We start from the raw sequence: 57,671 nt of genomic DNA, 5'->3' as shown, positions 1-57,671 counted from the left end.
ACCGGCACGTACTACTACGCGATCAACACCAAGCGCGTCACCGACCTGAAGGTCCGCCAGGCCCTCAACATGGCCTGGCCGCTCCAGCAGATCCGCCAGATCTACGGCGGCCCGTCCTCCGGCGACTTCGCGACCACGATCCTCAGCCCCGACATCCTCGGCCGCGAGAAGTTCGACATCTACGGCAAGCTGAAGAAGCCGCAGGGCGACCCGGCCGCCGCGAAGAAGCTGCTGAAGGAGGCCGGCAAGGAGGGCATGAAGATCGTCTACGCCTTCCCGCAGGACCCGACCTACAACAAGACCAAGGTCGTCATCGAGAACGCGCTGAAGGAGGCCGGCTTCACCCCGGTCATCAAGCCGGTCGACTCCACCTCGTACTACGACCAGATCCAGAAGGTCGACAACAGCTACGACGTGATGTGGTTCGGCTGGTCCCCGGACTGGCCGACCGCCTACACGATGATCCAGCCGCTGTTCGACAGCGCCAGCGTCGGTGACGGTCTCTACAACGTCTCGCAGACGAAGATCTCCTGGATCGACGAGACCATCCAGAAGAACATGGTCCTCACCGACCAGAAGAAGGCCGGTGAGGCCTGGGCCGCCCTCGACAAGCGGATCATGGAAGAGGTCGCGCCGATCATCCCCGAGATGTACCAGCGCCGTTACTACGTCTACGGCAACAAGGTCGGCGGGGCGATGTTCGACCCGAACTTCTCCGCGACCCTGCTCTACAAGACGTTCGTGAAGGCCTGACGACCGGCCCTCGTGGCGGGGCGGCCCTCGGCCGCCCCGCCTCCTTCCCCCCTTCGGCATCCGTCAGGAAATCCCAACTGCCATGCTCCGCTTCCTTGTCCGACGAATTCTCGGCGCCGCGGTGATCCTGCTGATCATCAGCGCGATCGTGTTCGTCCTGTTCTACGCCGCCCCGCGCGACCCCGCCCGCATCGCCTGCGGCAAGGCCTGCACCCCCGAGACCCTGGAGCTGGTGCGGAAGAACCTGGGGATCGCCGATCCACTGCCCGTGCAGTACTGGGACTGGCTCAAGGGCATCTTCGTCGGCCGCGACTACACGTCGTTCGGCAACTGCAACGCGCCCTGCCTCGGCTACTCGTTCCAGAACCGCGAGCCGGTCCTCGGCACCATCATGGACCGCTTCCCGACCACCCTGTCGCTCTCGCTCGGCAGCTCGGTCATCTACCTGATCTTCGGCATCGGCACGGGCATGCTGGCCGCCGTGAAGCAGGGCAAGGCCGTGGACAAGATCGCGAGCTCCGCCTCGCTCGTCGCCTCCTCGATGCAGATCTACGTCGTCGGCGTCCTCGCCACCTACCTGCTGGTCGACCAGTGGCAGGTGCTGGACCGGGCCAGCTACACGCCGTTCACCGACGACCCGGCGGCCTGGGCCAAGGGCCTGCTGGTGCCGTGGATCGTGCTGTCGCTGATCTGGACGGCCAACTACACCCGGATGACGCGCTCCCAGATGGTGGAGGCGCTCAGCGAGGACTACGTCCGTACCGCCCGCGCCAAGGGCCTGTCCCGCCGTACGGTCTTCTTCCGCTTCGCCTGGCGCGGCGCGATGGGGCCGATCGTCACCATCTTCGGCCTCGACCTCGGCGTCCTGCTCGGCGGTGCGATCATCACCGAGTCGACGTTCAGCCTCCAGGGGCTCGGCATGCTCTCGGTGAAGGCGGTCAGCACCAACGACCTGCCGATGCTGCTCGGTGTCGTCCTGGTCGCGGCCGGCGCGATCGTCGTGTTCAACATCGTCGTCGACGCCCTGTACGCCCTCATCGACCCGCGCGTGCGCCTCGCTTAAGGAGAGACCATGAGCACCCCCTTCCTCTCCGTCCGCGACCTCAAAGTCCACTTCTCCACCGAGGACGGTGTCGTCAAGGCCGTCGACGGGCTCTCCTTCGACGTGGAGAAGGGCCAGACCCTCGGCATCGTCGGTGAGTCCGGCTCCGGCAAGTCCGTCACCAACATGGCGGTCCTGGGCCTGCACGACCCGCGCAACACCAGGCTCGACGGTGAGATCCTGCTCGACGGCAAGGAGCTGATCACCGCCTCCGAGCGTGAGCTGGAGAAGCTGCGCGGCAACAAGATGTCCATGATCTTCCAGGACGCGCTGGCCTCCCTGTCGCCGTACCACACCATCGGCGCCCAGATCGGCGAGACCTACCGCAAGCACACCGGCGCCTCCCGCGGCGAGGCCCGGGCGCGGTCGGTCGAGATGCTGCGCCGGGTCGGCATCCCGCAGCCGGACATGCGGGTGGACGACTACCCGCACCAGTTCTCCGGCGGTATGCGCCAGCGCGCGATGATCGCCATGGCGCTGGTCTGCGACCCCGAGCTGCTGATCGCCGACGAGCCGACGACCGCCCTCGACGTGACGGTCCAGGCCCAGATCATGGACCTGCTCAAGGACCTCCAGCAGGAGTTCGGCACCGCGATCATCTTCATCACCCACGACCTCGGTGTCATCGCCGACATCGCGGACGACGTGCTGGTGATGTACGGCGGCCGCTGTGTGGAGCGGGGCACCAAGGCGGAGGTGCTGCGCTCGCCGGACCACCCCTACACGCTGGGGCTGCTGGGTTCGATGCCGAGCCTGACCGGGCCGGTCGACGTGCCGCTCTCCCCCATCCCCGGCTCGCCCCCCTCGCTGCTCAACCCGCCCTCGGGCTGCCGCTTCCACCCCCGGTGCGCCTTCGCCGAGAAGGTCGCCGGCAACCTCTGCTCCACTGAGCGGCCGGCCCTGGAGGTCGTGGACGGGCGCGGTTCGGCCTGCCATCTGACGGCCGAGCAGAAGCGCGAGCTCTTCACCGAGCACCTCGCCGCCCGGACCCACTGACGTAACAGAGACGGGACTTCACCACCATGAGCAACACCACCCCCCTCCTGGACGTCTCCGGCCTGACCAAGCACTTCCCGGTCAAGGGCGGCTTCCCGATCCGTCGCACGGTCGGCGCGGTGCAGGCCGTCGACGGGCTGGACTTCCAGGTCGCCGAGGGCGAGAGCCTGGGCCTGGTCGGCGAGTCAGGCTGCGGCAAGTCGACCACCGGCCGGCTGGTCACCCGGCTGCTGGAGCCGACGGGCGGCAGCATCTCGTACCGCGGGCAGGACATCACGCACGCGTCCCGCAAGGCGCTGGCGCCGATCCGCTCCGAGATCCAGATGATCTTCCAGGACCCCTACGCGTCGCTCAACCCGCGCCAGACGGTCGGCAAGATCGTCTCGGGCCCGATGGAGATCAACGGCATCAACCCGGCGGGGGGCCGCGAGAAGCGGGTCCGTGAGCTGCTGGAGATCGTCGGTCTGAACCCGGAGCACTACAACCGTTTCCCGCACGAGTTCTCCGGCGGTCAGCGGCAACGTATCGGTGTGGCACGGGCGTTGGCTCTGGAGCCGAAGCTGATCGTCGCCGACGAGCCGGTCTCGGCGCTGGACGTCTCCATCCAGGCGCAGGTCGTCAACCTGCTCCAGAAGGTGCAGCAGGAACTGGGCATCGCGTTCCTGTTCATCGCCCACGACCTGGCCGTCGTACGGCACTTCTCGCAGCGCGTCGCGGTCATGTACCTCGGCAAGATCGTCGAGATCGCGGACCGCGAGGACCTGTACGGCAACCCGCGCCACCCGTACACGCGGGCTCTGCTGTCCGCCGTGCCGGAGGCAACGGTGGACGATACACCGACCCGCGAGCGCATCCGCCTCACGGGCGATGTACCGTCTCCTCTGAACCCGCCCTCGGGCTGCCGTTTCCGGACCCGTTGCTGGAAGGCGACGGAGAAGTGCGCGACCGAGGCACCCCCGCTGGTCCAGGTCGAGGGCAACAGGCCCGGCCACCTGACCGCGTGCCACCACCCCGAGACGGAGGGAACCGTGCCGGCCCCTCGTCTCTCCAAGGACCCCGAGGCGGCGGTCTGACAACACCCCTTTTCCGTCAGCCGCCGCACTTGTGGAACGGACTTTCTCGGCCCATTGACCCGAGCCCATGAACGTCCGGTTCCAGGGGAAAGAAGGCCCGCGCCTCCCCGGGCGCGGGCCTTCGCCCTGGGCGGATCCCGTCGTACGGCCCGACCACCTGTGGAAGACTGCCGCGATGGTCGATCGCTCGTTCGCGGATCTCTCAATCGCCGCGCTGTACGACTCCCTCAACCCGTGGGGCCGGGGTGACGACTTCTACGCCGGCCGCGTGATGTCCGCGCCCACCGTCCTGGACGTCGGCTGCGGCACCGGACGGCTGCTCGCCCGCTGCCGGGAGATGGGCCACCCGGGACGGCTGACGGGACTCGACCCGGCCGCCGCGATGCTCGTCCAGGCCAGGCGGCGGGAACCGCGCGTGGAGTGGGTCCTCGGGGACCTGGGCTCGGTGGCCTGGCGCGGGGAGTTCGACCTGGTCACGATGACCGGGCACGCCTTCCAGGAGATCCTCGGCGACGACGAGCTGCGCACCGCGCTACGGGCGGTGCGCGCCGCCCTGGCCGACGGCGGGCGCTTCGTCTTCGACACCCGCAACCCGTCCGCCCGCGCCTGGGAGTCCTGGACCCCGGACCACATATACGAGGCCGCCGACCCGGAGGGCGCGGTGGCGTGGATGTGGCACGAGGTCGTCGAGCCGGTGCGGGGGGACCGCGTGACCTTCACGTCGACCTTCCAGGGTGTCCGCTGGGAACGCCCTCAGGTCACCACCACCACACTGCGCTTCCTCGACACGTGGGGCCTGGAGAGCTTCCTGGCGGAGGCGGGCCTGGTGGTGGAGGAGCAGTACGGCGACTGGGGCAGGGGCCCGGTGACGCCGGAGAGCCCGGAACTGGTCACGGTGGCGCGCAGCGCCCCGTGACCAGGGGCGCTGCGATCATCGCCTACCGGGCCGCGCCCGGGACCCGGCGGACCTACTCGTCGTGCAGGTCCTCCTCCAGCGCCGCCAGCGCGGGATCCAGCACGATGTCCTCGTCCCGCCCCTCGATCGTCGGCTCCTCCGGGAAGTGGCACGCCGTCAGATGCCCCTGCCGGTTCCCGGCGATCCGGACCAACGGCGGCTCCTCCGACGCGCACCTGTCCTGCGCCTTCCAGCACCGCGTCCGGAACCGGCACCCGGAGGGCGGAGAGATGGGCGAGGGCACGTCACCGGCGAGCCGGATCCGCTCCCGGTCGGGCGCGCCCTCGTCCGAGAGGTTCACCTCGGGCACCGCGGACAGCAGGGCGTGGGTGTAGGGGTGCCGGGGCCGGGTGTAGATGGAGTCGCGGTCGCCGACCTCGATCACCTTGCCGAGGTACATGACCGCGACGCGCTGCGAGAAGTGCCGTACGACGGCCAGGTCGTGGGCGATGAACAGGAACGCGATGCCGAGTTCCTGCTGCACCTTCTGGAGCAGGTTGACCACCTGCGCCTGGATGGAGACGTCGAGCGCCGAGACCGGCTCGTCGGCGACGATCAGCTTCGGCTCCAGAGCCAACGCCCGTGCCACACCGATACGTTGCCGCTGGCCGCCGGAGAACTCGTGCGGGAAGCGGTTGTAGTGCTCGGGGTTCAGACCGACGATCTCCAGCAGCTCACGGACCCGCTTCTCGCGGCCCCCCGCCGGGTTGATGCCGTTGATCTCCATGGGACCGGAGATGATCTTCCCGACCGTCTGCCTCGGGTTCAGGGAGGAGTACGGGTCCTGGAAGATCATCTGGATCTCGGCCCGGATCGGCGCCAGTTCGCGGCGGCTGGCATGCGTGATGTCCTTGCCGCGGTACGAGATCGTGCCCGCCGTCGGCTCCATGAGCCGCGTGATCAGCCGGCCCGTGGTCGACTTGCCGCAGCCGGACTCGCCGACCAGGCCGAAGCTCTCGCCGGCGCGCACGGTCAGGTCGATGCCGTCGACGGCCTGCACCGCGCCGACCGTACGGCGGATCGGGAAGCCGCCCTTGACCGGGAAGTGCTTGGTGAGCCCCTCGACCACCAGCAACGGCTCCCCGCCGTCCTCGGTGCCCGCCTCACGCGGGGCGGGAAGGACCAGGTCCTCTTTCATGACGCGTCCTCCTTGGACCTGTCCGGCGGATCATGCCGGGGTCGCGCGCTCGACTTGGTTGACATGCTCTGTTCTCCTGCGGCCGGCCCGGTCGGCCGGCCCGGCCCCTAGGGCCTGTTGTGAAAGTGGCCTCGTCGCCCGGAGGGCGGCCGCGCGGCGTTCGGTGCGTGCTCTCGGTGTGCCGCCCGGAAGCCCTCGTACTGGGCGTACTCGGGCTTTCGGGCGGTGCGGCGAGAGTGCGTGCCGGGCGTCGCGCGGCAGAGGCCACTTTCGCAACAGGCCCTAGCCCAGGCTGGGCTTGATCTCCTCGATGAAGATGGTCCGCTTCTGCTCCGCCGTGAGATGGCAGGCGGAGGCGCGGTCCGGGGCCAGCAGGGGGCGTTCGTCGACGCAGCGGGTGCCCTCGACCCGGCCCTGGAAGGTGCAGCGCGGGTGGAAGCGGCAGCCGGAGGGCGGGTTGAGCAGCGAGGGCGGGGTGCCCGGGATCGGCGCGAGCGGGGCGCCGAGGTCCGAGTCGATCCGCGGCATCGAGTTCAGCAGGCCCCAGGTGTACGGGTGTTGCGGGGCGCGCAGCACCTCGCGGGTGGTGCCGCGCTCGATCGCGCCGCCCGCGTACATCACCATGATGTCGTCGGCCATGTCGGCGATGACCCCGAGGTCGTGCGTGATGAAGATGATCGCCGAGCCGAACTCCCGCTGGAGGTCCTTGAGCAGGTCCAGGATCTGCGCCTGGACCGTCACGTCCAGCGCGGTCGTCGGCTCGTCGGCGATCAGCAGGTCCGGGTCGCAGACCAGCGCCATGGCGATCATCGCGCGCTGGCGCATACCGCCGGAGAACTGGTGCGGGTAGTCCTTCGCCCGCTCCTTGGGGTTGGGGATGCCGACCTTGCCGAGCATCTCCACCGCCCGCACCCAGGCCGCCTTCTTGGAGGCGCCGGTGTGCTTCATGTACGGCTCGGCGATCTGGCGGCCCACCGTGTAGTACGGCGACAGGGCGGTCAGCGGGTCCTGGAAGATCATGGCGACCTTGTTGCCGCGCAGCTTCTCCAGCTCCGACTCGCGGGCGGTGGTCAACTCCTGCCCCTCCAGCAGGATCTCGCCCTCGACGGTGGTGAACTTGGGGCTGTGCAGGCCCAGGATGGTCAGGTTGGTCACCGACTTGCCGGAGCCCGACTCGCCGACGATGCCCAGCGTCCTGCCGCGCTCCAGGTCGAAGGAGAGCCCGTCGACGGCCCGGACGATGCCGTCCTCGGTCCGGAAGCTGACGTGCAGGTCCCGCACCGAGAGGAAGGCGCCCGCGTCGGACGGGACGGGCGCCCCGGCCTCCTTGGTCAGAGTGGTCACGACGAAACTCCTAGGACAGCCGCACGCGCGGGTCGATGAGGGCGTAGCAGGCGTCGACGACGATGTTGCACAGCAGGATCACGCCGGCCGCGAACAGCATCACCCCGAGCAGCAGCGGCAGATCGCTGAACTGCACCGAGTCCACCGCGAGCCGGCCGAGTCCGGGCAGTCCGAAGGTGTACTCGGTGATGATCGCGCCGCCGAGCAGCGAGCTGAGGTCGATGCCGAGGATGGTGATGATCGGGATGAGGGAGCCGCGCCAGGCGTACCGGAAGAAGACGTAGCGGCCGCTCATGCCCTTGGCCTTGGCCGTGCGGACGTGTTCCTCCTGGAGCTGCTCGATCATCGCGGAGCGCGCCATACGGGTGTACTGCGCGGCGAAGATCGTCGACAGGACGACCCAGGGGATCATCAGTCCGGTGAACCAGGCGGCGGGATTGTCGGTGAGGGGGGTGTACTTGGGTTCGTCGAAGGCGTGCGTCTGGTACACGAGGATGGCGAGCGCGAGCGGGCCCAGGAAGTAGATCTGCATCGAGCTGAGCGCCATGGAGCCCGCGGTGAACGTCTTGTCGACGAGGGTGCCGCGCTTCCAGGCGGCGAGCAGGCCGGTGCCGAGCCCGACGAACAGGAAGACGATCGTGGCGCCGAACGCCAGCGACAGGGTGAGCGGCAGCCGGTCCATCAGGGTCGTCCAGACGGCCTCGTTGGTGTGGTACGAGTACCCGAAGCACGGGGCGGGGCAGGGGCCTTGGGCGAAGTCGTCGCGGCCGGCCACCAGTCCGGACAGGAAGATCCAGAACTGCTCCGGGATCGACTTGTCGAGTCCGAGCGTGTGGTGGATGTTCTCCAGGGCGCCGGGCGTGCACGTCTTGCCGCACATCAGCAGCGCCGGGTCGCGGGGCATGCCGAAGAAGAGCAGGAAGGCGACCACGGTCAGCAGGACCAGGATCACGAGTGAGCCGAGGATCCGGCGGAGGAGGAAGCGCAGCATCTCAGTGGCAGCTTTCGGGCTTCAGGCCTGGCGGCGCCGGTCGCGTCCCGTCACGGGAGGGGGCGCGACCGGCGCCGCTTGGACGGGTTACTTCACGTACAGCCTGCGCGGGTCGACGCCACCGATGACGTCGTCGTACACCAGGCCGCCGATCTTGGAGCCGGCGATCTGGGTCTGCTTGTAGTACGCCGTCGGGATGTTGGAGACGACGTCCTTCACGATGTACTCGTTGATCTTGTTCCAGGCGTCGGCCGCCTTGACCGGGTCGGTGAGGGCACCGGCCGCGTCGATGTCGGCGTTGACCTTGGGGTCGTCGATGTGCGAGTAGTTCGAGGCGCCGTCCTGGATCTGGCGGCCGTCGTACAGCGGCGGGATCACGGTCGAGGCGCTCGGCCAGTCGGCACCCCACGCGGTGTGGTAGATGTCGTAGTTGTTCTTGACCTTGCTGACCTGGTCGTAGTAGGTCTCGGCCGGGATCTCCTGGCGCTGGACGTCGAAGCCGGCCTTCTCCAGGCCCGCCGCCATGGCGGTGGAGTACTGCTGGCCCTCGGGGGTGTTGATGTAGCCGAAGGTCAGCTTCAGACCGGTCTTGCCGGCCTTCTCCAGCAGGGCCTTGGCCTTGGCCGGGTCACCGGCGGGCTTGGCCTTCTTGCCGAAGGGGTCGAACTTGGGGTCGTAGCCGGAGACGGTCGGGCTGATGAGACCGCCGGCGACCTCCATGGCGTCGGTGCCGCCGAAGGCACGCACGAACGGCGTGATCGGCAGGGCGTAGGCGATGGCCTCGCGGACTTCCTTGGACTGCATCTCCGGCTGGGACAGGTTGATGTTCATCTGCCCCACGTACGGCTGGTAGCCGGAGACCGTACGGGACTTCAGCGCGCCGTCCTTGAGCACCTTGGTCAGGTTGCCCGCGTCGACCTGGTTGGTGAAGCTGATCGCGGTCGAGTTCGCGCCCGAGTCGTCGAGGATCGCCTTGGTGGAGTCCTCGAACTGCTTGTTGAACTCGAAGTTGAACTGGTCGACGTACTGGTGGCGGACCGCGTCGGTCTTCGGGTCCCAGTTGGTGTTCTTGACCAGCGTCATCGACTTGCCGGACTTGAACTCGGAGATCTTGTACGGACCCGCGGTCATCGGGGCCTTGTCGTACTTCTCCTTGGTGTCCTTCTTCTGCGACACGACGGAGTAGCCGGACATGGCGAGCGCGTACGGCAGGTCCGGATGGGCCTTGGCGAACTTGAAGACGATCGTCTTGTCGTCCGGCGTCTGCAGGACGGTGTCCGGCAGGTGCTTGCCCTTGAAGGGGCCGTCCGGGAGGAGCTTGCGGTACTCCGCGCCCGGGGTGTCGGCCATCCACTGCTGGATGTAGGTCGGGCCGTTGGAGACGAACGGCGCGAAGAGCCGCTCGAAGGTGTGGCGCACGTCCTTGGCGGTGATCGTGGCGCCGTCGGCCCACTTGATCCCGTCCTTGAGCGTGAACTTCCAGGTCTTGCCACCGTCGGTGGTCGTGCCGCTGTCGGTGGCCAGGTCGCCGACGACCTCGTGCTTCTGGCCGTCGTCGCTGGTCGGCTTGTAGCTGGTCAGACCGCGGTGGATCAGCTGGGACAGGGCCATCTCGTCCGAGACGTAGATCTGCCCGGGGTCGAGGTGCGCGAAGCTGTCCCGCTGGAGCACGGTGACCGAGCCGCCCGCCTTGGCGCCGGCTATCTCGGCGGCCGGGCCGGTCGAGGCCTTGGCGTCGCCGAAGGTGATGCCGGACTGCTGCCGCTCGGCGTTCTCCTTGTCCTGCTTGTCGTTGTCGTTGCCCTTGCTGCCACCCTCGCTGCAACCGGTGAGCACGAGAGCCCCCGCCGCCAGCAGTGAGAGCGCGGCGTACGCGCGGCGTCCACCCTTACCCATCACTCAGATTCCACCCATCTTGTGTCACCGGTGCGACTGTCACCGGTGCGAATTGAAGTGCGGACCGGCATAGGACGTGCCATCCGGTCTGTGTCGGGCGAGGATGCCCACAACTGCGCGGTCAGCGTGCCGTCTTGGGATCGAAGGCGTCCCTGACCGAGTCCCCGAGCAGGTTGAACGCCACGATGAAGATGATCATCGAGATGCCCGGGAAGAACATGTAGGTGATGTCGTTCTGCATCACGAGTTCGGTCGACGCCTTGGAGAACATCTGCCCCCAGTCCGGCGTCGGTTCGACGATTCCGACACCGAGGAAGGACAGACCGGCCTCGGCGGTCACGAAGTTGGGGAGCATGTACGTCGACTGCACCAGGATCGGCGTGACGACGTTGGGCAGGATCTCCTTGCGGATGATCCGCGTCGGAGACGCCCCGCTGACCTTGGCGGCCTCGATGAACTCCCGTTCTCGCAGGGCGAGTGTGGTGCCGCGCAGGATGCGCGCCAGGCTCATCCAGCCCAGGAACCACTGCACCGCGATGAGGGCCACCACCCGGACGTACACCGGTGTCTCGTCGCGGGGGCTCACGAAGAGCGAGACCACGACGGGCATGCTCGCGATGAAGAACAGCTGGGCCGGGAAGGCGAGGAGGAAGTCGATGACCCGGCTGATCAGGTTGTCCGTCCGGCCGCCGAGATAGCCGGCGGCGACACCGAGGATGATGCCGGTCAGCACGGTCGCGACGGTGACCGCCAGCGAGATCATCAGGGAGTTGCGGATGCCGTAGATCAGCTTGGTGAAGACGTCGTAGCCGTTGCCGGGCTCCAGCCCGAACCAGAACTCGCCGCTGATCCCGCCGTTGGGCTGGATCGGCACACCCGCGCTGTCGAAGAGTTCGGGGCGTTCGTCCGCGTACACCGTGTACGGGTTCTTGCCGTACAGCTTGGCTATCAGCGGGGCCGCGAGGCCGACCACGAAGAAGAAGATCACGACGTACGCCGAGATCACTCCGGTGCGGTCGCGCTTGAAGCGGATCCACATCAACTGGCCGGGAGAGCGGCCCTGCAGCTGCTTGGCCTCCTCCGGTTTCGCCTTCGGCGCTTGCTCGCCGTCGACGACGACCGACGTACCGCCGCCCTCGATGTCGATAGGACTTGTCACAGTTCGCCCATTTCACAGGTGTGGGTGTGCCGAACCGGCGACCGGCGCGAGGTGTGCGCGATCGCGTTTCGGATCATGAAGAAGCGTCAGCGGCGCCACTCGGCGAACGGGAGAACCCGCAGCCGGACGCGCGTAGGGGGAAGGGCGTGGCCCTTCAGAGCCAATCGCCGTGCGCCGAGGCGCGGTTGCCGGCACTTGCGGACGCTGTGACCCACCTGGTGCTTGTGACACCGCGCATGGGACTCCTCCTCATGACTTCACGTGTTCACCAACAGGAGGGGGTACATGCCTTTCCTCCGACACCCCTGACGGAGGGTCAGGCACCCCCTGGTGCTCGCGAGTCGGCGCCGTCCCCACGGCGCGAGACCCATTGACCCGAGCGCTACGCGGCTAACTATCTGCCATGAGCCAACTGGCGACCACCGTCTTTAAATCTCGATTCAGTCACAGCTGGCGCGTACATCTTCCGAAATTTGGACAAACCGTCTGGCGGGAGAAGGCCGCGAAACGGACGTGTTACATGTGTATCGGGCGTGGATCTCCGCATTACGGACATCGCTCACCGCGGGAGCACGATGATCCGGCGGAAAACCGGTTGCAAAAAGCCCGGGTGCCCCCAAGATGGGGGCACCCGGGCTTCAGGCGACGGGTTCTCAGCCGTGCTTGGCGCGGCTCGCGGCGCGGGCCCGCTCGCGGGCGTCCAGGTTCACCTTGCGGATGCGAACGGCCTCCGGGGTGACCTCCACGCACTCGTCGTCGCGGCAGAACTCCAGCGACTGCTCAAGCGAGAGCTTGCGCGGCGGGACGATCGCCTCGAACGAGTCGGCCGACGACGACCGCATGTTCGTGAGCTTCTTCTCCTTGGTGATGTTCACGTCCATGTCGTCGGAGCGCGAGTTCTCACCGACGATCATGCCCTCGTAGACCTCGGTGCCCGGGTCCACGAACAGCACGCCGCGCTCCTGGAGGTTCGTCATCGCGAACGCGGTGACGGCGCCGGCGCGGTCGGCGACCAGCGAACCGTTGTTACGGGTCTGCAGGGTGCCGAACCAGGGCTCGAAGCCCTCGTGGATGGAGTGCCCGATGCCGGTGCCGCGGGTCTGGGTCAGGAACTCGGTCCGGAAACCGATGAGACCGCGGGAGGGCACCACGAACTCCATGCGCACCCAGCCGGAACCGTGGTTCGACATGTTGTCCATGCGGCCCTTGCGGACACCCATGAGCTGCGTGACCGCGCCCATGTGCTCCTCGGGGACGTCGATGGTCATGCGCTCGACGGGCTCGTAGACCTTGCCGTCGACGTCCTTGGTGACCACCTGCGGCTTGCCGATGGTCAGCTCGAAGCCCTCCCGGCGCATGGTCTCGACCAGGATGGCGAGCGCGAGCTCACCACGGCCCTGGACCTCCCAGGCGTCGGGGCGCTCGGTCTCCAGCACGCGCAGCGAGACGTTGCCGATCAGCTCGCGGTCCAGACGGTCCTTGACCTGGCGGGCGGTGACCTTGCGGTCCTTGACGGCGGCCTTCGCGTCGGCGCCCTTGCCGGTGCCGCCGCGGCCGACCAGCGGCGAGGTGTTGGTGCCGATGGTCATGGAGATCGCGGGCTCGTCGACCGTGATCAGGGGCAGCGGGATCGGGTTCTCGGGGTCGGCGAGGGTCTCGCCGATCATGATGTCCGGGATACCGGCGACCGCGCAGATGTCACCCGGGCCGGCCTTCTCGGCGGGCTTGCGGGTGAGCGCCTCGGTCATCATCAGCTCGCTGATGCGGACGTTGCTGATCGAGCCGTCGCGCTTGATCCAGGCGACGGTCTGGCCCTTGCGCAGCTCGCCCTGCTCGACGCGGAGCAGCGCGATACGGCCGAGGAAGTTGTCGGCGTCCAGGTTGGTGACGTGGGCCTGGAGGGGCGCTTCCTCGTCGTACGTGGGGGCCGGGATGTGCTGGAGGATCGTGGAGAAGAACGGCTCCAGGCTGTCGGAGTCGGCCGGGACCGTGCCGTTCTCCGGCTTGGTCAGCGAGGCGATGCCGTCACGGCCGCAGGCGTAGACGATCGGGAACTCGATCTGCTCCTCGTCCGCGTCCAGGTCCAGGAAGAGGTCGTAGGTCTCGTTGACGACCTCGTCGATCCGGGAGTCCGGCCGGTCCGTCTTGTTGATGCACAGGATGACGGGCAGCCGCTGCTGGAGCGCCTTGCGCAGCACGAAGCGGGTCTGCGGGAGGGGACCCTCGGAGGCGTCCACGAGCAGCACGACGCCGTCGACCATGGACAGACCGCGCTCCACCTCGCCACCGAAGTCGGCGTGGCCGGGGGTGTCGATGATGTTGATGGTGATGACGTCCCCCCCGTCCTTCGGGTGGTACTTCACCGCCGTGTTCTTGGCGAGGATCGTGATGCCCTTCTCACGCTCCAGGTCGTTCGAGTCCATCATGCGGTCGTCGACGCCTTCGAGCTGGTGGGCGGCGAAGGCACCGGCCTGCTTCAGCATGCCGTCGACGATGGTGGTCTTTCCGTGGTCGACGTGGGCGACGATGGCGACATTGCGGATGTCGTGACGCGTTGAGGTCACAGCCATGTGTGGCGTACTCCCGGAGTGTGAGGAAGGGGCCGACGCGTACATCTGTGTTACGCGGACCCTGCCGGGCTGTACATGCCACGGCCTCACCCCATGGTACGTGTCATTGACAGGGGTGGCCTCCACAGGCCCCTCAGACCGCCTCGGCGGCCCGTGATCCGGTGGGGCAGCTGCGGACGGCGGCCTCGTGGGCGGCGGCTCCGGTGCGGGGTGCGTCGGCGCAGGACAGGAAGCCGGTCTCGCTCCCTTCCCAGGTCCGGACGTGCCCCGTGACCGGCCCGCCGCTCGCACAGGTGTACGTGAAGTCGGCGTCGACCAGCTTCAGGGCGTTCCAGGCGTAGTACGCCCCCTGGAGGCCCCCGGTCCTCACCTCGTAGTAGGTGTCCAGCCCGGGGTTCACCCGGTCACTCACGTCACCCAGCGGTTCCTCGGCCTTCAGGTGCCTGCCGAGCGCCGCCAGTACGCCGGAGGTGCCCGCGCCGGGCGGCCGGGGGCTCACGGTGGTGGAGTACGTCACGGTGTCGGCGGACCTGAGCCGGACCTTGTAGGAGTCCGTCCTCTTCTTGATCACGACGGGGTCGGCGAGCCGGGTCAGCCTCTCCGTGTGCCGCACACCCGACCAGGCGTACGTCCCGTCCGCGCAGGAACCCGCCCGCTCCTCCGAGCCGCCGCAGCCCGTCAGCCCCGCCGCCAGGGCCACCGTCGCCGCCCCCGCCACCCAAGCACGCATCCCCGTCGCTCCTGTTCCCCACGTCGTACGACGTGGGGAATGATCCCCTACTTCCCTGTGGGACCGGCGGCCGGGCCCCGGCCCTTCTTCAGGAAGCCCATGTCCTCGTAGACCGGCGTCTGGAAGCCGAAGGCGCCGGCGTTGGCCACGGTCTTGCGCGCGGCCGTCAGCTGGGGCCGCTGGTACAGCGGGATCGACCCGGCCGCCGCCCAGATACGGGAGTCGGCCTTGCGGATCAGGTCCCGGCTCTCCTCCTCGTCCAGCGTCGCGACGGCCTGGTCGAAGAGCTGGTCCACCTGGTCGGTGCCGACCCGGGTGTAGTTCTGCTCGACGTTCAGGGAGCCGTCGGCCGCCGGGACCGGCTTGGCGTAGATCGGGCGGGCGTCGGTGGCCGGGAAGGCGGAGGCGGGCCAGGAGTAGAGCGCGAGGTCGTACTGGCCGGAGGCGATGTGGTCCTTGAAGTAGCTCTCGTCCTCGACCTTGGAGATCCGGGTGCGGATGCCGATCTTGCCGAGCATGGCCGAGATCCGGTCCGCGACCGTGCGCAGCGCCTGCGAGCCCGGCCCGGACGGCAGGACGAACCGCAGGGTCAGCGCCTTGCCGTCCTTGGCGAGCACGCCCTCCGCGGTGTTCGCGGGCGCCGCGGTGCCCCGCGGGGCGTAGGCGCCCGGCGCCCCGCCCCGGCGCAGCTTGTTGGTGTACTGCTTGCCGTCCTGGGCGAGGTGCTTGGAGCTCTTCCCGCTCCGGCGCTCCCCCTGGGCGTGCTTCTTCTCCCGGTCCGCCTCGCGCCGCGCCTTGTCGTCCTCGCCGACGATGTACGTCCCGTCGTCGCCGCCCTCCGAGGCCCGCTCGCCCTTGGCGCCGGCCGCCTTCTCGCCCTTCTTGTCCTTCTTCACCGGGCCGCCCCGCACCCACCCGGCGTCCGAGAGGAGGGCCTGCGCCTCCTTGGCGTCCTGGCCGCCGAGGGCGCCGCTGTTGTCGGCGTACGCTGCCTGGCCGGCGAGGGCGAGGTGGCTGCCGACCGGTTCGGCGGGCAGCCCGAGCGGGGTGAGGACGGCCGAGGCGAGGGCCTCCCGGTCCAGGGCGCGGGCCACCGCACGGCGGACCCGCTCGTCGGCGAGGGGGCCCTCGGCGCCGTTGAGGGCGAGCTGGGTGTAGGCGGGCTCCAGGGAGCGGCGGACCTCGAAGCCGCGCAGCGCCTGCTGCTGCCGGGCGTATCCGCTGACCGCCTTCTGCTGCTTCCTGCGGGCGGTCGTCTCCTCGTCCGCGGCCTCCTCGTCGGAGCCGTTGGCCACGGCCCAGGAGCGCAGCGAGTCGGCGGCACCGAGGTCGTGGCCGGGACCCATCAGCGGGGTGCTGCTGGTACGGCTCCGCGGCTGCGCCGCGAGGGTGATCCGCTTGACCGACTCGGGGTCGATCTCGGCCAGGTCGAGGGTGCCCGCGGCCAGTGCGGCGGCCCGCTGCTCGCGCGGTACGGCGCGCAGCACGATCTCGTCGAGCTTGGCGGGGCGGCCCCACCAGCGCGGGTTGCGGTCGAGGGTGACCTCGTCGTCCTTGCGGTCGACCTCCTTGAGCCGGTACGGCCCCGCGGTGACCTTGAGCTTCTTGCGGGCCCCGTCGTTGAAGGAGTCCGGGGTGCCCATGACGTCCTTCGGGTACAGCGGCGAGAACAACGACTTCCAGTCGCTGTACGGCCGTCCGAAGGTGACCTTGACCTCCAGGTCGTTGGCGCCCCGCTCGATCTTCTCGATGCGGTCGTAGCCGGCGTTGCGGGCCGTCCAGTACGCGGTGTCCTTGCCGGACAGGGCGCGCCACTGGGCGGCGAAGTCCGCGGCGCCGATCTCCCGGCCGTCGCTCCACACCGCCTGCTGGTTCAGCTTGTACAGCACGACCTGCTTGGGCTCGGTCTCGACGACCTCGGCCTTCTCCAGGTAGTCGGGGTTGGCCTGCGGGCGCCCGTCGGCGTCGAGCCGGTACAGGGCGGGCAGGACGGCCTGGGCGACCCGGGTGGTGGTGCCGTCGGCGTCCGCCTGGAAGGTGTTGAGGGTCTCCGGCACCGAGTCCACGGCCCAGCGCAGGGTGCCGCCGTCGGCCACCAGGGCGCGGGCCGCGGGGGCGATGTCCTGGTCGGCGAGTGGTCTGCCGGCCGGGTCCTCGGAGCTGCATCCGGCGAGCGCGGGCACGGTCAGCGCCCCCGCCGTGAGGAAGGCGACCGAGCGCATGACCGTGCCACGCGAAGGCCTGGGTCCGACGCCGTCGTGGGACATGCCGCATACCTCCGGGGGTGGGCCGCCGGTTTGGATCACGTTTGGCGGTATATGGAGCTGATCAGATGTATGCGGCCACTGAAGAGGAAAGGGTTCGGCAGCGGACGGCGACACGACGAGGGGCGCGGCGAAGCCCACCCGTGCGGCGCAATCCAGGGCGTACGGGGGGCGCGCACCCGGGCTCACGATCCGCCAATCCGTGCAGACGCCTTCACATTCGCGGGTGTGACGCGCAACACTCGCAGGCGCACATGAACGTTCCCGCCCCTAAGCGAGGTCACGTCATGGCCCTGCACGACGAACTGGCATCAGCCCAGCGCTGTCTCGACGAACTGCTCCGGTATGTCAAACGCCTGGAACAGCAGTTGGGCAGCGGCGGACTGGAGATGCGCCGCGTCCGGATCGACGCCGACCGCCTGCGTGAGAGCCTCGCTCTGCTCAGGGAGGCGGATCCCGCGCTCGCCAAGGCCCAGCGCCCCGATCTGGTCTCCATCCCGGACACCCCGTACGACAACACCCTCTGGACGGACTCGGACGACGAGGGACTCGGCGCCCGCGACCGCCACGCCCCCTGAACCCGACCGGAGTCATGAGTTGGCCACTGGTACGGAACCCCAACCGAGGAGCGGCGGCGTACGCACGGGTACGCGCGCCGCGATCGACGCCCCGCATCTGCGGACGGACCGCTGGTGGCTGGCGCCCGCCGCCACCGCCGCCGGGCTGCTCGTCTTCGTCGTGTGGTCGACGTGGCGGGCCTTCGCCGACGCCGACTACTACGCGGCGCCCTATGTCTCGCCGCTCTACTCGCCCTGTCTGGCGGAACGCTGCGCACCCATGCGCGGCGGGCCCAACTGGGAGATCTTCGGCGGCTGGTGGGCCCTGTCGCCCGCGATCCTCATCCTGGTCTTCCCGCTCGGCTTCCGGCTGACCTGCTACTACTACCGCAAGGCCTACTACCGGGGCTTCTGGGCCTCCCCGCCGGCCTGCGCGGTGGCCGAGCCGCACAAGAAGTACTCCGGCGAGACCCGCTTCCCGCTGATCCTTCAGAACACCCACCGCTACTTCTTCTACGCCGCGGTGCTGGTGGCGGGCGTCCTCACGTACGACACCGTGCTCGCCTTCCGCGACGAGCACTACGAGTGGGGCCACATGGGGCTCGGCACCCTGGTGTTCCTGGTCAACATCGTGCTGATCTGGGCCTACACCATCTCCTGCCACTCCTGCCGGCACATCGTCGGCGGTCAGCTCAAGCACTTCTCCAGGCATCCGGTGCGCTACCGGCTGTGGCGGTGGGTCGGAAACCTGAACGCCCGTCACATGCTGCTGGCCTGGACGTCGTTGGCGAGCGTCACCCTGGCCGACGTCTACGTCTATCTCGTCGCCTCCGGTGTCTTCGACGACCCGCGCTTCTTCTGAAGGGGATGCCTGCTGATGTCCGTGGTCGACCGCCAGGAGTGGGACGTCGTGGTCGTCGGCGCGGGAGGCGCCGGCCTCCGCGCCGCCATCGAGGCGCGTGAGCGGGGCGCGCGCACGGCCGTCATCTGCAAGTCGCTGTTCGGCAAGGCGCACACCGTCATGGCCGAGGGCGGCATCGCGGCGGCGATGGCCAACGCCAACGAGCACGACAACTGGCAGGTGCACTTCCGCGACACCATGCGCGGCGGCAAGTTCCTCAACCAGTGGCGGATGGCCGAACTGCACGCGCGGGAGGCCCCGGACCGGGTCTGGGAGCTGGAGACCTGGGGCGCGCTGTTCGACCGCACCAAGGACGGCCGGATCTCCCAGCGCAACTTCGGCGGCCACGAGTACCCGCGCCTGGCCCATGTCGGCGACCGCACGGGCCTGGAGCTCATCCGCACCCTCCAGCAGAAGATCGTCTCGCTCCAGCAGCAGGACAAGAAGGAGACCGGCGACTACGAGTCCCGTCTGAAGGTCTTCCAGGAGTGCACCGTCATCCGCGTCCTGAAGGACGGCTCCCGGGTCAGCGGCGTCTTCGCCTACGAGCGCGAGTCCGGCCGCTTCTTCGTCCTGGAGGCCCCGGCCGTGGTCATCGCGACGGGCGGCATCGGCAAGTCCTTCAAGGTGACGTCGAACTCGTGGGAGTACACCGGCGACGGCCACGCGCTGGCCCTGCTCGCCGGGGCGCCCCTGCTGAACATGGAGTTCGTGCAGTTCCACCCCACGGGCATGGTCTGGCCGCCCTCGGTGAAGGGCATCCTCGTCACCGAGTCGGTCCGCGGCGACGGCGGGGTGCTGCGCAACTCCGCGGGCAAGCGGTTCATGTTCGACTACGTCCCGGACGTCTTCAAGGAGAAGTACGCCGAGTCGGAGGAGGAGGGCGACCGCTGGTACGAGGACCCGGACAACAACCGCCGTCCTCCTGAGCTGTTGCCCCGCGACGAGGTGGCCCGCGCCATCAACTCCGAGGTCAAGGCGGGCCGCGGCTCCCCGCACGGCGGGGTCTTCCTCGACGTCTCCACCCGGATGCCGGCCGAGGTCATCAAGCGCCGACTGCCGTCGATGTACCACCAGTTCAAGGAGCTGGCGGACGTCGACATCACCGCGGAGGCGATGGAGGTCGGCCCCACCTGCCACTACGTCATGGGCGGGGTCGCGGTCGACTCCGACACCGCCGCCGCCCGGAACGTGCCGGGGCTGTACGCGGCCGGCGAGGTCGCGGGCGGCATGCACGGCTCGAACCGGCTCGGCGGCAACTCCCTGTCCGACCTGCTGGTGTTCGGCCGCCGGGCGGGACTGCACGCGGCCGAGTACGCGGCGGCCCTGGCCTTCGAGCGCCCCCGGGTGGACGAGGGCCAGGTCGACGCGGCCGCCGCGGAGGCACTGCGCCCCTTCTCCGCGGAGGGCCCCTGGCCCGGGGAACCGCAGGACACGGCCGGGCGCCCGCCGGAGAACCCCTACACCCTCCACCAGGAGCTCCAGCAGGCCATGAACGACCTCGTCGGCATCATCCGCCGCGAGCCCGAGATGCAGCAGGCCCTGGAGAAGCTCGCCGAGTTGCGGGTACGGGCGCGGCGGGCCGGAGTCGAGGGCCACCGCCAGTTCAACCCGGGCTGGCACCTCGCCCTGGACCTCAGGAACATGCTGCTGGTCAGCGAGTGTGTGGCCCGGGCCGCGCTGGAGCGCACCGAGTCGCGCGGCGGCCACACCCGCGAGGACCATCCGGCGATGGACCGCAAGTGGCGCCGGATCAACCTGCTGTGCCGGCTGACCGATCCCACCGGCGGGTTGGCGGCCACCGACCCGGTGCGCGGCCAGATCGACCTCGGCCGGGAGACCACCGACCCCATCCGCCCGGACCTGCTCGCCCTCTTCGACAAGGAGGAGCTGGTCAAGTACCTCGCCGAAGAGGAGCTGTACGAGTGAGCAGCTACAAGGCCCGCTTCAAGGTGTGGCGGGGCGACGTGGACGGCGGCGGCCTGGAGGACTTCGCGGTCGAGGTGAACGACGGCGAGGTGGTCCTGGACATCATCCACCGCCTCCAGGCCACCCAGGCCCCCGACCTCGCCGTCCGCTGGAACTGCAAGGCCGGCAAGTGCGGTTCGTGCTCGGCGGAGATCAACGGGCGGCCCCGGCTGCTGTGCATGACCCGGATGTCGGTCTTCACACGGGAGGAGACGATCACCGTGACCCCCCTGCGGGCCTTCCCGGTGATCCGCGACCTCGTCACGGACGTCGGCTTCAACTACGACAAGGCGCGCGAGGTCCCGGCGTTCGTGCCGCCGCGGGACGTGGGTCCCGGCGAGTACCGGATGATGCAGGAGGACGTGGACCGCTCGCAGGAGTTCCGCAAGTGCATCGAGTGCTTCCTGTGCCAGGACACCTGCCATGTGGTGCGTGACCACGAGGAGAACAAGCCGGCGTTCGCCGGACCCCGCTTCCTGATGCGGGTCGCCGAGCTGGACATGCACCCGCTGGACGCGGCCGCCGACACCGGCCTCGACCGCAAGGCGGCCGCGCAGGACGAACACGGCCTCGGCTACTGCAACATCACCAAGTGCTGCACGGAGGTCTGCCCCGAGGGCATCAAGATCACGGACAACGCGCTGATCCCCCTGAAGGAACGGGCGGTCGACCGCAAGTACGACCCACTGGTGTGGCTGGGCTCGAAGATCAGGAGGAGGCCTTCGTGACCCCGGCCCCCGCCGGCGGGTCGGTTCCCGGCGCTCAGCGCCGTGACCCCGCCGCCCCCGCCGTGTCTCCGGCGCCCCACCCCTGACGCGCCCCGGTCGCGCCGCCGCATTCCTGCTCATACGCTCCGAAATGTGACGTCATCCTTGTTCCGGGGCCGGCCGCGGCGCGCGACCTCGCACATATCCGTGCGGGTGGCCCACACCGTGGTGGGCGGGCTGGCCGGGGTGCTGTGGCTGGTGCTGCCGGGGACGACGTCCGGCGACGGTGCCGTGGTCGCGGGGCCCCCGGCGCGGACCGTCGCCCGCGAGGAGGCGCCGGAGGACTCCTCGGCCGCCGACCTCGTCCTCCCCCTGGGTGCGGTGGGCGCCGCGGGTGTCGTGGCGGGCTACGCGTATCTCCGGCGGACCCGGCGCGCCCGGACCCGGACCACTCCCGGCGGCGCCCCCGTCCGACCGGCCACCCCACCCCCCGGCGACCTCGACGCCCTCGACGAACGGGCCCGCGCCTCACTGGTCGCCGCCGACGACAGCGTCCGCACCAGCCGTACCGAACTCGGCTATGTCGGGGCACGGTTCGGGGAGACGGCCGTCACGCCCTTCGCGGCGGCGGTCCGGGACGCGGAGGGCGAGCTGACGGCCGCGTTCCGGATGCGGCAGCAGTACGACGACGGCATCCCGCAGGAGCCCGCGGCCCGGCGGCACGCGCTCGCCGGGATCGTCGGGCGGTGCGAGGAGGCCGGACGGCGGCTGGACGGGGAGGTGGCCGGGCTCGACCGGCTGCGGGCACTGGAGCGGGGGGTCGGCGAGGCCCTGGAGATCGCCGAGGACCGCTTCCGGACGCTGACCGGCCGGACCCGCGCGGTGGACAGCCTCCTGGCCGAACTGCGCCGACGCTACGCGCCCTCCGCCACCGCCCAGGTCACCGGCCACCCCGAACAGGCCAAGGACCGCCTGGTGTTCGCCACCCTCCGCCTGAACGAGTCCCGCCAGTGCGCCGACCGCCAGGAACCCGACATCGCCGCCGCCTCGCTGCGTGCCGCCGAGGGCGCCATCGCCCAGGCCGCCGTCCTCCTGGACGCCGTCGAGAGGCTCGGCGCGGACCTGGCGGCCGCCGAGGCCCTGGTCCCGGCCGCGCTGACCGGCGCGGAGGCACGGCTCGCGGCCGTACGGGAGGACAGCGCCGAGACGGCCGCCGGGGAGCTGCGCGCCCGGCTCCGCCACGCCGATGGCGTCCTCGGCGCCGTACGGGGAGAGCTGACCGCCGGGCCGTACGACCCCCTGGACGCCCTGCGCCGGATCGTGCGGGCGGCGGCGCCCCTCGGCGCGGCACCGGCCGCCGGGGTCCTGGGCCATGCCGCCCGGCTCGTCGCCCGGTCCGGCACGAGAGCCGCGGACGAGTTCATCGGCACCCACCGGGCGGCGGTGGGGGCAGCGGCCCGCACCCGCCTGGCGGAGGCGCGACGGCTCCTCGGCACGGACCCCGCCGCCGCCGACACCTGCGCCCGGGAGGCCCGTGGCCTGGCCGAGCAGGACGTACGGGTGCACGGGAACCCGGCGGAGGAACACGAGAGCGGGGTGGCGGGGGCCGTGCTGGGCGGAGTCCTGCTGGACGCCCACACCCCCGCGGCCTTCGGAGGCCCACGCACCCGCGACCGCCGCACAGGCACGGACGCCGCCTAGGGGCGCGGGGGAGGGCGCGGCAGGCGCCCCCTCCGGAGGCGGTCTCAGAACAGGCTGAGCAACGCCTCCGCGGGGTCCGTGAGTCCGGTCTCCCCGTCCGGCAGCGGCAGTTCGAACCACACGGTCTTGCCCCGCGGCGTCCGGCGCGAGCCCCACGCGGCACTCAGTAGGCCCACGAGCTGCAACCCGCGCCCGCCCTCGTCCGTGTCCCGCGCCCGGCGGCGGCGAGGCTGGACCAACCCCGAGTCCCACACCTCGCACACCAGCGTCCGGTCCAGCAGCAACCGCAGCCTGATCTCGCCCTCGCCGTACCGCAGCGCGTTCGTCACCAGCTCGCTGACCAGCAGCTCCGTCGTGTCGACCAGCGCCTCCAGGTCCCACGACTGCAACTGCCCGCGCGCGTGCTCCCGGGCCCGTCCCACACTGCGCGGCTCGCGCGGCAGCGTCCAGTCGCCCACGGAGTTCGCGGGCAGCCCTTGGACGCGGGCCATCAGCAGGGCGATGTCGTCCTCGCCGTGGTGGCTGTCGAGGGTGTTGAGGACGTGGTCGCAGACGTCCTCCAGGGGGGCGGAGGGGTCGGTGAGCGCTCCGACGAAGGCCTGGAGACCCTCGTCCAGGGGGTGATCGCGGCTTTCGACCAGTCCATCCGTGTAGAGCGCGAGCAGGGCGCCTTCGGGTAGTTCGACCTCCACCTCCTCGAAGGGCTCGCCCCCGACGCCGAGCGGCATGCCCGGCGGCACGTCGAGCATGAGCGCCGCCTCACCGGGTTCGACCAACGCCGGCGGCAGATGGCCCGCGTTGGCGAAGGTGCACCTTCTCGTCACGGAGTCGTAGACGGCGTAGACGCAGGTCGCGAGGTACACCTCGGACAGGTCCGCCTCCCGGGGCCGGCGGGCCGCACGGGTGGCCTGCTGGACACCGCCGGGGGCACCGAGGCCGCGCGCGATCTCGTCCAACGCGCTCAGCACCTCGGCGGGTTCGAGGTCCAGCAGTGCCAGTGTCCGTACGGCGGAGCGCAGTTCGCCCATCGCCACCGCCGCGCGAAGTCCGCGGCCCATCACGTCGCCGACCACCAGCGCCGTGCGGTGACCGGGCAGTTCGATGACGTCGAACCAGTCGCCGCCGACCTCGCTGGGGCGGTCGGAGGAGGAGTTGCCCGGCAGGTACCGGCAGGCGATGTCGAGGCCGGAGGCGACCGGGTCGCCCGGGGGCAGCAGGGACCGCTGGAGCATCAACGCCCGCTCGTGCTCACGCCGGTACAGCCGGGCGTTGTCGATGCAGACCGCCGCCCGCGCCGCCAGCTCCACCGCCAGATCCCGGTCCCGGTCCCCGAACGGCTCGCTGCCCTTGGTCCGGGCGAACTGCACGAGTCCTACGACGGTGTCGTGGGCGACCATCGGCACGGCCAGCGTGGACTGCACCAGGCCGCCCTCCTCGGCCGGGATGAACTGCGGGCGGGCGGTGCGCAGGGCGTCCGCGCAGGGCGAGTTGAAGGGGTAGTGGTGGACGGCGCCGACCGAGACGGGCGGGCCCGAGCCGATGAAGGGGGCGTCGGAGACGGCGCTGGCGAAGGCGACCCGGCGCAGTTCCGCGCTGCCGTCGGCGAGGCCGGGCGGGGTCTCGTCGCCGGCCAGGAGTCCCTGGTAGAGGTCGACGGTGGCCAGGTCGCAGAAGCCGGGGACGACCACGTCGAGGAGTTCGCGGGCCGTGGTCTCCAGGTCGAGGGAGTTGCCTATGCGGGCGCCGGCCTCGTTGAGGAGGGCGAGATTGCGCCGGGCGGCGGCGGCCTCGCGGGCGGCGGCACGGCGGGCGGTGATGTCGGTGCCCAGCCAGGCGATGCCGATGGGCCGTCCGGACCCGCTGCGCACCCGGTAGAGGTTGATGGACCAGTGGCGGCGCTCGTCGGAGCCCGGCAGGAAGCCCGTGACGTGCATGTCCGTGATGGAGTCGCCGGTCTCCAGGACCCGGCGCAGGGTCGCGGTGACCCGCTCGGCCTCGGCGCGCGGCAGATAGTCGTGGACGCCCTTGCCCCGGTGGTCGTCCGGGCTGCCCCCGAAGAGCGAGGCGAATCGGTAGTTGACGCGACGGACCCGCAGGTCGGGGTCGATCAGCACGAATCCGAAGGGAGATTGACCGAAAATCGCCTGCGAGGCGGCGAGGTCGGTCTCGATGCTCCGCAGCGTGCGCACATCGACGACGATGCAGACCGCCGCCTTCTCCCCCTCCTCGGTCCGCGTCGGCATGACGTAGACCTCGGCGAGGCCCTCGCGACCGCACTCGCCCTCGCCCTCGTGCGGCGCCTTCGGCGCGGGCACCCGGAAGGGGACCACCCCGGTCCACTCGCGGCCGTCCAGGATCTCGGCCATCTTGCGCTGGCCCTGGGCCCGCAGGTCCGGGTCGATGAACGCCTCGATGGGGTCCATGCCGACGGCGTGCCGGGCGGGGATCCCGAAGAGCTGCTCGGCGCGCAGACTCCACTGGTCGACGAGCCCGTCCGGGCCGATGGAGAACGACGCGACCTTGATGTAGTCGTAGATCGAGCCGGGCGGACTGCTCTGCCATATCGCGTCGCCCGGTGGCGGCCCGTCCGGGATCCCGGGGGAGGCCAGGTGCGTCCCACCCGTGGCGTCAGGCGTCGCGGCCGCCGCGGCATCACCCGCGGCCTCCGTCCTCGCGCCGCCCGACGGGTCCTCGGACTCCGTGGCCTTCGCTGGTATCTCGCTCACGCGAACCGTCCCCTCCAGCTCACCGCGTCCGGCACCGGTCACCGGCAGCGGCTGCCCGCAGTATCCAGCACTACGGCGCCGCACAACACGGTGTTCACGATCACAGCACGGTCCCAGCGTTTTTTGGACCGCACCGCGACAACACTTCCAGTCTTCTAACCAGCCAACACGCTGTCGAACCCCGTCCTCCGGCAACCGCCAGTGGCCTGAACCAGTCGGTGGACAGCGCGGCTCGGGCCGTACACCGGGTGCGACCCCGGTTCATCGCGGAACCGTGAGTTCGAACCACACCGTCTTGCCCGCCTCGCCGGGCCGGGTGCCCCAGCGGCGCGAGGAGTGGGCGAGGAGTTGCAGGCCCCGGCCGCTCTCGTCCTCGGGTCGGGCCACCCGTTCGCGGGGCGGGTCCGGGAGCGGGTCGGAGACCTCGACCAGCAGGGCGTCACCGAGGCGGGCGGGACGTACCAGGCGTACGCCGATGGGGCCGGTGGCGTGCCGCAGCGCGTTGGTCACCAGCTCGCTGACCAGCAGGGCGGTGATGTCGGCCACGCTGTCCAGGTCCCACGCGCGCAGCCGGCCGCGGACGGCCGCGCGGGCGGCGCGTACGGCGCCGGGGTCCGCGGGAAAGGTCCACTCGGCGCAGCCGCCTTCGGTGTCGATCACGCCGATCACTTCCCCGGCCACACCCATGTCCGGTTTCATGGGGTTAATGGGCACATACCCGATATCCGGGGCCCGGTACCGCGCGTGAAGGCGCGTTGTGGTGCGAACGGCGTATCGCGGGGCGCCCGGGAGCCGGGGTACGGATCGCGTGCGGGGGGCGGGTCGATGGGGGCGGCAGGCCCGTGGGGCGCGGCGGGTCCGTGGGGGCGGCGGCACGGTTGCCCGCGCGCTCGAGTCGGCTACAGGTGAGCGGCGACACTCCGGACCGCCGCCACGTCCTGGTCCAGCCAGTCCACGCTCCAGAGCTCCTCCCCGGTCAGCCAGCGGAGGTCGTCATGGTCCTGGAGGGGCTTGGGGTCAGGGGAGCCGGGAAGCAGGCGTGCCGTCCAGACCTGGAGGACGTAGGGGGATCTCAGCGGCCACTCCCCCGGGACGCGTTCCCCCACCTCGGTCTCGACGCCCAGTTCCTCGCGCAGCTCCCGCACCAGGGCCGCCTGGGGCGTCTCGCCCGGTTCCACCTTGCCGCCCGGCAGCTCCCAGCGGCCGGCCAGGTCGGGGGGCGCGCTGCGGCGGGCGGCGAGGAGGCGGCCGGCGTCGAGGAGGGCGGCTCCCACCACCACGATCCGTTCGGTCATGGACCGGAGCCTACTGGTGGGTCAGTTCGCGGTGGCGCTGCCGCCGTTCTGCCCGATGCGCTCGACCCAGTACAGCTGCCTGTGTCCGCGGTCGTCGAGGCTGTCCGCGATCTTCTGGGCCTCGGCCCGGGTGGCGTACCGGCCCACGCGGTAGCGGTTGCCGTTGTCGTCCTGCCGTATGACCAGCCAGGGGAGGGTGATCGTGCCGTCGTTCATCGCACCTCACCGCCCCTTCCCGCCCCGGCCCGTCCGAGCCCCTCCCCCGGCCTTCGGCCGGGGGGACCCCCGTCTCGCTCCGCTCGCGGGCCTCGCCGCGCCCCGCCCGCTAAGGAAACCGCATTCCGCATATGCCCGAGCCTACGCCTAACCTTCACGCAGCGGATACGGATTCTCACAAAGAGGTACGCAACCAGCCAGAACGCAGGGGGCGCACGTCATCGAACGCGCCGTGCGGAGCAGGGAACGCATCGGTCAGAGCGGTCTACGCGCGCCCGGGACGACCTGCGAGAACGGCCAGATTCCAACGCCGCCCCCCGGACCGCCGGTTGGGCGGGGGCGGGGGCAACTGCCGTGGCGGCGTGCGCTACTTCACCGGGAGGTGGTAGGCGACCCGGTAGCGGTCCGCCGGGATCACCACGTCGGCCGTCTCCACGGGGCGGCCGGAGGCGTAGAAGGTGCGGTGGACGACCACCACGACATGACCGGGGACGCCACCGAGCGCGAGGAGTTCCTCGGCGAGCCCGGGGCGTGCGCCGACCTCCTCGGTGACGTTGTCCACGATCACGTCGATGGCCGCCATCCGCTCCACGACGCCCATGCCGCCGAGCGGGCCCTCCTCGGGCAGCATCACGGGGGTGCGGCCAGTGACGGCGAGGGGCTCCCAGGAGGTGGAGAGCATCATCGGCTCGCCGTTGTCCCGGTAGACGTACTTGGTGCACATCACGCGGTCGCCGGGCCGGATGGCGAGGCGGTCGGCGACGGCGACGCTCGCCTCGGTCTGGGCGCTGCTGGACGACCAGGTGCCGCGCGCCTCGACGTCGGCCTGCTCCTGCCGGAAGGGCGTGGCCCCGCCGTCCGGGCGGAAGCCGGAGCGGGCGATCCGGCGCGGCACGGGACGCTCGCGCACATAGGTCCCGGAGCCGGAGCGGCCCTCGACCAGCCCCTCGGCCATCAGCACCTTGCGCGCCTCCAGGGCGACGGTGTCCGAGACTCCGTACTCCTCGCGGATTCTGGCCTGGGAGGGCAGCCGGGTGTGCGGTGGCAGCGAGCCGTTGGCGATCTTCTGGCGGAGATCACCCGCGACACGCAGATACGCCGGCTGCTCACCGAATGTCACTGGCCGCTCCCATCAGGTTGTACAGACAGCAACAGCGTGGCAACCGTGGGTTCCGAGACGCAAGCAAAGGCCAGAGAATCACTCGATGTAGTGACATGTGCCCGCGTCAGGCTTTACGCAGGCACTTTCTCCCCGGTATAGCGGTGATCACACATCGAGTTCTCCGGCGCCCCCGCCGCCACCGCCGCCGTCGCCCTCCTCGTCGTACGACGGCACGGTCGTGGCCAGGCCCAGAGCTTCGCGGGCGGTGACGGTCGTCTTGCCGTCCACGAACTCGTAGCCGGCGTCGTAGTGCTCGTAGTACGTGTCGACGTCCCCGGCGTCCGCCGCCTTCGCCCACTCCTCGCGGGCGTCCTCCATGTCCTTCACCAGGGCGGCGACGGGCCGCTCGGCCGCGGCGGGCCAGGAGCGGGCGCGCAGTGCCTCGGCCTGCTCGCCGAGCACGGTGTCGACCTCGGCCGCCCAGTGCGTGTTCGCCCGCAGGTCGTCCTCGGCGTAGTCCTCGGGCTCGTCGAACAGGATCGTGTCGAGGGCGTTGGAGGCCTTTAGGAAGGCCTGCTGGTCGGCGTCGAGGGTGGTGGCGTCGTTGCGCAGCGAGCCGGTCAGGCTCTTGTCCTCGTCGGTGTTGCCGAACAGGCAGGTGATCTCGCGGTCGCCGAAGGACCAACTGTCCTCGGACGGCACCAGGTAGTAGACGTCCACGTCCTCCGGCACGGCCCAGGCGTCCATGGCATAGGTCTCCTGGAGCGCGTAGCACCGGTCCTCGGCGGTGTCCTCGATCGCGCTGTCACCGGGGAAGTCGCCCCCGGGGAGCTTGACGACGGCGAAGACCTCGCCGTGGTGCGCCTTCGCACAGGGCACCTCGTCGACGTCGTAGGTCTCGCCCGTCAGGGATCCGGTGCCGGAGTCGAAGCAGTCGCCCTTCTTGAGCGAGTAGGCGCTGCCCTCGCCCTTCGCGGCGTCCTTGAAGCCGTCCCAGAAGTCGGCGGCCGCGCCGGTGGTGAGCGACAGGGTCCACAGGACCAGGCCGACCGAGGACAGCACGGCGCCCGCGACCGCCATGCCCTTGCCGCGCTCGCCCCTCTTCCGGATCTGGCTGAGCGCGACCAGGCCCAGGACCAGGCCGACGGCGGGCAGGAAGCACAGGACGCCGAGGACCAGGGCGGCGATGGCGAGGCCGTTGACGGGCACGGGTTGCGCGTAGCCGCCGTAGCCGTAGCCCCAGGGGCCGGGCGGGGTGTAGGGACCCGGCGGGTACGGCCCTTGGGGCTGGTGGGGGCCGGGGGGCGGGGGTATGGACACGGGTACCGTGCTCCTGGCTCGGACTGGCGTGAAGAACTCACGTGCGACTGCGCGCATCGTAAGCGCGGGGTGAGCGGGGGCGGAACGGCGGTCACGAATGCGACGATCCGGGCGGTGAACGGGCCGACCGCCCGATCCGGGCGGTGATCGGGCGGACCGCCCGCTGGGCGCCGCACGTCGCGGACGCGAGCGTGTTCTCGGCGGCCGGTGTCTGGCCCCCGCTCGCGTGTCTGGCGGACGGGGCGACGGGGCGGGCGGGGCGGGGCGGGGCGGAGCCGGCTCGGGCTCTCGGGGTGCCCGCGGAGGAGTCAGCCGCGGTGGCGCGGGAGACGTCGGCAGCGCGGACCCGGCGGTACCGAGGCTGGGGCTCGGGCCGCCCGGCGGTCCACCTGTCCGGGGCCACGGGTCGGCGTCGAGGTCGCCGGTGGGCGCACCGCGTGCCGTCACCGGCAGCCGCGCCCCCCACGCCGTGCGCGACCGCACGAACCGCTTGCCGCAGCCCGGGCGCGCAGTCCAGCCCTCCGACGGGGACCGCCGCTGAGGGTTCCTGGTCGTGCACCGCCGGACACGGCTCGTCCTCGCGGCGGGCTGGGTCAGCGACCCGGACGCCCGTCCGCGAGGACGACCTGCCGTGAGAGGGGTTAGAACTGAAGGGCCCAGGCGTCGATCCGCCCGGTGTCCTGTGCCGCGTTGTCGCTGACCCTCAGCCGCCACGTCCCGGCCGCGACCTCCGAGGAGGCGTTCACCGAGTACGTGGTGTCGATGTTGTCCGCGCTGCCGCCGGTGCCGTACGCCTTGAGGGTGTACGCCGTGCCGTCGGGGGCGATCAACTGGACCTGGAGGTCGCCGATGTAGGTGTGCACGATGTGCACCTCGACGGCCAGGGCGGCGGGCGCGTTGCCCGAGACGCCGGAGACCGTCACCGGGGACTCGGCGGTGGAGTTGTCGGTGATGGCGTAGTCCGCCGTGTTCTCGAACCGCGGGCCGGGCGGGGTGACCGTGCCGCCGGGCACGTTCAGCAGCCGGTTGGGCGAGCCCGTGCCGGGGCTGGTGACGACGCCGGTGGAGGCGAGGCCCACCAGCGCGGAGGAGACCTGCGCGGGGGTGGAGGACGGGTTGGCCGCCAGGTACAGCGCCGCCGCGCCCGCCACGTGCGGGGTCGCCATCGACGTACCGGAGATGGTGTTCGTGGCGGAGTCGCTGGTGTTCCACGTCGAGGTGATGGACGAGCCCGGCGCGAACAGGTCCAGGGCCGAACCGTAGTTGGAGTAGCTCGCCCTGGCGTCGGTCGACGTGGTGGCGCCCACCGTGATGGCCTCGGTGACGCGGGCGGGCGACCGGGTGGAGGCGTTGGTCGACTCGTTGCCGGCCGCGACGGCGAAGGTGACGCCGGAGGCGATGGCGTTGCGGACGGCCGTGTCGAGGGCGGTGTCGGCGGTGCCGCCGAGGGACATGTTGGCCACGGCCGGCTTGACCGCGTTCGCCGCGACCCAGTCGATACCGGCGACGACCTGGGCGGTCGTACCGGAACCGGAGTTGTTCAGCACCCGGACGCCGACGATGTTCGCCTTCTTCGCGACGCCGTAGGAGGTGCCGGCGACCGTGCCGGCGACGTGGGTGCCGTGGCCGTGGCCGTCCTGGGCGGTGTTGTCGTTGTCGATGGCGTCGTAGCCGTAGCGGGCCCGGCCACCGAAGTCGCTGTGGGTGATGCGCACGCCCGTGTCGATGATGTACGCCGTGACACCCGTGCCGGCCGAGTCCGGGTAGGTGTACGAGTTGTTCAGCGGGAGCGTCTTCTGGTCGATGCGGTCCAGGCCCCAGGAGGGCGGGCTGGGCTGGGTCGCCGCGATGGAGAAGGTGCGGTTCTGCACGACGGAGACGACGGCCGGGTCGGCGGCGAGACGTTTCGCCTCGGACGCGGAGGCCTCGATCGCGTAGCCGTTGAGGGCCTTGGTGTAGGTCCGCTCGATGTCGGCGCCGTACGCCTTGGCCAGGGCCCGGCCCTTCGCCGAGCCGGCCCTGGTGTCCGCCTGGAGGGTCACGACATAGCTGTCGGCGACCGCGTTCACGGCACCTTCGTACTGGATACGGCCTTCGGGTGCGGCCTCGGCGGGGAGGGCGGAGACGAGGCTCGCGGCGAGCGCGGCGGTCACGGCCGCGCCGAGCACCGCATATCTTCGCTGACGCATCACTGCCATCTGAGGGATCCTCCTCATGGATGGTGCATTGGATGTGAGCATGTCAACTTGCTGTGGGGATGCTGTGCACCCGCCGAAAGATTGAGGCCTCCACAGGAATTGCACAAGGGCCCTGCACCGACGCGACGAACGCGCCGCACACCGTTCATGACACACCGTCACCACTACCCTGCGTCCATGACCCCCCTGCCGGACTGTTACTGCCCCTCGGACGGCACCCGTGTCCCCGGCGGTTCGCTCACCTGGTGCTGCCCCGCCTGCCGCGGCCCCCTCGACCTCGACTTCCACCCGACCCCGGCACCCCTGAAATCCCTTGCCGGGCGCGCCAATTCACTGTGGCGGTACGCCGAGACCCTCCCCCTCGGCGCCCCCACGGTCTCCCTCGGGGAGGGCCGCACCCCACTGGTCCCGCTCGACCACGGGGTCTCGGCCAAGCTGGACTTCCTGATGCCGACGCTGTCCTTCAAGGACCGGGGCGCGGTACTGCTCGCCGAACTGGCCCTGCGGCTGGAGCCGCGCCGAGTGATCGCGGACAGCAGCGGCAACGCGGGGACGGCCGTCGCCGCGTACTGCGCACGCGCGCGGCTGCCCTGCACGGTGTACGTCCCCGAGGGCACGTCGGCGAAGAAGCTGGAGCAGATCGGGGCGCACGGGGCACGGCTGGAAGTCGTCGCCGGGGACCGTGAGGCGGCGGCCGAGGCGGCCCGCGCGGCGGCGGACTCACCGGGCACGTTCTACGCGTCGCACGTCTTCAACCCGTACTTCCTGCACGGCACCAAGACCTATGTCCACGAACTCTGGGAGGACCTCGGCGGCCGCCTCCCGGACGTCCTCGTCCTGCCCGTCGGCAACGGCACGCTCCTGCTGGGCGCGGCCCTCGCCGTCGCCGAACTGCACGGCGCCGGACTCATCGACCGGCGGCCCGCCCTGTACGCGGTCCAGTCGGCGACCGTGGCTCCGCTGGCCCGCGCCTGGGAGGAGGGCGCGGAGGACCTCGTCGGGACGACCCCGTCCGCGTCGACCCTCGCCGAGGGCATCGCCGTCCCGCGCCCGCCGCGCGCCCGCCAGATCCTGCGGGCGGTACGGGAGTCGGGTGGCCGGTTCACGACGGTGACGGAGGACCAGATCCGGCACGCCCAGCGAGACCTGGCGTCACGGGGACTGTTCGTGGAGTCGACCGGGGTGGCCTGCTGGGCGGCGGTGCGGGAGGGGGTGCTCGGGGAGCGGGGTGGGGTGGTGCCGTTGTGCGGGGCGGGGGTGAAGTCGGGAGTGGCGGGGGTGTGACTCGGGTGCGGGTGGGGTCGGCCGTGGGGGGTGACCGGCGGTGGCGGGGGCTTCGGTGTGTGCCGTGGGTCGTCGGCGTCGGTCCGGTCGGGCCTGGTCGGTGGGGTCAGCCGTCCGCCTCGGCTCTCGGGCCCGTGGCCAGTCGCGCCTGCTCCTCCTCCACGATCCGCCGGGCCAGGCCGCCGTCCGTGACGTCGATCGCGTCAGGGGTCGCGTCGGCGGTGTCGCTGCGGCGGGCGTACGCGTCGAAGAGGCGGTCCTTGTTCTCCAGGATGTGCAGGAGGCGCTCGTCGACGCTGTCCGTGGCGAGCAGCCGGTGCACCTGGACCGTGCGGACCTGGCCCATGCGGTGGGCGCGGGCCACGGCCTGGTGCTCCAGGGTCGGCTTGACCTGCGGTTCGCACAGGATGACCACGGACGCGGCCTGGAGGTTCAGACCGACGCCGCCCGCCTGGATCTGGCCGAGCAGCACCGCGTGTCCATCGGCCGCCGTGAACTCGTCGACCAGCCGCTGCCGGCGGGCGGCGGGCACGTCGCCGGAGATCGGCCCGAACACGCCCTCACCCAGGGCCTCCCGCACCACGGCCAGCACATCCCGGAAGTACGAGAACACGACGACCTTCAGGCCGTTCGCCGCCGCCTCCGCCACCAGTTCACGCAGCCGCAGGAGCTTCGCGGACTTCTCGGGGTCGGCGTACGCGGCCCGGCGCATCGCCATGAAGTTCCCCTCGGCGACCGCCGCGCGGTAGGCGTCCGCGTCCGTGGCCGTGAACTCCTCCCACTCGTCGACCTGGAGGAGCGCCGGCAGTTCGGTGAGCACGTCCTGCTGGTTGCGGCGCAGGTACGCGGGCGCGACCGATCTGCGGAAGACGTGCGGGCCGGCGACCGCGTCGCTGTCTCGGATCGCGGGGACCAGCTCCGGCCGGAGGTGGCGGACCAGGGTGCGGAACTCCTCGACGCGGTTCTCCATCGGTGTGCCCGTCAGGAACAGCACGCGGTCGCAGTGGCCGGTCCATGCCGCGACCGATCGGGCACGGCGGGTCTCGGGGTTCTTGATGTAGTGCGCCTCGTCGACCACGAGCATGCCCGGCTCGACGCCGTCCGGACCCGGCAGGGTGTGCAGTACGTCGAAGGTGGTCAGGGCGACGCCGCCCCGCTCGCGCCACTCGGCGTAGGCCTCCTGCCGGTCCGGTCCGTGCACCGGCAGGGCGCGCAGGGTGCTGCGGGCGCGGATCTCCCGGGTCCAGTTGATCAGCACGCTCGCCGGGCACACCACCAGGAAGTGGCTCCGCCCGCCCGCCGCGAGGTGCGCGAGCGCCGCGATGGCCTGGACCGTCTTGCCGAGCCCCATCTCGTCGCCGAGCACGACCCGGCGCTGGGCGAGCGCGAAGCGGGCGCCGAAGGACTGGTAGCCGCGCAACGACACCCGCAGGTGGGTGTCGTCGAGGGGCTGGGCGTGCACCCGCTCGGCCAGCTCCGACGGCACGAAGCCCTCGGCGGCGGCCACGTCCGCGCGGTGCTCGGCGATCTCGGCGATCCGGCTGTAGTACTCGGCGGAGCGCAGCTCGAAGTCGACCCACGCCTCGATCTCGGAGGCCGGTTCGCGCAGCAGGTCGGTGGCGGCCTGGGTGAGCCGCAGCCGTACGTCCTGCTCGGCCGCCTCGGTGGTCAGCGCGCGCAGTTCCGCGACCGCCGCGAGGGCGGCCTCCCGGCGGCGCCGGCCGGTGACCGCCAGCCGCAGCCGGCCGGTCGCCGGGCGGGCCGCGGGCAGCAGCTCGCCGAGCCTGCGATCGAGCTCCCCGGCCGTCTCCACCGCCCGGCGCAGCTCGGGGCCGGCCTCGACGAGCCGGTACAGCGCGACGACCAGGGCCGCGGTGCGGGGCTCGGGGTGGTCGACGTCGATCCGTACCGAGACGGTCTCCTCGACCGCGCGCGCGATCTGCCGGGCGGCGGCCAGCGCCTGGTCGGCGGTCTGGGCGCCGACACCCGGGATCTGCCGCAGCTCGTACCGGCTCGCCCGGTACACCGCGCGCACGGAGGCGAGCCCCGCCGCCTCGACCGCCGCCAGCCGCAACCGGCCCTCGGTGACGTCCTTGAGCCGGGAGACCGGGATGGACTCCAGCTCCTTGTCCACCAGGTCGTCCCGGAGCGGTCCCAGGGCCGAGCGGACCGCGTCGAGGGCGCGGGTGTGATCGGCGAGCAGCTCCCGGGCGACGGTGTGCAACCGGGCGGCCCGCTCGTACAGGTCACGGGCCCTGCGACCCACGGGCGCACCGACGTCGTACGGGTCCCGCACGCGGGCCGTCCGCCCGGCCGCCGCCTCCTCGCCCGCCACCCTGACCCCCTCGCCCGCCGTGCCCTCCCCGACGTCTGCCATGGTCGCACCCGGGACTGACAACGCGGCCGGGGTTCGGCGCCGGCGGTCCTGCTCAGTCGTCGAAGCCCGTCGCCCGGGTGCTCTTCTCCCACGCCACGACGTCCTCGCGGACCTGGTCCAGGTGGTCGAGGACCGCCGTCACGCCGTCGTCGCCGAGCGGGAGGCGGAGCGGGGTGCGGTCGGACCGGAGGGCAGACAGGATGACCGCGGCGGCCTTGGCCGGGTCACCGGGCTGGGAGCCGTCACCGCCGGCGATGGCACCGCGGGTGCCGCTGACCTTGGCGTAGACGCCGCTGTCCGTGCTCGCCCCCGCCCGGTCCGCCTCGAACAGCGAGGTCCTGAAGGCGCCCGGCTCCACGATCAGCACCTTGATGCCGTACTCCTCGACCTCGTCCGCGAGCGCCTCGGACATGCCCTCCAGGGCGAACTTCGTACCGCTGTAGGCGCCGAAGCCCGCGAAGGACATCTGCCCGCCCATGCTGCTCATCTGCACGATCGCCCCCGTGCGCCGCTCCCGCATCGACGGCAGCACGGCACGCACCAACGCCGCCGGGCCGAAGACGTGCACGTCGAACAGGGCCCGCAGCTCCTCGTCCCCGGTCTCCTCGAAGGCGCCGACGTGAGTGCGGCCGGCGTTGTTGACGAGGACGTCGATCCGCCCGTGCCGCGCCACCACGTCCCGTACCGCCGCCTCGGCGGCCGCCGTGTCGGCGACGTCCAGGCGCAGCGCCTCCACCTGGTCGGGGTGGGCGGCGACCAGGTCGTCCAGTGCCTCGGGCCGGCGGGCGGCGCCCACCACGATGTCGCCGTCGGCCAGCGCCGCCTTCGCGATCTCCCGCCCGAAGCCACTGCTCGCGCCCGTGATCAGCCAGACCTTGTTCATGTCGTTCCCCTTGTCGATCGGTTCGTGAACCAGCCTGCTGTGAAAGGCGGTTGCCCGTCCAAGACCCACGGTGATAACCGATGGCTATGACAACGGACGTACACCTACGGGATCTGCGCTACTTCCATGCGGTGGCCGAGGAACTGCACTTCACGCGCGCGGCCGAGCGGCTGTACGTGTCCCAGCCCGCCCTGAGCAAACAGATACGGGCGCTGGAGCGGCAGTTGAGCGTGGAGCTGTTCCGGCGCGACCGGCACGGGGTGGCGCTCACCGGGGCGGGTGAGGCGCTGCTGCCGCACGCGCGGCGGGTGCTGGAGGACTGGGCGGCGGGCGCGGCGGCGGTGGAGACGGCCCGGTCGGCGCAGCGCAGCACGCTGGTCGTGGGGATGAGCACCAGCCCGGGGCGCGGCGGACTGCTGCCCGCCATCCGGTCCCGTTTCACCGCCGCGCACCCGGAGGCGGTGCTGCGGGTGCGCCAGGTGAGCTGGGAGGACCCCACGGCGGGTCTGGCGGACGGGGACGTGGACGTGGCCTTCGTCTGGCTGCCGCTGCCGGACGCGGGACGTTACGCCTGGACGGTCGTCGCCGAGGAGCCCCGTCTGGTCGCCCTCCCGGACACCCACCCCCTCGCGGGCCGCGCCGAGTTGACCTTCGCCGACCTGTCCGACGAGCCCTTCCTCGCCCTCCCCGAGAGCGCGGGCCCGCTGCGCGACCACTGGCTCGCCCTCGACGAACGCGCCGGCCGCCCGGTCCGGATCGGCGCGGAGATCGCCGGCACGGAGGAGACGTACGAGGCCCTGGTCGCCGGCCTCGGCATCTGCCTGGTCGCCGAGGGCAACGCCCCGCTGATCACCCTGGGCGGCGTGGTGACCCGCCCGGTGCACGGCCTCACCCCGACCCGCTACGCCCTGGCCTGGCGCACCGAGGACGGCCGACGGCCACTGGTACGGGGGTACGCGGCGGCCTGCCGGGCGGTGGCGGGGGGTTGAGGGACGACGTCTCCACCGTCACGGCACCCGAGCCGGCTGACCAGACGTCGGACATCCAGCACGGTGACGACGAAGGGGTCGACTCCCGCAGGAGCCGACCCCTTCTGACCTGCCCGCTCGACGAATCACCTGGCGTGCGGTGACAGGCCGCTCACACGTTGAAGCGGAACTCCACCACGTCCCCGTCCTGCATGACGTAGTCCTTGCCCTCCATCCGCGCCTTCCCCTTCGCGCGGGCCTCGGCGACGGAGCCGGTTTCCACCAGGTCTTCGAAGGAGATGACCTCGGCCTTGATGAAGCCCTTCTGGAAGTCGGTGTGGATCACGCCGGCGGCCTCGGGGGCGGTGGCGCCCTTCTTGATGGTCCAGGCGCGGGACTCCTTGGGGCCTGCCGTGAGGTAGGTCTGGAGGCCGAGGGTGTTGAAGCCGACGCGGGCCAGCGTCGTCAGGCCCGGCTCCTCGGCGCCGACCGACTCCAGGAGCTCCATCGCGTCCTCCTCGTCGAGCTCGGCGAGGTCCGCCTCCAGCTTGGCGTTGAGGAAGATCGCCTCGGCGGGGGCGACCAGGGCGCGCTGCTCGTCCTTGAAGGCCTCGTCGACCAACTCCTCCTCGTCGACGTTGAAGACGTAGAGGAAGGGCTTGGTGGTCAGCAGGTGCAGGTCGTGCAGGAGCTCCTCGTTGCCGGAGCCCTGGACGATGCCCGCGGAGAACAGGGTGTCGCCCTTCTCCAGGATCTCCTTGGCCGCCTCGACCGCGGCCACCTTCGGCGCGATGTCCTTCTTGATCCGCGACTCCTTCTGGAGGCGGGGCAGGACCTTCTCGATGGTCTGGAGGTCGGCGAGGATCAGCTCGGTGTTGATCGTCTCGATGTCGTCCTTGGGCGAGACCTTGCCGTCGACGTGGACGACGTTCTCGTCCTTGAAGGCACGGATGACCTGGCAGATCGCGTCGGACTCACGGATGTTCGCGAGGAACTTGTTGCCCAGACCCTCGCCCTCGGAGGCGCCCTTCACGATGCCCGCGATGTCCACGAAGTCGACGGTCGCCGGGAGGACCTTCTGGGAGGAGAAGATCTCGGCCAGTTTCGCCAGGCGCGGGTCCGGGACGCCGACCACGCCGACATTGGGCTCGATCGTGGCGAACGGGTAGTTGGCCGCGAGCACGTCGTTCTTGGTCAGGGCGTTGAACAGGGTCGACTTGCCGACATTCGGCAGACCGACGATTCCGATCGTGAGCGACACGTTGCGACTTCCCGTACGTGAGAGGAGAGGACTGAGGAGGCAGGGCCCGCCCGGTGACACAGGCTCTGCGGGGCCGATCCACCAGTCTACGGCGTGCCCGGACCCGCCCCCGCGATCCGTCGAACACATGGCCAAGCTCCGCCCCTCGGCGTGTCTGAGAGGCGATTCTGCATATAAACCGTCCTAAGTTGGTCCAGTGGAGCAACACAGGACGCGACCCCCGCACATCCGAGCACGCCGCGAGGCGCCTTCCCTGCCCCCGCAGGCGGCCCGCGGCGGGCGCCGTCCGACGGCGGCCGTACGGCGCCCCGCTCCCCCGGTCGTGCAGGCGGTACGCCGCTTTCCCAACCCCCGGCTCACCGGCCTCGGCGGCGGGCTGTTCTGCGGCGCCGCGATGTTCCTGCTCGGCACGCTCGACGCGCTGCTGTTCGGATCGTCACCGACGGTCTACGGGGTGCTGTTCCTGCCGGTCTGCGTGCTGACCGCGGTCTGGGTACGGCGGGGCGACCTGGCGACGGCACCGGTGGTGGTGCCGATCGCCTTCGCCGTGGGCGTGCTGCCGGTGGCCGACGGCGACGGCTTCGGCAGCCGGCTGATGGGTCTGGTGACGGCCCTCGCCACCCAGGCCGGCTGGCTGTACGGCGGGACACTCATCGCCGGTCTCATCGTGACCGTGCGCAGGATCCGGCTGGTGAACCGCAGGCGCCGGGCGAACGGCCGGGTCTAGGCCGGGCCTAGGGCCTGTTGTGAAAGTGGCCTCGTCGCCCGGAGGGCGGCCGCGCGGCGTTCGGTGCGTGCTCTCGGCGTGCCGCCCGGAAGCCCTCGTACTGGGCGTACTCGGGCTTTCGGGCGGTGCGGCGAGAGTGCGTGCCGGGCGTCGCGCGGCAGAGGCCACTTTCGCAACAGGCCCTAGTTCTTGGCCGCCTGCATCGCCGCGCCCACGATCCCCGCGTTGTTCTGGAGCTGCGCCGGGACGATCTCGGCCTTGATGCCCTCGATGTAGTGCAGGAACTTCTGGGACTTGCGGCTGACGCCGCCGCCGATGATGAACAGCTCGGGCGAGAAGAGCATCTCGACATGGGCGAGGTACTTCTGGACGCGGTGCGCCCAGTGCTCCCACGACAGGTCGCCGTCCTCCTTGGCCTTGCTGGAGGCGCGCTTCTCCGCGTCGTGTCCGTGCAGCTCCAGGTGGCCCAGCTCGGTGTTGGGGACCAGGACGCCGTCGACGAACAGGGCGCTGCCGATTCCGGTGCCGAAGGTCAGCAGGAACACCGTGCCCCTGCGACCGTGCCCGGCGCCGAACTCCATCTCGGCGACGCCCGCCGCGTCCGCGTCGTTGACGACCGTCACCGGCAGACCACCGAGCCGCTCGCTGAACAACGCGCGCGCGTCCTTGTCGATCCAGTCCTTGTCGACGTTGGCCGCCGTACGGATCGTCGCCCCGCCCGTGACCACGCCCGGGAACGTGAGCCCGACGGGCCCCGTCCAGCCGAAGTGGTCGACGACCTCCTTCACGCCGTCCGCCACCGCGTCCGGGGTCGCCGGGTGCGGGGTGAGCACCTTGCAGCGCTCCTGAGCCAGGTCGCCCTTGGTCAGGTCCACAGGGGCACCCTTGATCCCGGACCCGCCGATGTCCACACCGAAGATCTGCATGGCTCTACGTTACGTCGGACGACCGACAGTCACTCGACTGCGGTGCCCTTACGCTGCGCGACCAGGGCCGCAGCCTCCTCGCGCAGGTCCCGGCGGAGCTCCTTGGGCAGCGAGAAGGTGATGGACTCCTCGGCCGCCTTGACGAGTTCCACGTCGCCGTAGCCGCGCTCGGCGAGGTACTCGAGGACCTCCTCGACGAGGATCTCCGGCACCGAGGCGCCGGAGGTGACGCCGACCGTGGTCACGCCCTCCAGCCAGGCCTCGTCGATCTCGCTGGCGAAGTCCACCAGGTAGGCCTCGCGGGAGCCGGCCAGCTTGGCGACCTCCACCAGTCGCTTGGAGTTGGAGGAGTTGCGGGAGCCGACCACGATGACCAGCTCGGCCTCGGCGCCCATCTGCTTCACCGCGAGCTGACGGTTCTGCGTGGCGTAGCAGATGTCGTCGCTCGGCGGGGAGATGAGCTGCGGGAACTTCTCCTTCAGGGCGTCGACGGTCTCCATCGTCTCGTCCACGCTCAGCGTGGTCTGGGACAGCCACACGACCTTCGACTCGTCGCGGACCTCGACCTTGGCGACGTCGTCGGGGCCGTCGACCAGGGTGATGTGGTCGGGGGCCTCGCCGGAGGTGCCGATGACCTCCTCGTGGCCCTCGTGCCCGATCAGGAGGATGTCGTAGTCCTCGTTGGCGAAGCGGACGGCTTCCTTGTGGACCTTGGTGACCAGCGGGCAGGTCGCGTCGATGGTGGCGAGCTTTCCGCGCGCGGCCTCCTCGTGGACGACGGGGGCGACGCCGTGCGCGGAGAACATCACGATGTTCCCCTCGGGGACCTCCTCGGTCCGTTCGACGAAGATCGCACCCTTCTTCTCCAGGGTCTGCACGACGTACTTGTTGTGGACGATCTCGTGCCGGACGTACACCGGAGCGCCGTACTGCTCCAGGGCTTTCTCGACGGCGATCACGGCGCGGTCCACGCCCGCGCAGTAGCCCCGGGGGGCGGCGAGCAGGACACGGCGGCCAGGCGAAGCAGTCATGCGTCCCATCGTAAGGCCGCGCTCGACGCGTCAAAGATCGCGTGGCGGGTGAGACTGGCCGGAACGTGTGAAGGGCGGGGAACCCGCGACGGCAGAGGACGGACGACACACCGGCGGAGGCACCGATGTCCGAGACGGCGACGACGGCGAGGACCGCCGAACCCGGTGACGGCCTGCGCCGCAGCCTCGGCTTTCGCGATCTGGTTGTCTACGGGCTGCTCTTCATCGCTCCCATGGCGCCCGTCGGCGTGTTCGGCACGCTCGACGCCCGGTCGCACGGGGCGGTCGCGCTGGTCTACGTCGTCGCCACGGTCGCGATGGCGTTCACCGCTTTCAGTTACGCGCAGATGGTGCGGGTCGTCCCGCGCGCGGGCTCGGTGTACGCCTACGCGCGCGTGGCGCTCGGCAAGGAGGCGGGGTTCGTCGCGGGCTGGATGGCGATGCTGGACTACCTCCTCATCCCGGCCGTGGCCTACCTCTTCTCCGGGATCGCGATGAACGCGCTGGTCCCGGAGGTGTCGCGGTGGGTGTGGACGGCGCTCGCGGTGGTCGTCACGACCCTGCTGAACGTGTGGGGCGTACGGGTCGCGGCCCGGGTCGGCTTCCTGGTGCTGGCGATGGAGATCGTGGTCCTGCTGGTGTTCGTGGTCAGCGCGGTCGTCGTCCTCGCGCGCGACGGTGCCGAACGGGGGTGGCTGTCGCCGCTGTCCGGCGACGGCACCCAGGGGGCGTTCGCGCTGTCCGCGGTGATCGGGGCGGTGTCGATCGCGGTGCTGTCGTATCTGGGCTTCGACGCGATCGCGTCCTTCGCGGAGGAGGTCACCGGCGGGTCGGCGAAGGTGGCGCGGGCGGTGCTGTTCTGTCTGGCGCTGGCCGGTGTGCTGTTCGTGGGGCAGACCTATCTGGTGGCGCTGCTGGAGCCGGTGTCCTCGGCGCAGCTCGCGGCCCGGCCGGAGCAGCAGGGGTCCGCTTTCTACGACGCCGTGGACGCGTCGGTGGGGACGTGGCTGCACGACCTGGTGGCCGTCAGCAAGGCGATCGGCGCGGCGTTCGCGGCGCTGGCGGGCCAGGCGGCGGCCGGGCGGCTGCTGTTCGCGATGGGGCGGGACCGGCGGCTGCCGCGCGCGCTGTCGCGGACGGACGCCGGCGTGCCGCGCGTGGCGCTGCTCTGCGCGGCGGTCGTCACGCTGGTCGCGGCGGTGTGGGCGGCCCGCCGGGACGACGGGATGGACCACCTGGTGTCGGTGGTCGACATCGGTGCGCTCACGGCGTTCACGCTGCTGCACGCGAGCGTGGTGGGGTGGTTCGCGGTGCGGCGGCGGGGCGGGGCGGTGAGCTGGTGGCGGCATGTGCTGGTGCCGGTCCTCGGGGCGGCGATCACGGTGGCCGTGATCGTGGAGGCGTCGGAAGCGGCTCAGGTGGTGGGGGCGGTGTGGTTCGTGCTCGGACTCGGGGTCCTGTGGGTGCAGCGGGGGCGGGGCGGTCCGTCCGAGGCCTGACCCGTGTTGTCGGTGCGGGCCGTTACGCTCGCGGCATGGCTCTCAACACGTCCGCCGAAACACCGCTGCCCGTCGGTGAGGTCTCCCGGCTGATCGGGGGGTGGATCGACCGGCTCGGCGCGGTCTGGGTGGAGGGCCAGATCACCCAGCTCTCCCGCCGCCCCGGCGCCGGGGTCGTGTTCCTGACGCTGCGCGACCCGTCGTACGACATCTCCGTGAGCGTCACCTGCTACCGGCAGGTGTTCGACGCCGTCGCGGACGTGGTGAGCGAGGGGGCGCGGGTCGTCGTGCTCGCGAAGCCGGAGTGGTACGCGCCGCGCGGGCAGTTGTCGTTGCGGGCCGCCGAGATAAGGCCGGTCGGGGTGGGGGAACTGCTCGCCCGTCTCGAGCAGTTGAAGAAGGCGCTCGCCGCCGAGGGGCTGTTCGCGCCCGAGCGCAAGAAACCGTTGCCGTTCCTGCCGCAGCTCGTGGGGCTGGTGTGCGGGCGGGCCTCGGCCGCCGAGCGGGACGTGCTGGAGAACGCCCGGCACCGCTGGCCCGCCGTCCGCTTCGAGGTGCGCAATGTGGCGGTGCAGGGCGTGCACGCGGTGCCGCAGGTCGTGCAGGCCGTCAAGGAGCTCGACGAGAACGACGACGTCGACGTGATCATCGTGGCCCGCGGCGGGGGCAGCGTCGAGGATCTGCTGCCCTTCTCCGACGAGCAGCTCGTACGGACCGTCGCCGCCTGCCGTACCCCCGTCGTCTCCGCCATCGGGCACGAGCCGGACAACCCGCTGCTGGACCACGTCGCCGATCTGCGCGCCTCCACCCCGACCGACGCGGCCAAGAAGGTCGTGCCGGACGTGGGCGAGGAGTACGAGCGGGTGCGGATGCTGCGGGACCGGGCCCGGCGGTGTGTCGAGGCCATCGTCGAGCGGGAGGAGCGCGGGCTCGCCCACGCGCTCGCCCGGCCGTCGATACAGGATCCGCACCGGATGATCGACGAGCGGGCCGACCAGGTCTCCTCGCTGGTGGAGCGGGCGCGCCGCACCCTCGGCCATCTCCTGGACCGCGCCGACTCCGAGCTGACGCACACGCACGCGCGCGTGGTCGCCCTCTCCCCCGCCGCGACCCTCAAGCGCGGGTACGCCGTGCTCCAGAAGGCCGACGGGCATGTCGTGCGGGACCCGGAGGAGGTCGACGGCGACGAGGTGCTGCGGGCGCGGGTCGCCGAGGGTGAGTTCCGCGTGAAGGTCGATGTCCGAGCCGATGCTTAGGGTGGGCGCATGACCAGCACAGTGGATGAGGCGCTCGGGTACGAGCAGGCGCGGGACGAACTGATCGACGTCGTACGGCGGCTGGAGGCCGGTGGTACGACGCTGGAGGAGTCCCTCGCGCTGTGGGAGCGGGGCGAGGAGCTGGCCAAGGTCTGCCGGCGCTGGCTGGACGGGGCGCGGGCACGGCTGGACGCGGCCCTGGCGGAGGAGAGCGAGGGCGGGGCGGGCGAGGAGGGGCCGGACGCCGGGTGACGGGCCAGTCGAGTTGTGAAGCGGGTCACCACACCCCCGTTTTTGTTGAACCTTAAACATGTTCCGCGTACAGTCATCCGTGTCAGCCGATCCGCGACCCGGATCCGACGTACGTCCCCAAGAAGGTTCACGCCATGTCTCTCGTCCTTGACCCCGCCGCCCAGGACCTGCTCTTCCGCGAGGCCCGCACCGCCCACGCCTTCACCGACGAGCCGGTGACCGACGAGCAGCTCCAGGCGATCTACGACCTGGTCAAGTTCGGCCCGACCGCCTTCAACCAGACCCCCCTGCGCATCACGCTGGTCCGCTCCCCCGAGGCCCGCGAGCGCCTGGTGCGGCACATGGCCGAGGGCAACCAGCCCAAGACGGCCGCCGCCCCGCTCGTGGCGATCCTCTCCGCGGACAACGAGTTCCACGAGGAACTGCCCAGGCTGCTCCCGCACTTCCCGCAGGCCAAGGACGTCTTCTTCAGCGAGCGCCCGGTCCGCGAGAGCGCGGCCACGCTGAACGCCGCCTTGCAGGCCGCGTACTTCATCATCGGCGTCCGCGCCGCCGGGCTCGCCGCCGGCCCGATGACCGGCGTCGACTTCGAGGGCGTCCGCAAGGAGTTCCTCGACGACGACCACACCCCGCTGATGGTCGTCAACATCGGCCGGCCGGCCGAGGACGCGTCCCACCCGCGCGCCCCGCGCCTGGCCTACGACGAGGTCGTCACCACCGTCTGAGCCGGCCGTACGCACGACGGCAGGGACAGCACGAACGGCACGAAGAGGGCCCCCGGTTTCGCCGCCGGGGGCCCTCTTCGTGCTGCGGGGGTCACTTCGCCCTGAGTGCCTCGACCATCTGCTTCAGCTGCTCGAAGGAGCCGGTGCCCGCCACCACGGTCGTGGCGCCGTCGGCCTGGTGGACCAGGGCGTCGTAGCGGCCGCCGGTGTAGCGCGTCCAGGTGCGGTCGCCGATCTTCTCGGTGGTGTCCGTCTTCTCGCCGCCCTGGCTGGCCTCGTCTATGAAGTCCACGGCCGGCTTCCGGGTCGACTGCTCGATCTGGACGTAGTCGTCGCCGGGGGTGTGGAAGCCCAGGTGCCAGGAGTCGGACTCCGCGGCGTCGAACCGGACGGAGGTGGCCTTCCAGGTCTTCGGCAGCCCTTCGGGAGCCAGCACCGGGTAGGCCGCGGCGCGTCGGGCCGTGAGCAGCTCGACGCGGTAGTCGACCCGCTTGATCTCCTGAGGGGAGTCGTCGTGCGGGATGAAGAGGTAGATGACCCCCGCCATGAGACTGATCACGCCCAGGGAGATCACCATGTCCCGGACCGTCTTCTGCTTGCCGCTCGAACCTGCCACGCCCCCATCGTCGCAGGTGCCCTGGTCCGCTCATCCGTGGGGTCCCCTGCTCATTTTGTCTGCCTAACGATAGAGTCGTGGCCATACCCTCATCCGGCCGTCGTCGTATCAGAAAGGTGCGCCTCGATGACCGAGCATCATCACTTGCCCTCCGAACTCGAAGTCCCCAGCGAAGCCCCCGACCGTAACCTCGCCCTCGAACTCGTTCGGGTCACCGAAGCAGCCGCCATGGCCGCGGGGCGCTGGGTCGGGCGGGGCGAGAAGAACGGCGCCGACGGCGCCGCGGTGCGCGCCATGCGGACCCTCGTCTCCACCGTGTCGATGAACGGCGTGGTCGTCATCGGCGAGGGCGAGAAGGACGAGGCCCCGATGCTCTTCAACGGGGAGCGTGTCGGCGACGGCACCGGGCCCGAGTGCGACATCGCCGTCGACCCGATCGACGGCACCACCCTGACCGCCAAGGGCATGCCCAACGCGATCGCCGTGCTGGCCGCCGCGGACCGCGGGTCGATGTTCGACCCGTCCGCCGTGTTCTACATGGACAAGCTGGTCACCGGCCCCGAGGCCGCCGACTTCGTCGACATCAACGCGCCGGTGTCGGTGAACATCCGGCGGGTCGCGAAGGCGAAGCGGTCCACACCGGAGGACGTGACCGTCGTCATCCTCGACCGTCCCCGGCACGAGGGGATCATCAAGGAGATCCGGGAGGCGGGTGCGCGCATCAAGCTGATCTCCGACGGTGACGTGGCGGGGTCCATCTACGCGCTGCGCGAGGGCACCGGCGTGGACATGCTGCTGGGCATCGGCGGCACCCCGGAGGGGATCATCTCCGCCTGTGCCGTGAAGTGCCTAGGCGGCACGATCCAGGGCAAGCTGTGGCCCAAGGACGCGGAGGAGCGGCAGCGGGCGATCGACGCGGGCCACGATCTCGACCGGGTGCTGACCACGGACGACCTGGTCTCCGGGGACAACGTGTTCTTCGTCGCGACCGGGATCACCGACGGCGAGCTGCTGCGGGGTGTGCGGTACCGGTCGGAGACCGCGACGACCGACTCGATCGTGATGCGGTCGAAGTCGGGGACGGTGCGCAGGATCGAGTCCGAGCACCGGCTGAGGAAGCTGCGGGCCTACAGCGCGATCGACTTCGACCGCGCCAAGTAGCGGCTCCGGCCCACGGAAAAGGGCGCCCCCGGTGCGGTGGGGGCGCCCTTTTCGTCGGTCTGCGGAGTCGGCGCCGGACTGGAGTCAGCCGGCCTGGGGTATGCGGGCCGCCCGCGCCGCCTTCTGGAGTTCCATGTCGCGGCGCCTGCGGCGGGCCAGGACCACGCGGCGTTCCGCGGCGGTGAGACCGCCCCAGACGCCGTAGGGCTCGGGTTGCAGGAGCGCGTGTTCGCGGCACTCGACCATGACCGGACAGCGGGCACACACGCGCTTGGCGGCCTCCTCGCGGGAGAGCCGAGCCGCGGTGGGCTCCTTGGAAGGGGCGAAGAACAGTCCGGCCTCGTCGCGCCGGCACACCGCCTCGGTGTGCCACGGCGCGTCTTGGTCCCTGTCTCGCACTGGCACCCGCTGAGCCGGTACAGCAGCTACTTGCAGGGACGAATGCGGCGGTTGCAGCACGGTCTACTCCTGACGACGGCTTCGCGAGCGAGAGACGATGCAGCAAGGCCTACCCGCTGTGCGCGTGCCTATGCACTGAGTTCCGTACCGCTGGATTACGGGTGGTCCGGTGCTGGGGTCTGAGTGGAACCGATCGCTTCACATCCCGCCCGATTCACAACCGTCAACGATCCAGATGCTTGCGCAAACTCCTGTCGACCTTGTGCTGGACGCGGTCCAGGATGTCCGCCACACGCTTGCCCCGCTTGGGCCGGCCCTCGATGTTGCCGAGAACGGCCCATCCGTCGACGTAGACGACCGGGGCCTCGGGGTCGTCCGAATCCAGCGTGTGCACCTCGAAGTTGCCCAGGACGCCGCCGCCCGTGCCGCGCAGCGAGATGTTCTCCGGGACGCGGACCTCGACGTTGCCGAAGACCGAGATCGCCTTGATCACGACCTGCTGGTACGCGAAGAGGGCCTCGCTGAGGTCTATCTCGACGCTGCCGAAGATCGCGTACGCGTGGATACGGCGGCCCGCGCGCCAGCGGCCCTTGCGGACGGCGCTGCTGAACACCGCCACCACGTTCTCGTCGGGGTCGATCGGGACGGCGCCGACGGTGGGGCGGTTGGGGGCGGTGGGCGCCCGGCGTGGCTGGTGGGCGGCGGGCAGGTCCCGTATGAAGGCGTCCAGCTCGCCGACCGTCTTGGCGGCCAGCACGCCCTCGATCCGCTCGGCGTGCTCGTCGGCGGTGAGGCGGCCCTCGGCCAGGGCCTCGCGCAGGATGTCGGCGATCCGGTCGCGGTCGGCGTCCGAGGCGCGCAGGTCGGTGGTGGCAGCGGGCGGGGTCTGCTTCTCAAGGTCCACGACAGCAGCGTACCCAAACGCGATAGATCGCGACTAGGCCCTGTGGACGACCGAACTGCGACCGAAACTGCGACCGAACCGCGGACCGGGCGGCCTGTGGACAACTCACTGAGCCTTACCTCACAAACGTCCGGCCTCCGACAGGTTCTACGCTGGTGAGGCCTGCCAACGGAGGCCGGCCGCCGTCTGTCGAGTGAGGAATGGGCTGAGATGCCTGAGTTCGCGTACACCGATCTGCTCCCCATGGGAGAGGACACCACCCCCTACCGGCTGGTGACCTCCGAGGGTGTCTCCACCTTCGAGGCCGACGGGCGGACCTTCCTCAGGGTGGAGCCGGAGGCGCTGCGCAAGCTCGCCGAAGAGGCCATCCACGACATCCAGCACTACCTGCGCCCCGCGCACCTGGCCCAGCTGCGGCGGATCATCGACGACCCCGAGGCGTCGAGCAACGACAAGTTCGTGGCACTGGACCTGCTGAAGAACGCGAACATCGCGGCGGCGGGCGTGCTGCCGATGTGCCAGGACACCGGCACCGCGATCGTCATGGGCAAGCGCGGGCAGAACGTCCTCACCCAGGGCGGCGACGAGGAGGCCCTGTCGAAGGGCATCTACGACGCGTACCTGAACCTCAACCTGCGCTACTCGCAGATGGCCCCGCTGACCATGTGGGACGAGAAGAACACCGGCTCCAACCTCCCGGCGCAGATCGAGCTGTACGCGACCGACGGCGGCGCCTACAAGTTCCTCTTCATGGCCAAGGGCGGTGGCTCGGCCAACAAGTCCTTCCTGTACCAGGAGACGAAGGCCGTCCTCAACGAGGCCTCCATGATGAAGTTCCTGGAGGAGAAGATCCGTTCGCTGGGCACGGCCGCCTGCCCGCCGTACCACCTGGCGATCGTGGTCGGCGGTACGTCGGCCGAGTACGCGCTGAAGACGGCGAAGTACGCCTCCGCCCACTACCTGGACGAGATCCCGGCCGAGGGCTCGGAGCTGGGCCACGGCTTCCGGGACAAGGAGCTGGAGGAGAAGGTCTTCGAGCTGACGCAGAAGATCGGGATCGGGGCGCAGTTCGGGGGCAAGTACTTCTGCCACGACGTCCGTGTGGTGCGGCTGCCGCGGCACGGCGCGTCCTGCCCGGTCGCGATCGCCGTCTCCTGCTCGGCGGACCGTCAGGCGGTCGCGAAGATCACCGCCGAGGGCGTCTTCCTGGAGCAGCTGGAGACGGACCCCGCGCGGTTCCTGCCGGACACGACGGACGAGCACCTGGACGAGTCCGGTGACGTCGTGAAGATCGACCTCAACCAGCCGATGGACACGATCCTCGCCGAGCTGACGAAGTACCCGGTGAAGACCCGGCTGTCCCTGACCGGCCCGCTGGTCGTGGCCCGCGACATCGCACACGCCAAGATCAAGGAGCGTCTCGACGCGGGCGAGGAGATGCCGCAGTACCTGAAGGACCACCCGGTGTACTACGCGGGCCCGGCGAAGACGCCCGAGGGCTACGCGTCCGGCTCCTTCGGTCCCACCACGGCCGGCCGTATGGACTCCTACGTCGAGCAGTTCCAGGCGGCGGGCGGCTCGAAGGTGATGCTGGCCAAGGGCAACCGGAGCAAGCAGGTCACGGACGCGTGCGCCACGCACGGCGGCTTCTACCTGGGCTCCATCGGCGGCCCGGCCGCGCGTCTGGCCCAGGACTGCATCAAGAAGGTCGAGGTCGTCGAGTACGAGGAACTCGGCATGGAGGCGGTCTGGAAGATCGAGGTCGAGGACTTCCCGGCGTTCGTCGTCGTCGACGACAAGGGCAACGACTTCTTCCAGGACCCGGCCCCCGCGCCGACGTTCACGTCGATCCCCGTGCGCGGTCCCGGCCTGGCGTAGTGCCTTCGGGTGGCGGCGGGGAGGGTTTTCGCCCCCGCCGCCCCTACCCGTCCCATCACCAGGGGCTCCGCCCCTCACCCGGCCCGCGCGCCGACGTTCACGTCGATCCCGGTCCGGGGGCCTGGGCTGGCGTAGGGCCTCGGGTGCGGCGGGGGCATGCGTCTCGCCCCCGCCCGGTCACCCGCAGTGGACGCCGTCGCGCGTGACGATGGCAGTTCCCCATGACCCGTGAATCTGCCCGGATATGGATATGCAGTGGCCATCGGCGGACAAGGAAACCGGGCCGGCGTACTGCGCATACAGCCCCTCGTCGGTCACCTTCTTCTCCGAGTAGCAGTTCGAACCTGAAGTCCCCAGTCTGCAGCGGTCCAGGGTCGCATTCGTCAGGCTCGGCGTTCCATACTTTCCGGCCGAATTCTTGACGGTCACCATGCAGTTGGTCCCGTTGGAGGAGTTGTAGTAGAGGTACACATTCCCTCTGGTCACCCCTCCGTTGTCCTTCACCGCATACGTACTGATCAGCGACCCGGAGCAGCCGTACCCGGCGGCGCTCGCCGTCGGCGCGGAAACCAGTGCGGCCCCCGCGGTCGCCATCGCCACAACACAACCAGAAAGTACAGCCCTTTTGCGCACGCGTCCTCCGTCGTAGGAATGTCGTAGGAATTCTGTGGCGCCCGGTCACAGGAAGATGAAATGCGGCCGGATCTCTGAGCGCCGACATCCACTGAATCATGAGCGCGCGTCCGGACGTTTCACATCGCGAGGAATGACGCAATTACGCCAATTCCGCGAGCACGGAGTCCGGGTACCGGCTGCGCGCGGGAGAAGGTCGGCGCCGCGGCGATCGCCGGCACCGCGGTGGCTGGATGCCTCGGGACCACTCCGCGGCCCGGCATCGGAACATCCATGCCGCGCCGATCGCTGTAGAGGGTATGAGCGACTACCGCATCGAGCACGACTCCATGGGCGAGGTACGCGTCCCCGCCGACGCCAAGTGGCGGGCCCAGACTCAGCGTGCCGTCGAGAACTTCCCCGTGTCCGGGCAGCGGATCGAGCGCGCGCACATCGAGGCGCTGGCGCGGATCAAGGGGGCCGCCGCGAAGGTCAACGCGCGGTTGGGGGTGCTCGACAAGGACATCGCCGAGGCCGTTCAGGAGGCGGCGGCCGAGGTCGCGGACGGCGCGTGGGACGCGCACTTTCCGGTGGACGTCTTCCAGACCGGGTCCGGGACCTCCTCCAACATGAACACCAACGAGGTCATCGCCACCCTGGCCAGTGAGCGGCTGGGGCGTCCCGTGCATCCCAACGACCACGTCAACGCCTCGCAGTCGTCCAACGACGTGTTCCCCTCCTCCATCCACATCGCCGCCACCGCCGCCGTCACCCGCGAACTCGTCCCCGCGCTCCAGCACCTCGCCGACTCCCTCACGCGCAAGTCCGAGGAGTTCGCCGACGTGGTGAAGTCCGGGCGGACCCACCTCATGGACGCCACCCCGGTGACCCTGGGGCAGGAGTTCGGGGGGTACGCCGCCCAGGTGCGGTACGGCATCGAGCGGCTGGAGGCCTCCCTGCCCCGGCTCGCCGAGCTGCCGCTGGGCGGCACCGCGGTCGGGACCGGGATCAACACCCCGCCCGGGTTCCCCGCGGCCGTCATCGAGGAGGTGGCCCGCGTCACCGGGCTGCCGCTGACCGAGGCCCGCGACCACTTCGAGGCGCAGGGGGCCCGGGACGGGATCGTGGAGACCAGCGGGCAGTTGCGGACCATCGCGGTCGGGCTGACCAAGATCGCCAATGATCTGCGGTGGATGGCCTCCGGGCCGCGCACCGGGCTCGCCGAGATCTCCCTGCCCGACCTCCAGCCCGGGTCGTCGATCATGCCGGGCAAGGTCAACCCGGTCGTCCCGGAGGCCGTGCTCATGGTCTGCGCCCAGGTCATCGGCAACGACGCGACCGTCGCCACGGCCGGAGCCGCCGGCAACTTCGAGCTCAACGTCATGCTGCCGGTGATCGCCAAGAACGTCCTGGAGTCCATCCGGCTGCTCTCCAACGTCACCCGGCTGCTGGCCGACCGGACCGTCGACGGGATCGTCGCGCACCGGGAACGCGCGCGTGAGTACGCCGAGTCGTCGCCTTCCGTGGTCACGCCGCTGAACAAGTACATCGGGTACGAGGAGGCCGCCAAGGTCGCCAAGAAGTCCCTCGCGGAGCGCAGGACCATTCGTGAGGTCGTACTGGAGGGCGGGTACATCGAGCGCGGCGACCTGACCGCGGAACAGCTCGACGAAGCGCTGGATGTCCTGCGGATGACGCGGCCGTAACCATTGCCGTCCCGGACGCGAACCGTGACGCGTGCCGCAGCGTCGTATGCCCGGGGCACCTAATATCTGTTCATGGCAGACGGTGGAGCGGTGAGAGCGGTGAACGCGGGTACGTCGACGTCCTTCTGGGAGCCGGGGAGTCAGATCCTGTGGCGGTACCGGGAGAACGCCGGCCCGCGCTTCCACATCGCGCGCCCCGTCACCGTCGTCCGGGACGACCATGAGGTGCTGGCCGTGTGGATGGCTCCCGGCACCGAGTGTGTGAAGCCCGTCCTCGCCGACGGCACCCCGGTGCACGCGGAGCCGCTGGAGACCCGGTACACCAAGCCGCGCACCGTGCAGCGCGACCGCTGGTTCGGCACCGGGGTGCTGAAGCTGGCGCGGCCCGGTGAGCCGTGGTCGGTGTGGCTGTTCTGGGAGCCGGGCTGGCGGTTCAAGAACTGGTACGTGAACCTGGAGGAGCCGCTGGCCCGTTGGGAGGGCGGTGTCGACTCCGAGGACCACTTCCTCGACATCTCCGTGCACCCGGACCGCAGTTGGCACTGGCGTGACGAGGACGAGTTCGCGCAGGCGCAGCGGGACGGGCTGATGAGCCGGGCGCGGGCCGAACAGGTGCGTCAGGCGGGGCGGGCGGCGGTGGAGGTGATCCGCGCCTGGGGCCCGCCGTACTCGGACGGCTGGCAGCACTGGCGCCCGGATCCGTCCTGGTCGGTACCGTTGCTGCCGGAAGACTGGGACCGCACGCCCGCGCACGTGTCCTCATGAGACCCTTGATGCGCCCCCGGGCTACAAACGTAGGATCGTCCTCCGCAAGAGCGCGCGGCGGCAACTGGCGGAGCGTGCATCGAGCTTGACCATTCGTCACCGAGGGGCGGGCAGGACGTGAGCGAGGGGTACGAGGGCGACACCGGCGACACAGGCCCTGTGCGGGCCGGTCGCTCCGCCGCCGGCACAGGAACAGCCTCTGACCACGATGGAATTCCGTTCCTGGGGCACGAGTACCGGGTATCGGCATTTCGGCGGGACGAACTGAGCGCGCGGCGCGCAGCCACCGACGGACGGATTCGACACGCGTGACGGAGCAGCCCACCTCCTTCGAGCGCCCCCAGCCGGGCGCCGGCCCCGCGGACCCTCGCGGGGCGCTCCTGCGTGCCTCCACGCCCTCGCAGGGCGCCTTACCGGCACAGGCCCGGGCCGGTGAGACACCGCCGTCCGGGGCCGACGTCACCTCGCCGTCGCCGGGCGGCGACCCCGAGCACTCCCAGCCCACGGCGGCCGCCGAGCCGGACACCCATCGGCCGCGGCCGGTGTCCGAGGGCATCCCCGTCCAGCCGGAGGCCGCGTCCGACGGCCCCGAGCGGCGCACCGGGCAGGGTGTGACGCCGGGTCGGCCGACGCCGATGCGGCGGGACGGCGACCGGCTGCGCTTCGTCGGTGCGGCGACCCGGCGGATCGCCCGCGGCATCGACCTGGACGAGATCGTGATGGGGCTGTGCCGGGCGACCGTACCGACCTTCTCGGACGCGATCCTGGTCTATCTGCGCGACCCGCTGCCGGTCGGTGACGAACGCCCCACCGGACCGCTGGTGTTGCGGCTGCGCCGCACCGACCGGATACCGGAGGAGCGGGACACCGAGGGCGGCTTCGGCGCGCCCACGCTCCAGCCGGAGCCGACCGAGCTGACCGAACTGGCCGCCGTCACCGCCGAGCTGTGCGAGGTCCGCACCGGCGGCGCGCTCGCCGAGGTGCTGCGCGGGGTCCGCCCGGTCTTCACGGACTCTCCGGCGGCCCGCGCGGCGTTGCCGGAACTCCTCGGCGAGGGCGGCGAGTTGGTCGTCCCGGGCGGGCGGCGCGCGATCCTCGCCCCCCTGCGCGGCCGGCGCCGGGTCATCGGCGCCGCACTGTTCCTGCGCCGCCCCGAGCGGATGGCCTTCGAGTCGGACGACCTCCTGGTCGCCGCCCAACTCGCCACGCACAGCGCGCTGGGCATCGACAAAGCGGTCCTGTACGGCCGTGAGGCGTACATCGCCGACGAGCTCCAGCGCACCATGCTCCCCGAGACGCTCCCGCGTCCGACAGGGGTCCGGCTGGCCTCGCGCTATCTGCCGGCCGCGGAGACCGCGCGGGTCGGCGGCGACTGGTACGACGCCATCCCCCTGCCGGGCAGCCGGGTCGCGCTGGTCGTCGGTGACGTCATGGGCCACTCCATGACCTCGGCCGCGATCATGGGCCAGCTGCGGACCACCGCCCAGACCCTCGCCGGCCTGGACCTGCCGCCGCAGGAGGTGCTGCACCACCTGGACGAGCAGGCCCAGCGCCTCGGCACCGACCGCATGGCGACCTGCCTCTACGCCGTCTACGACCCGGTGTCGCACCGGATCACGATCGCCAACGCCGGCCATCCGCCGCCCGTCCTGCTCCACCTGGGCGGCCGGGCCGAGGTGCTGCGGGTGCCGCCGGGCGCCCCGATCGGCGTCGGCGGTGTGGACTTCGAGGCCGTGGAGCTGGACGCACCCGCCGGGGCGACCCTGTTGCTCTACACCGACGGGCTCGTCGAGTCGCGCCTGCGGGACGTGTGGACCGGCATAGAGCAGCTGCGGGAGAAGCTCGCCGCGACCGCGCAGCTGACCGGGCCGGACCATCCGCCGCCGCTGGAGGCGCTGTGCGACGAGGTGCTGGACATGCTCGGGCCGGGTGACCGGGACGACGACATCGCGCTGCTCGCCGCCCGCTTCGAGGGCATCGCGCCCAGTGACGTGGCGTACTGGTTCCTGGAGCCCGAGGACGCGGCACCGGGGCGGGCCCGGCGGCTGGCCCGGCGTGCCCTGTCCCGCTGGGGGCTGGAGGAACTGAGCGACTCCGTCGAGCTGTTGGTTAGCGAGGTCGTGACCAACGCCGTACGGTACGCGTCGCGGCCGGTGACCCTGCGGTTGCTGCGGACCGACGTACTGCGCTGCGAAGTCGGTGACGACGTACCGCAGTTGCCGCGGCTGCGGCAGGCGCGGGCCACCGACGAGGGCGGACGCGGGCTGTACCTGGTCAACAAGATGGCCCGGCGGTGGGGCGCGACCCGGCTCAGCACCGGGAAGGTCGTCTGGTTCGAGCTGAACCGGAACTGAGGGACGAAAAAGAACGAGGGCGCCCGGCAGAGGCCGGGCGCCCCCCTTCTCCTTCGCTTCCGCTCAGGAAACGGCCATGGCGACGACGAGAGCGAGCGGCAGGAAGATACAGGCAGCCGCCATCGCCCAGCCCACCTTCCAGGATGTCTTGTCTCCGACCTTGACGCAGAAGAGCGCCATGAGGGGGACGTAGACGGCCAGCGGCACGAGGAGGATGCCGGCACCCATGGTCTGTTCCTTTCCACCAGTGTGCCCGGGACCGCGAGAGAGCGGCCCCGGGCACATCCGGTCCTATGCCCTATGGCGTGTAGTTGTCGAGGAACCCAGTGGTCGCGGCATCACAGTGCACGACACCCGCCGGACGTTCGCCGGGTCCATCGCCGACTACCGGCACGGGAGCGTCGACGGCCCAGGGGTTGCCGCCGCTGCCGCGGTCTGTCGCGTTGCACTTCCCATAGGCGTTCCCTCCGATGCTGTTGACGCCGGGAATGTTGGAGAAGTTGACCCAGTCTCCCAGCTTGATCCGCCCGTTCGACGGCCGGCCGAGGTTGTCGGTCAACCGGTCGTCGACGTAGAGGTACAGGTCGGGCATGTAGCTCTGCCAGACGATGCCGTTCGAGGGGACCGCGTCACGGTTCTCCACCAGGTGCGTCGGCTTGACGCTGCCGTCCGCGCAGAACGCGGCCGCGATGTCCTGCCAGATCGGCGGGGCATTGCCGATCTGGCTGCCGAAGATGTTGTTGCCCCCGCTGTTCTTGAAGAACATCGAGTACATCTCGCCGGCGAAGTTCCGGACCATGACATTGGTCTCGGGGTGCGCCTTCACCTTGTCCACCCACGCCTTGACGTTGTCGTTGATGTACTTGTGCGCGATCATCGGCCGGTAGCCATGCACACCGCCGCCGACGGCCCGGAAGTCCACGCACGTCTTGTCCGTGTTCAGCCGCGCTCCCCGGAAGTGCGGGAAGAAGACCTGCCCCGGGGTGTTGCCGTCGATGTACGGCCGGGCGTGGATGTCCTTGCCGTACTCGAGTGCGTCGTACGTCATGTAGTCGATGTCGGGCTTGGTGATGCCGTAGTCCGACTCGATGGCCTGGATGATGCCGGTCACGTAGTGCGGCAGGTGGGCGTTGCCGATCCGGACCTGGTAGTCCGCCGACTCGCTCCCCGATACGATCTTCCCGGTGGAGTCGTCGACGATGAAACTGACCTCGACATCACTCTTGATCTTGTAGCTGTCCTCGCCCTTCAGTGCCACGCTCGCCGGCTGCGACGGGTCCGGGCGCCTGTTGGACATGGCCATCCACACGGGTACCGACATGGCCGGCGCCGAACCGTTCGCGTTCGGCGTCCAGCCGCCCGCCTTGATGTCCTCGTACCACTTCTTGGCCTCGTCATAGGTCCGCTGCCCGCTGCACTCACCCACCGGGACGACCGTCGGACAGCGTGCGGCGCCCGTGATACCGACTGCGTCCGCTCCGCCCGGGTTGGACCAGAGCGGCCCCTTGTACGCCAGGCCCATGGCCCAGTCGTAGAGGGTCTTCTGGGTACGCAGCGGAGTGAACACCTCCTCCGGCATGTTGGAGTTGAGGTTCTGGTTGGGGTCGAAGATCGCTGCCGCGGTCATGGTCCGCTCCACGAACCGGCCGCTGATCGGCTGCACCGCCACGGCGTCGTAGGCGATGTCCTTGTCCCCGGTGCCGTCCTGGGTGATGGTCGACAGCGTGACCTTCGGCTTGGCGTCGAACATGAACGCGCCGATGGACACCCAGCGGTTGGAGCTACCGTTCTGGTTCACGACCCGGGTCTTGACGCCCTTGGCCGTAGAGATCTTGTACGTGGCGTACTTGGCCTGTGCCCCGTGGTCGGGCAGGTGCACCCAGATTTTGGCCGGGCCGTTGACCGCCTGGTTGAGGGTCCAACTGCCGGTCATCTTCAGTCGTTCGCCCTTGGCGCCCTGTGAGCGGTCGTGGCCGAAGTAGAAGTGGCCGCCGAAGCCGGCGCCGAGTTGGTGCAGGTCCACTTTCGCGGGCCATGTGCCGATGATCGTCTGGCCGTCGGGGGCCAGTCCTGCCTCTCCGTCGCCGAAGTCGAGGGAGAAGGTGCCCTGGTTGGACCAGTCACTGTTGCCGCAGCCGGGCCGCACGGACGGTGTCCCCGCCGGCAGATCATCGACGATCATCGCCCCTGAAGGCAGCCCCGACCGCGAGCAGTTGGGCGGATAGGCGGTGCCGTCCGCCTGCTCGGCGTCGTAGTCCGGCGAGGTGAACCGGAAGAACTCGTTGCCGCACGAGTACGAGCAGTCCGTCTTCCAGCTCACCGACTGGTGATACCAGCACTTGAAGTCGTCGCGGGTGCACGGCCCCGCGCCGGGCTCGTTGGCCGCCCCGTCACCGATCTTCGACGGCTCGCACCAGTTGTACGG

Annotated in this window: 47 protein-coding genes and 1 pseudogene (1 of these 48 running past the window's edge); 22 read left to right on the top strand and 26 right to left on the bottom strand. The window is 70.6% G+C overall.

Annotated elements, in window-relative coordinates; genetic code table 11:
* From ACH41F_RS26050 to ACH41F_RS26030, 5 genes are all read left to right on the top strand, one after another.
* Window positions 1-753 carry the 3' end of an ABC transporter substrate-binding protein gene (locus ACH41F_RS26050; RefSeq protein ID WP_391243703.1) on the top strand. 1,026 nt of this gene lie to the left of the window's left edge, so 753 of the gene's 1,779 nt are visible here — the last part of the coding sequence; its start codon lies off the left edge, out of view; it ends in the stop codon at window positions 751-753.
* An 82-nt stretch (window positions 754-835) separates the two neighbouring features.
* Window positions 836-1,816: an ABC transporter permease subunit gene (locus tag ACH41F_RS26045; RefSeq protein ID WP_391243700.1), complete on the top strand. Its 981-nt coding sequence runs from the start codon at window positions 836-838 to the stop codon at window positions 1,814-1,816.
* A gap of 9 nt (window positions 1,817-1,825) precedes the next feature.
* Entirely contained in the window at window positions 1,826-2,851 is a 1,026-nt protein-coding gene (locus ACH41F_RS26040) for an oligopeptide/dipeptide ABC transporter ATP-binding protein (RefSeq protein ID WP_391243698.1), read from the top strand.
* Window positions 2,852-2,877: 26 nt separating this feature from the next.
* Window positions 2,878-3,924, top strand: a complete 1,047-nt coding sequence (locus ACH41F_RS26035; RefSeq protein ID WP_391243695.1) for a dipeptide ABC transporter ATP-binding protein — start codon at window positions 2,878-2,880, stop codon at window positions 3,922-3,924.
* A 175-nt stretch (window positions 3,925-4,099) separates the two neighbouring features.
* Window positions 4,100-4,840: a class I SAM-dependent methyltransferase gene (locus ACH41F_RS26030; RefSeq protein ID WP_398837754.1), complete on the top strand. Its 741-nt coding sequence runs from the start codon at window positions 4,100-4,102 to the stop codon at window positions 4,838-4,840.
* Between the two features lie 52 nt (window positions 4,841-4,892).
* Here ACH41F_RS26030 and ACH41F_RS26025 read toward each other — a convergent pair whose 3' ends face one another.
* The 8 genes from ACH41F_RS26025 to ACH41F_RS25990 form a co-directional block, all read right to left on the bottom strand.
* Window positions 4,893-6,017 carry an ABC transporter ATP-binding protein gene (locus tag ACH41F_RS26025; RefSeq protein ID WP_398837752.1) on the bottom strand — a complete coding sequence of 375 codons (1,125 nt, stop codon included), beginning with the start codon at window positions 6,015-6,017 and terminating at the stop codon, window positions 4,893-4,895.
* A gap of 282 nt (window positions 6,018-6,299) precedes the next feature.
* Window positions 6,300-7,361 (bottom strand): ABC transporter ATP-binding protein, encoded by a 1,062-nt coding sequence (locus ACH41F_RS26020; protein WP_398837751.1) that lies wholly within the window; start codon window positions 7,359-7,361, stop codon window positions 6,300-6,302.
* 10 nt (window positions 7,362-7,371) lie between these two features.
* The gene (locus ACH41F_RS26015) at window positions 7,372-8,352 is read right to left on the bottom strand and encodes an ABC transporter permease subunit (protein WP_391243682.1); all 981 of its coding nucleotides are present in this window, start codon (window positions 8,350-8,352) and stop codon (window positions 7,372-7,374) included.
* Between the two features lie 87 nt (window positions 8,353-8,439).
* Window positions 8,440-10,248, bottom strand: coding sequence for an ABC transporter substrate-binding protein (locus tag ACH41F_RS26010; protein ID WP_391243679.1), 1,809 nt, complete (start codon window positions 10,246-10,248; stop codon window positions 8,440-8,442).
* A gap of 121 nt (window positions 10,249-10,369) precedes the next feature.
* Entirely contained in the window at window positions 10,370-11,407 is a 1,038-nt protein-coding gene (locus tag ACH41F_RS26005) for an ABC transporter permease subunit (protein WP_391243677.1), read from the bottom strand.
* 653 nt (window positions 11,408-12,060) lie between these two features.
* Window positions 12,061-13,977, bottom strand: a complete 1,917-nt coding sequence (gene typA, locus ACH41F_RS26000; protein WP_391243673.1) for a translational GTPase TypA — start codon at window positions 13,975-13,977, stop codon at window positions 12,061-12,063.
* A gap of 133 nt (window positions 13,978-14,110) precedes the next feature.
* A complete protein-coding gene (locus tag ACH41F_RS25995) occupies window positions 14,111-14,707 on the bottom strand; it encodes a hypothetical protein (protein ID WP_398837748.1) in 597 nt (198 codons plus the stop codon).
* A 47-nt stretch (window positions 14,708-14,754) separates the two neighbouring features.
* Window positions 14,755-16,974 carry an ABC transporter family substrate-binding protein gene (locus ACH41F_RS25990; RefSeq protein ID WP_398837747.1) on the bottom strand — a complete coding sequence of 740 codons (2,220 nt, stop codon included), beginning with the start codon at window positions 16,972-16,974 and terminating at the stop codon, window positions 14,755-14,757.
* Window positions 16,975-17,258: 284 nt separating this feature from the next.
* Between ACH41F_RS25990 and ACH41F_RS25985 the strand changes: the two genes are divergently transcribed.
* From ACH41F_RS25985 to ACH41F_RS25965, 5 genes are all read left to right on the top strand, one after another.
* Window positions 17,259-17,549, top strand: a complete 291-nt coding sequence (locus ACH41F_RS25985) for a hypothetical protein (protein WP_391243663.1) — start codon at window positions 17,259-17,261, stop codon at window positions 17,547-17,549.
* 19 nt (window positions 17,550-17,568) lie between these two features.
* Window positions 17,569-18,390 carry a hypothetical protein gene (locus ACH41F_RS25980; RefSeq protein WP_398837745.1) on the top strand — a complete coding sequence of 274 codons (822 nt, stop codon included), beginning with the start codon at window positions 17,569-17,571 and terminating at the stop codon, window positions 18,388-18,390.
* A gap of 15 nt (window positions 18,391-18,405) precedes the next feature.
* Window positions 18,406-20,358, top strand: coding sequence for a fumarate reductase/succinate dehydrogenase flavoprotein subunit (locus ACH41F_RS25975; RefSeq protein ID WP_398837743.1), 1,953 nt, complete (start codon window positions 18,406-18,408; stop codon window positions 20,356-20,358).
* Window positions 20,355-21,125, top strand: coding sequence for a succinate dehydrogenase/fumarate reductase iron-sulfur subunit (locus ACH41F_RS25970; protein WP_391243654.1), 771 nt, complete (start codon window positions 20,355-20,357; stop codon window positions 21,123-21,125). Before ACH41F_RS25975 ends, ACH41F_RS25970 begins: the two co-directional genes overlap by 4 nt.
* Before the next feature lie 132 nt (window positions 21,126-21,257).
* Window positions 21,258-22,805 carry a hypothetical protein gene (locus ACH41F_RS25965; RefSeq protein WP_398837742.1) on the top strand — a complete coding sequence of 516 codons (1,548 nt, stop codon included), beginning with the start codon at window positions 21,258-21,260 and terminating at the stop codon, window positions 22,803-22,805.
* Between the two features lie 44 nt (window positions 22,806-22,849).
* Here the strand turns inward: ACH41F_RS25965 and ACH41F_RS25960 are convergent, their stop codons facing one another.
* The 7 genes from ACH41F_RS25960 to ACH41F_RS25930 all read right to left on the bottom strand — a co-directional run bounded on the left by ACH41F_RS25960 (window position 22,850) and on the right by ACH41F_RS25930 (window position 31,662).
* A complete protein-coding gene (locus ACH41F_RS25960; protein ID WP_398837741.1) occupies window positions 22,850-25,531 on the bottom strand; it encodes a SpoIIE family protein phosphatase in 2,682 nt (893 codons plus the stop codon).
* Between the two features lie 261 nt (window positions 25,532-25,792).
* Window positions 25,793-26,230 carry an ATP-binding protein gene (locus ACH41F_RS25955; protein ID WP_398837740.1) on the bottom strand — a complete coding sequence of 146 codons (438 nt, stop codon included), beginning with the start codon at window positions 26,228-26,230 and terminating at the stop codon, window positions 25,793-25,795.
* Between the two features lie 200 nt (window positions 26,231-26,430).
* The gene (locus ACH41F_RS25950; protein ID WP_391243641.1) at window positions 26,431-26,826 is read right to left on the bottom strand and encodes an NUDIX domain-containing protein; all 396 of its coding nucleotides are present in this window, start codon (window positions 26,824-26,826) and stop codon (window positions 26,431-26,433) included.
* 21 nt (window positions 26,827-26,847) lie between these two features.
* On the bottom strand, window positions 26,848-27,042 hold the full coding sequence (locus ACH41F_RS25945; RefSeq protein ID WP_391243638.1) for an SPOR domain-containing protein: 195 nt from the start codon (window positions 27,040-27,042) through the stop codon (window positions 26,848-26,850).
* A gap of 367 nt (window positions 27,043-27,409) precedes the next feature.
* On the bottom strand, window positions 27,410-28,162 hold the full coding sequence (locus ACH41F_RS25940) for a GntR family transcriptional regulator (protein ID WP_391243634.1): 753 nt from the start codon (window positions 28,160-28,162) through the stop codon (window positions 27,410-27,412).
* Between the two features lie 147 nt (window positions 28,163-28,309).
* Complete coding sequence (locus tag ACH41F_RS25935; RefSeq protein WP_398837739.1) at window positions 28,310-29,464, bottom strand: DUF4190 domain-containing protein; 1,155 nt, start codon at window positions 29,462-29,464, stop codon at window positions 28,310-28,312.
* A 641-nt stretch (window positions 29,465-30,105) separates the two neighbouring features.
* On the bottom strand, window positions 30,106-31,662 hold the full coding sequence (locus ACH41F_RS25930; protein WP_391243628.1) for a S8 family serine peptidase: 1,557 nt from the start codon (window positions 31,660-31,662) through the stop codon (window positions 30,106-30,108).
* A 177-nt stretch (window positions 31,663-31,839) separates the two neighbouring features.
* Here ACH41F_RS25930 and ACH41F_RS25925 point away from each other — a divergent pair, with 177 nt between their 5' ends.
* Window positions 31,840-32,946: a pyridoxal-phosphate dependent enzyme gene (locus ACH41F_RS25925; protein ID WP_391243625.1), complete on the top strand. Its 1,107-nt coding sequence runs from the start codon at window positions 31,840-31,842 to the stop codon at window positions 32,944-32,946.
* Between the two features lie 106 nt (window positions 32,947-33,052).
* Here ACH41F_RS25925 and ACH41F_RS25920 read toward each other — a convergent pair whose 3' ends face one another.
* Together ACH41F_RS25920 and ACH41F_RS25915 are read right to left on the bottom strand one after the other, a co-directional pair.
* On the bottom strand, window positions 33,053-35,323 hold the full coding sequence (locus ACH41F_RS25920) for a DEAD/DEAH box helicase (protein WP_398837737.1): 2,271 nt from the start codon (window positions 35,321-35,323) through the stop codon (window positions 33,053-33,055).
* Window positions 35,324-35,375: 52 nt separating this feature from the next.
* Window positions 35,376-36,206 carry an oxidoreductase gene (locus tag ACH41F_RS25915; protein ID WP_391243618.1) on the bottom strand — a complete coding sequence of 277 codons (831 nt, stop codon included), beginning with the start codon at window positions 36,204-36,206 and terminating at the stop codon, window positions 35,376-35,378.
* A gap of 80 nt (window positions 36,207-36,286) precedes the next feature.
* Here ACH41F_RS25915 and ACH41F_RS25910 point away from each other — a divergent pair, with 80 nt between their 5' ends.
* Complete coding sequence (locus ACH41F_RS25910; RefSeq protein WP_398837736.1) at window positions 36,287-37,195, top strand: LysR family transcriptional regulator; 909 nt, start codon at window positions 36,287-36,289, stop codon at window positions 37,193-37,195.
* Window positions 37,196-37,346: 151 nt separating this feature from the next.
* On the opposite strand, the gene ychF is transcribed toward ACH41F_RS25910, so the two are convergent.
* A complete protein-coding gene (gene ychF / locus ACH41F_RS25905) occupies window positions 37,347-38,435 on the bottom strand; it encodes a redox-regulated ATPase YchF (RefSeq protein ID WP_398837734.1) in 1,089 nt (362 codons plus the stop codon).
* Window positions 38,436-38,631: 196 nt separating this feature from the next.
* Between ychF and ACH41F_RS25900 the strand changes: the two genes are divergently transcribed.
* Window positions 38,632-39,162 (top strand): DUF6542 domain-containing protein, encoded by a 531-nt coding sequence (locus tag ACH41F_RS25900; RefSeq protein WP_398837732.1) that lies wholly within the window; start codon window positions 38,632-38,634, stop codon window positions 39,160-39,162.
* A 182-nt stretch (window positions 39,163-39,344) separates the two neighbouring features.
* Here the strand turns inward: ACH41F_RS25900 and ppgK are convergent, their stop codons facing one another.
* Window positions 39,345-40,088, bottom strand: coding sequence for a polyphosphate--glucose phosphotransferase (ppgK, locus tag ACH41F_RS25895; protein WP_391243605.1), 744 nt, complete (start codon window positions 40,086-40,088; stop codon window positions 39,345-39,347).
* A 29-nt stretch (window positions 40,089-40,117) separates the two neighbouring features.
* Entirely contained in the window at window positions 40,118-41,128 is a 1,011-nt protein-coding gene (locus ACH41F_RS25890) for a 4-hydroxy-3-methylbut-2-enyl diphosphate reductase (protein WP_391243602.1), read from the bottom strand.
* A gap of 116 nt (window positions 41,129-41,244) precedes the next feature.
* On the opposite strand from ACH41F_RS25890, the gene ACH41F_RS25885 reads away from it, so the two are divergent.
* The 4 genes from ACH41F_RS25885 (at window position 41,245) to ACH41F_RS25870 (ending at window position 44,851) form a co-directional block, all read left to right on the top strand.
* Window positions 41,245-42,618, top strand: a complete 1,374-nt coding sequence (locus ACH41F_RS25885) for an amino acid permease (protein WP_391243746.1) — start codon at window positions 41,245-41,247, stop codon at window positions 42,616-42,618.
* 35 nt (window positions 42,619-42,653) lie between these two features.
* Window positions 42,654-43,874: an exodeoxyribonuclease VII large subunit gene (gene xseA / locus ACH41F_RS25880; RefSeq protein ID WP_398837729.1), complete on the top strand. Its 1,221-nt coding sequence runs from the start codon at window positions 42,654-42,656 to the stop codon at window positions 43,872-43,874.
* A 9-nt stretch (window positions 43,875-43,883) separates the two neighbouring features.
* Window positions 43,884-44,126: an exodeoxyribonuclease VII small subunit gene (locus ACH41F_RS25875; protein WP_398837727.1), complete on the top strand. Its 243-nt coding sequence runs from the start codon at window positions 43,884-43,886 to the stop codon at window positions 44,124-44,126.
* Window positions 44,127-44,260: 134 nt separating this feature from the next.
* The gene (locus tag ACH41F_RS25870) at window positions 44,261-44,851 is read left to right on the top strand and encodes a malonic semialdehyde reductase (protein ID WP_391243593.1); all 591 of its coding nucleotides are present in this window, start codon (window positions 44,261-44,263) and stop codon (window positions 44,849-44,851) included.
* A gap of 91 nt (window positions 44,852-44,942) precedes the next feature.
* On the opposite strand, the gene ACH41F_RS25865 is transcribed toward ACH41F_RS25870, so the two are convergent.
* On the bottom strand, window positions 44,943-45,467 hold the full coding sequence (locus ACH41F_RS25865; RefSeq protein ID WP_391243590.1) for a DUF4245 family protein: 525 nt from the start codon (window positions 45,465-45,467) through the stop codon (window positions 44,943-44,945).
* A 126-nt stretch (window positions 45,468-45,593) separates the two neighbouring features.
* Here ACH41F_RS25865 and glpX point away from each other — a divergent pair, with 126 nt between their 5' ends.
* Window positions 45,594-46,628 carry a class II fructose-bisphosphatase gene (glpX, locus tag ACH41F_RS25860; protein ID WP_391243588.1) on the top strand — a complete coding sequence of 345 codons (1,035 nt, stop codon included), beginning with the start codon at window positions 45,594-45,596 and terminating at the stop codon, window positions 46,626-46,628.
* Between the two features lie 84 nt (window positions 46,629-46,712).
* Here the strand turns inward: glpX and ACH41F_RS25855 are convergent, their stop codons facing one another.
* Together ACH41F_RS25855 and ACH41F_RS25850 are read right to left on the bottom strand one after the other, a co-directional pair.
* Window positions 46,713-47,087: a WhiB family transcriptional regulator gene (locus ACH41F_RS25855; RefSeq protein WP_391243585.1), complete on the bottom strand. Its 375-nt coding sequence runs from the start codon at window positions 47,085-47,087 to the stop codon at window positions 46,713-46,715.
* Between the two features lie 163 nt (window positions 47,088-47,250).
* Window positions 47,251-47,931 (bottom strand): DUF1707 domain-containing protein, encoded by a 681-nt coding sequence (locus tag ACH41F_RS25850; RefSeq protein WP_391243582.1) that lies wholly within the window; start codon window positions 47,929-47,931, stop codon window positions 47,251-47,253.
* 210 nt (window positions 47,932-48,141) lie between these two features.
* Here ACH41F_RS25850 and ACH41F_RS25845 point away from each other — a divergent pair, with 210 nt between their 5' ends.
* Complete coding sequence (locus ACH41F_RS25845; protein ID WP_391243578.1) at window positions 48,142-49,809, top strand: FumA C-terminus/TtdB family hydratase beta subunit; 1,668 nt, start codon at window positions 48,142-48,144, stop codon at window positions 49,807-49,809.
* Window positions 49,810-49,986: 177 nt separating this feature from the next.
* On the opposite strand, the gene ACH41F_RS25840 is transcribed toward ACH41F_RS25845, so the two are convergent.
* Complete coding sequence (locus ACH41F_RS25840; RefSeq protein WP_398837724.1) at window positions 49,987-50,442, bottom strand: hypothetical protein; 456 nt, start codon at window positions 50,440-50,442, stop codon at window positions 49,987-49,989.
* Between the two features lie 299 nt (window positions 50,443-50,741).
* Between ACH41F_RS25840 and ACH41F_RS25835 the strand changes: the two genes are divergently transcribed.
* The 3 genes from ACH41F_RS25835 (at window position 50,742) to ACH41F_RS25825 (ending at window position 55,246) form a co-directional block, all read left to right on the top strand.
* Window positions 50,742-52,127: a class II fumarate hydratase gene (locus ACH41F_RS25835; RefSeq protein ID WP_398837722.1), complete on the top strand. Its 1,386-nt coding sequence runs from the start codon at window positions 50,742-50,744 to the stop codon at window positions 52,125-52,127.
* Window positions 52,128-52,199: 72 nt separating this feature from the next.
* The gene (locus ACH41F_RS25830; protein WP_391243569.1) at window positions 52,200-52,892 is read left to right on the top strand and encodes a DUF402 domain-containing protein; all 693 of its coding nucleotides are present in this window, start codon (window positions 52,200-52,202) and stop codon (window positions 52,890-52,892) included.
* 308 nt (window positions 52,893-53,200) lie between these two features.
* The gene (locus ACH41F_RS25825) at window positions 53,201-55,246 is read left to right on the top strand and encodes a SpoIIE family protein phosphatase (protein ID WP_391243566.1); all 2,046 of its coding nucleotides are present in this window, start codon (window positions 53,201-53,203) and stop codon (window positions 55,244-55,246) included.
* Between the two features lie 63 nt (window positions 55,247-55,309).
* Here ACH41F_RS25825 and ACH41F_RS25820 read toward each other — a convergent pair whose 3' ends face one another.
* Window positions 55,310-55,474 carry a hypothetical protein gene (locus tag ACH41F_RS25820; protein ID WP_391245516.1) on the bottom strand — a complete coding sequence of 55 codons (165 nt, stop codon included), beginning with the start codon at window positions 55,472-55,474 and terminating at the stop codon, window positions 55,310-55,312.
* 70 nt (window positions 55,475-55,544) lie between these two features.
* Window positions 55,545-57,671 (bottom strand): annotated as a pseudogene (locus ACH41F_RS25815) (hypothetical protein); the annotation flags it as partial.

This window comes from Streptomyces sp. NPDC020489 (genome assembly GCF_044386545.1).
In the GTDB taxonomy this organism is placed as follows: Bacteria; Actinomycetota; Actinomycetes; order Streptomycetales; family Streptomycetaceae; genus Streptomyces.
Note: the sequence above shows the minus strand (reverse complement) of the source record. Positions and strands in the feature narration are given on the sequence as shown.

Coding starts and splice junctions, on each gene's coding strand:
- ACH41F_RS26030 (WP_398837754.1), top strand. CDS start 4,100: ATGGTCGATCGCTCGTTCGCGGATCTCTCAATCGCCGCGCTGTACGAC.
- ACH41F_RS25945 (WP_391243638.1), bottom strand. CDS start 27,042: ATGAACGACGGCACGATCACCCTCCCCTGGCTGGTCATACGGCAGGAC.
- ACH41F_RS25875 (WP_398837727.1), top strand. CDS start 43,884: ATGACCAGCACAGTGGATGAGGCGCTCGGGTACGAGCAGGCGCGGGAC.
- ACH41F_RS25975 (WP_398837743.1), top strand. CDS start 18,406: ATGTCCGTGGTCGACCGCCAGGAGTGGGACGTCGTGGTCGTCGGCGCG.
- ACH41F_RS25985 (WP_391243663.1), top strand. CDS start 17,259: ATGGCCCTGCACGACGAACTGGCATCAGCCCAGCGCTGTCTCGACGAA.
- ppgK (WP_391243605.1), bottom strand. CDS start 40,088: ATGCAGATCTTCGGTGTGGACATCGGCGGGTCCGGGATCAAGGGTGCC.
- ACH41F_RS26045 (WP_391243700.1), top strand. CDS start 836: ATGCTCCGCTTCCTTGTCCGACGAATTCTCGGCGCCGCGGTGATCCTG.
- xseA (WP_398837729.1), top strand. CDS start 42,654: ATGGCTCTCAACACGTCCGCCGAAACACCGCTGCCCGTCGGTGAGGTC.
- ACH41F_RS25910 (WP_398837736.1), top strand. CDS start 36,287: ATGGCTATGACAACGGACGTACACCTACGGGATCTGCGCTACTTCCAT.
- ACH41F_RS25995 (WP_398837748.1), bottom strand. CDS start 14,707: ATGCGTGCTTGGGTGGCGGGGGCGGCGACGGTGGCCCTGGCGGCGGGG.
- ACH41F_RS25845 (WP_391243578.1), top strand. CDS start 48,142: ATGCCTGAGTTCGCGTACACCGATCTGCTCCCCATGGGAGAGGACACC.
- ACH41F_RS25915 (WP_391243618.1), bottom strand. CDS start 36,206: ATGAACAAGGTCTGGCTGATCACGGGCGCGAGCAGTGGCTTCGGGCGG.
- ACH41F_RS25890 (WP_391243602.1), bottom strand. CDS start 41,128: ATGGGACGCATGACTGCTTCGCCTGGCCGCCGTGTCCTGCTCGCCGCC.
- ACH41F_RS25955 (WP_398837740.1), bottom strand. CDS start 26,230: ATGAAACCGGACATGGGTGTGGCCGGGGAAGTGATCGGCGTGATCGAC.
- ACH41F_RS25830 (WP_391243569.1), top strand. CDS start 52,200: ATGGCAGACGGTGGAGCGGTGAGAGCGGTGAACGCGGGTACGTCGACG.
- ACH41F_RS25920 (WP_398837737.1), bottom strand. CDS start 35,323: ATGGCAGACGTCGGGGAGGGCACGGCGGGCGAGGGGGTCAGGGTGGCG.
- ACH41F_RS25950 (WP_391243641.1), bottom strand. CDS start 26,826: ATGACCGAACGGATCGTGGTGGTGGGAGCCGCCCTCCTCGACGCCGGC.
- ACH41F_RS25820 (WP_391245516.1), bottom strand. CDS start 55,474: ATGGGTGCCGGCATCCTCCTCGTGCCGCTGGCCGTCTACGTCCCCCTC.
- ACH41F_RS25930 (WP_391243628.1), bottom strand. CDS start 31,662: ATGGCAGTGATGCGTCAGCGAAGATATGCGGTGCTCGGCGCGGCCGTG.
- ACH41F_RS25835 (WP_398837722.1), top strand. CDS start 50,742: ATGAGCGACTACCGCATCGAGCACGACTCCATGGGCGAGGTACGCGTC.
- ACH41F_RS26040 (WP_391243698.1), top strand. CDS start 1,826: ATGAGCACCCCCTTCCTCTCCGTCCGCGACCTCAAAGTCCACTTCTCC.
- glpX (WP_391243588.1), top strand. CDS start 45,594: ATGACCGAGCATCATCACTTGCCCTCCGAACTCGAAGTCCCCAGCGAA.
- ACH41F_RS26035 (WP_391243695.1), top strand. CDS start 2,878: ATGAGCAACACCACCCCCCTCCTGGACGTCTCCGGCCTGACCAAGCAC.
- typA (WP_391243673.1), bottom strand. CDS start 13,977: ATGGCTGTGACCTCAACGCGTCACGACATCCGCAATGTCGCCATCGTC.
- ACH41F_RS26025 (WP_398837752.1), bottom strand. CDS start 6,017: ATGAAAGAGGACCTGGTCCTTCCCGCCCCGCGTGAGGCGGGCACCGAG.
- ACH41F_RS25885 (WP_391243746.1), top strand. CDS start 41,245: ATGTCCGAGACGGCGACGACGGCGAGGACCGCCGAACCCGGTGACGGC.
- ACH41F_RS25925 (WP_391243625.1), top strand. CDS start 31,840: ATGACCCCCCTGCCGGACTGTTACTGCCCCTCGGACGGCACCCGTGTC.
- ACH41F_RS26015 (WP_391243682.1), bottom strand. CDS start 8,352: ATGCTGCGCTTCCTCCTCCGCCGGATCCTCGGCTCACTCGTGATCCTG.
- ACH41F_RS25870 (WP_391243593.1), top strand. CDS start 44,261: ATGTCTCTCGTCCTTGACCCCGCCGCCCAGGACCTGCTCTTCCGCGAG.
- ACH41F_RS26010 (WP_391243679.1), bottom strand. CDS start 10,248: ATGGGTAAGGGTGGACGCCGCGCGTACGCCGCGCTCTCACTGCTGGCG.
- ACH41F_RS25990 (WP_398837747.1), bottom strand. CDS start 16,974: ATGTCCCACGACGGCGTCGGACCCAGGCCTTCGCGTGGCACGGTCATG.